55 protein-coding genes (2 of these 55 running past the window's edge) are annotated in these 57,671 nt (G+C 34.7%); 26 read left to right on the top strand and 29 right to left on the bottom strand.

What is annotated here, in order from left to right:
* Window positions 1-267, bottom strand: partial view of an AraC family transcriptional regulator gene (locus tag ACM39_RS04965; RefSeq protein WP_048509906.1) — the 5' end (the start) only. Its footprint begins 615 nt before the window's first position; the window shows 267 of its 882 coding nt (coding positions 1-267); the start codon lies at window positions 265-267; its stop codon lies beyond the left edge, outside the window.
* A gap of 501 nt (window positions 268-768) precedes the next feature.
* Window positions 769-1,476 (bottom strand): DUF421 domain-containing protein, encoded by a 708-nt coding sequence (locus ACM39_RS04960; protein ID WP_048509905.1) that lies wholly within the window; start codon window positions 1,474-1,476, stop codon window positions 769-771.
* 159 nt (window positions 1,477-1,635) lie between these two features.
* Here ACM39_RS04960 and ACM39_RS04955 point away from each other — a divergent pair, with 159 nt between their 5' ends.
* Window positions 1,636-2,367 (top strand): MBL fold metallo-hydrolase, encoded by a 732-nt coding sequence (locus ACM39_RS04955; RefSeq protein ID WP_048509904.1) that lies wholly within the window; start codon window positions 1,636-1,638, stop codon window positions 2,365-2,367.
* 1 nt (window position 2,368) lies between these two features.
* Here the strand turns inward: ACM39_RS04955 and ACM39_RS04950 are convergent, their stop codons facing one another.
* A complete protein-coding gene (locus ACM39_RS04950; protein ID WP_048509903.1) occupies window positions 2,369-2,725 on the bottom strand; it encodes a helix-turn-helix transcriptional regulator in 357 nt (118 codons plus the stop codon).
* 535 nt (window positions 2,726-3,260) lie between these two features.
* On the opposite strand from ACM39_RS04950, the gene ACM39_RS04945 reads away from it, so the two are divergent.
* Complete coding sequence (locus ACM39_RS04945; protein ID WP_048509902.1) at window positions 3,261-3,695, top strand: PCC domain-containing protein; 435 nt, start codon at window positions 3,261-3,263, stop codon at window positions 3,693-3,695.
* 36 nt (window positions 3,696-3,731) lie between these two features.
* Here the strand turns inward: ACM39_RS04945 and ACM39_RS04940 are convergent, their stop codons facing one another.
* The 4 genes from ACM39_RS04940 to ACM39_RS04925 form a co-directional block, all read right to left on the bottom strand.
* Window positions 3,732-4,313, bottom strand: a complete 582-nt coding sequence (locus ACM39_RS04940) for a nucleosidase (RefSeq protein WP_048509901.1) — start codon at window positions 4,311-4,313, stop codon at window positions 3,732-3,734.
* A 23-nt stretch (window positions 4,314-4,336) separates the two neighbouring features.
* The gene (locus tag ACM39_RS04935) at window positions 4,337-5,032 is read right to left on the bottom strand and encodes a DsbA family protein (RefSeq protein ID WP_048509900.1); all 696 of its coding nucleotides are present in this window, start codon (window positions 5,030-5,032) and stop codon (window positions 4,337-4,339) included.
* 43 nt (window positions 5,033-5,075) lie between these two features.
* A complete protein-coding gene (locus ACM39_RS04930; RefSeq protein ID WP_048509899.1) occupies window positions 5,076-5,702 on the bottom strand; it encodes a CatA-like O-acetyltransferase in 627 nt (208 codons plus the stop codon).
* A gap of 87 nt (window positions 5,703-5,789) precedes the next feature.
* The gene (locus ACM39_RS04925; protein ID WP_048509898.1) at window positions 5,790-6,632 is read right to left on the bottom strand and encodes an AraC family transcriptional regulator; all 843 of its coding nucleotides are present in this window, start codon (window positions 6,630-6,632) and stop codon (window positions 5,790-5,792) included.
* 200 nt (window positions 6,633-6,832) lie between these two features.
* Between ACM39_RS04925 and ACM39_RS04920 the strand changes: the two genes are divergently transcribed.
* The 12 genes from ACM39_RS04920 (at window position 6,833) to pdeM (ending at window position 17,424) form a co-directional block, all read left to right on the top strand.
* On the top strand, window positions 6,833-7,816 hold the full coding sequence (locus ACM39_RS04920) for an aldo/keto reductase (protein WP_048509897.1): 984 nt from the start codon (window positions 6,833-6,835) through the stop codon (window positions 7,814-7,816).
* 72 nt (window positions 7,817-7,888) lie between these two features.
* Window positions 7,889-8,734, top strand: coding sequence for an NAD(P)-dependent oxidoreductase (locus tag ACM39_RS04915; RefSeq protein ID WP_048509896.1), 846 nt, complete (start codon window positions 7,889-7,891; stop codon window positions 8,732-8,734).
* Between the two features lie 19 nt (window positions 8,735-8,753).
* Window positions 8,754-9,152 (top strand): MauE/DoxX family redox-associated membrane protein, encoded by a 399-nt coding sequence (locus ACM39_RS04910; RefSeq protein ID WP_048509895.1) that lies wholly within the window; start codon window positions 8,754-8,756, stop codon window positions 9,150-9,152.
* A gap of 37 nt (window positions 9,153-9,189) precedes the next feature.
* Entirely contained in the window at window positions 9,190-9,648 is a 459-nt protein-coding gene (locus tag ACM39_RS04905; RefSeq protein ID WP_048509954.1) for a PPC domain-containing DNA-binding protein, read from the top strand.
* A gap of 99 nt (window positions 9,649-9,747) precedes the next feature.
* Window positions 9,748-10,338 carry a TetR/AcrR family transcriptional regulator gene (locus ACM39_RS04900; RefSeq protein ID WP_048509894.1) on the top strand — a complete coding sequence of 197 codons (591 nt, stop codon included), beginning with the start codon at window positions 9,748-9,750 and terminating at the stop codon, window positions 10,336-10,338.
* 66 nt (window positions 10,339-10,404) lie between these two features.
* On the top strand, window positions 10,405-10,866 hold the full coding sequence (locus ACM39_RS04895) for a hypothetical protein (protein ID WP_228377057.1): 462 nt from the start codon (window positions 10,405-10,407) through the stop codon (window positions 10,864-10,866).
* 2 nt (window positions 10,867-10,868) lie between these two features.
* Window positions 10,869-11,171 (top strand): DUF3817 domain-containing protein, encoded by a 303-nt coding sequence (locus ACM39_RS04890; RefSeq protein WP_048509892.1) that lies wholly within the window; start codon window positions 10,869-10,871, stop codon window positions 11,169-11,171.
* Entirely contained in the window at window positions 11,168-11,521 is a 354-nt protein-coding gene (locus ACM39_RS04885) for a rhodanese-like domain-containing protein (protein WP_048509891.1), read from the top strand. Before ACM39_RS04890 ends, ACM39_RS04885 begins: the two co-directional genes overlap by 4 nt.
* Before the next feature lie 133 nt (window positions 11,522-11,654).
* Window positions 11,655-12,677, top strand: coding sequence for a ligase-associated DNA damage response exonuclease (locus tag ACM39_RS04880; protein WP_048509890.1), 1,023 nt, complete (start codon window positions 11,655-11,657; stop codon window positions 12,675-12,677).
* Window positions 12,674-14,254: an ATP-dependent DNA ligase gene (locus tag ACM39_RS04875; RefSeq protein ID WP_048509889.1), complete on the top strand. Its 1,581-nt coding sequence runs from the start codon at window positions 12,674-12,676 to the stop codon at window positions 14,252-14,254. Before ACM39_RS04880 ends, ACM39_RS04875 begins: the two co-directional genes overlap by 4 nt.
* A gap of 1 nt (window position 14,255) precedes the next feature.
* Window positions 14,256-16,703: a ligase-associated DNA damage response DEXH box helicase gene (locus ACM39_RS04870; protein WP_117590723.1), complete on the top strand. Its 2,448-nt coding sequence runs from the start codon at window positions 14,256-14,258 to the stop codon at window positions 16,701-16,703.
* A gap of 76 nt (window positions 16,704-16,779) precedes the next feature.
* Window positions 16,780-17,424: a ligase-associated DNA damage response endonuclease PdeM gene (gene pdeM, locus ACM39_RS04865; RefSeq protein ID WP_048509888.1), complete on the top strand. Its 645-nt coding sequence runs from the start codon at window positions 16,780-16,782 to the stop codon at window positions 17,422-17,424.
* Here the strand turns inward: pdeM and ACM39_RS04860 are convergent.
* The gene (locus ACM39_RS04860) at window positions 17,412-17,942 is read right to left on the bottom strand and encodes a GNAT family N-acetyltransferase (protein ID WP_048509887.1); all 531 of its coding nucleotides are present in this window, start codon (window positions 17,940-17,942) and stop codon (window positions 17,412-17,414) included. The two genes, pdeM and ACM39_RS04860, sit on opposite strands and share 13 nt — an antisense overlap.
* A 161-nt stretch (window positions 17,943-18,103) precedes the next feature.
* On the opposite strand from ACM39_RS04860, the gene ACM39_RS04855 reads away from it, so the two are divergent.
* Window positions 18,104-18,448: a MerR family transcriptional regulator gene (locus ACM39_RS04855; protein ID WP_048509886.1), complete on the top strand. Its 345-nt coding sequence runs from the start codon at window positions 18,104-18,106 to the stop codon at window positions 18,446-18,448.
* Between the two features lie 528 nt (window positions 18,449-18,976).
* Here ACM39_RS04855 and ACM39_RS04850 read toward each other — a convergent pair.
* Window positions 18,977-19,471, bottom strand: coding sequence for a hypothetical protein (locus ACM39_RS04850; protein ID WP_131701410.1), 495 nt, complete (start codon window positions 19,469-19,471; stop codon window positions 18,977-18,979).
* Between the two features lie 22 nt (window positions 19,472-19,493).
* Window positions 19,494-20,909, bottom strand: a complete 1,416-nt coding sequence (locus tag ACM39_RS04845) for a hypothetical protein (protein WP_131701409.1) — start codon at window positions 20,907-20,909, stop codon at window positions 19,494-19,496.
* 137 nt (window positions 20,910-21,046) lie between these two features.
* On the opposite strand from ACM39_RS04845, the gene ACM39_RS04840 reads away from it, so the two are divergent.
* Entirely contained in the window at window positions 21,047-21,412 is a 366-nt protein-coding gene (locus ACM39_RS04840) for a helix-turn-helix domain-containing protein (RefSeq protein WP_048509883.1), read from the top strand.
* 195 nt (window positions 21,413-21,607) lie between these two features.
* Window positions 21,608-22,912: a helix-hairpin-helix domain-containing protein gene (locus tag ACM39_RS04835; RefSeq protein ID WP_048509882.1), complete on the top strand. Its 1,305-nt coding sequence runs from the start codon at window positions 21,608-21,610 to the stop codon at window positions 22,910-22,912.
* Window positions 22,913-22,929: 17 nt separating this feature from the next.
* Here the strand turns inward: ACM39_RS04835 and rluF are convergent, their stop codons facing one another.
* The 5 genes from rluF to ACM39_RS04810 form a co-directional block, all read right to left on the bottom strand.
* Window positions 22,930-23,652: a 23S rRNA pseudouridine(2604) synthase RluF gene (gene rluF / locus ACM39_RS04830; RefSeq protein WP_048509881.1), complete on the bottom strand. Its 723-nt coding sequence runs from the start codon at window positions 23,650-23,652 to the stop codon at window positions 22,930-22,932.
* Between the two features lie 62 nt (window positions 23,653-23,714).
* On the bottom strand, window positions 23,715-24,416 hold the full coding sequence (gene truB, locus ACM39_RS04825) for a tRNA pseudouridine(55) synthase TruB (protein WP_048509880.1): 702 nt from the start codon (window positions 24,414-24,416) through the stop codon (window positions 23,715-23,717).
* 41 nt (window positions 24,417-24,457) lie between these two features.
* Window positions 24,458-25,276: an undecaprenyl-diphosphate phosphatase gene (locus ACM39_RS04820; RefSeq protein ID WP_048509879.1), complete on the bottom strand. Its 819-nt coding sequence runs from the start codon at window positions 25,274-25,276 to the stop codon at window positions 24,458-24,460.
* 88 nt (window positions 25,277-25,364) lie between these two features.
* Window positions 25,365-25,664, bottom strand: coding sequence for a DUF3098 domain-containing protein (locus ACM39_RS04815; protein WP_048509878.1), 300 nt, complete (start codon window positions 25,662-25,664; stop codon window positions 25,365-25,367).
* Between the two features lie 2 nt (window positions 25,665-25,666).
* On the bottom strand, window positions 25,667-26,566 hold the full coding sequence (locus ACM39_RS04810) for a cell division protein FtsX (protein WP_048509877.1): 900 nt from the start codon (window positions 26,564-26,566) through the stop codon (window positions 25,667-25,669).
* A gap of 92 nt (window positions 26,567-26,658) precedes the next feature.
* Between ACM39_RS04810 and rsmA the strand changes: the two genes are divergently transcribed.
* Entirely contained in the window at window positions 26,659-27,429 is a 771-nt protein-coding gene (gene rsmA, locus ACM39_RS04805; protein ID WP_048509876.1) for a 16S rRNA (adenine(1518)-N(6)/adenine(1519)-N(6))-dimethyltransferase RsmA, read from the top strand.
* Between the two features lie 89 nt (window positions 27,430-27,518).
* Here the strand turns inward: rsmA and ACM39_RS04800 are convergent, their stop codons facing one another.
* The 8 genes from ACM39_RS04800 to ACM39_RS04765 form a co-directional block, all read right to left on the bottom strand.
* A complete protein-coding gene (locus tag ACM39_RS04800; RefSeq protein ID WP_048509875.1) occupies window positions 27,519-29,876 on the bottom strand; it encodes a T9SS C-terminal target domain-containing protein in 2,358 nt (785 codons plus the stop codon).
* Window positions 29,877-29,985: 109 nt separating this feature from the next.
* The gene (locus ACM39_RS04795; RefSeq protein WP_048509874.1) at window positions 29,986-33,591 is read right to left on the bottom strand and encodes a choice-of-anchor L domain-containing protein; all 3,606 of its coding nucleotides are present in this window, start codon (window positions 33,589-33,591) and stop codon (window positions 29,986-29,988) included.
* Window positions 33,592-33,764: 173 nt separating this feature from the next.
* The gene (locus ACM39_RS04790) at window positions 33,765-36,143 is read right to left on the bottom strand and encodes a T9SS C-terminal target domain-containing protein (RefSeq protein ID WP_048509873.1); all 2,379 of its coding nucleotides are present in this window, start codon (window positions 36,141-36,143) and stop codon (window positions 33,765-33,767) included.
* Window positions 36,144-36,396: 253 nt separating this feature from the next.
* Window positions 36,397-36,927, bottom strand: a complete 531-nt coding sequence (locus ACM39_RS04785; RefSeq protein WP_048509872.1) for a DUF1003 domain-containing protein — start codon at window positions 36,925-36,927, stop codon at window positions 36,397-36,399.
* Between the two features lie 11 nt (window positions 36,928-36,938).
* On the bottom strand, window positions 36,939-37,709 hold the full coding sequence (locus tag ACM39_RS04780; RefSeq protein ID WP_048509871.1) for a TIGR02757 family protein: 771 nt from the start codon (window positions 37,707-37,709) through the stop codon (window positions 36,939-36,941).
* Window positions 37,710-37,715: 6 nt separating this feature from the next.
* Window positions 37,716-38,630, bottom strand: coding sequence for a ribonuclease Z (locus ACM39_RS04775; protein ID WP_048509870.1), 915 nt, complete (start codon window positions 38,628-38,630; stop codon window positions 37,716-37,718).
* A gap of 145 nt (window positions 38,631-38,775) precedes the next feature.
* Window positions 38,776-39,363, bottom strand: coding sequence for an RdgB/HAM1 family non-canonical purine NTP pyrophosphatase (gene rdgB / locus ACM39_RS04770; RefSeq protein ID WP_185097448.1), 588 nt, complete (start codon window positions 39,361-39,363; stop codon window positions 38,776-38,778).
* Between the two features lie 8 nt (window positions 39,364-39,371).
* On the bottom strand, window positions 39,372-40,202 hold the full coding sequence (locus ACM39_RS04765) for a CPBP family intramembrane glutamic endopeptidase (RefSeq protein WP_053073292.1): 831 nt from the start codon (window positions 40,200-40,202) through the stop codon (window positions 39,372-39,374).
* Window positions 40,203-40,303: 101 nt separating this feature from the next.
* Between ACM39_RS04765 and ACM39_RS04760 the strand changes: the two genes are divergently transcribed.
* From ACM39_RS04760 to ACM39_RS04740, 5 genes are all read left to right on the top strand, one after another.
* Window positions 40,304-40,921: a hypothetical protein gene (locus tag ACM39_RS04760; RefSeq protein WP_048509869.1), complete on the top strand. Its 618-nt coding sequence runs from the start codon at window positions 40,304-40,306 to the stop codon at window positions 40,919-40,921.
* 199 nt (window positions 40,922-41,120) lie between these two features.
* Window positions 41,121-42,305: an MFS transporter gene (locus ACM39_RS04755; RefSeq protein WP_048509868.1), complete on the top strand. Its 1,185-nt coding sequence runs from the start codon at window positions 41,121-41,123 to the stop codon at window positions 42,303-42,305.
* Between the two features lie 63 nt (window positions 42,306-42,368).
* Window positions 42,369-43,964, top strand: coding sequence for a peptide chain release factor 3 (locus ACM39_RS04750; protein WP_048509867.1), 1,596 nt, complete (start codon window positions 42,369-42,371; stop codon window positions 43,962-43,964).
* Window positions 43,965-44,190: 226 nt separating this feature from the next.
* Window positions 44,191-45,141, top strand: coding sequence for a DUF4349 domain-containing protein (locus ACM39_RS04745; protein ID WP_048509866.1), 951 nt, complete (start codon window positions 44,191-44,193; stop codon window positions 45,139-45,141).
* Between the two features lie 125 nt (window positions 45,142-45,266).
* A complete protein-coding gene (locus ACM39_RS04740; protein WP_048509865.1) occupies window positions 45,267-46,298 on the top strand; it encodes a cupin domain-containing protein in 1,032 nt (343 codons plus the stop codon).
* A gap of 93 nt (window positions 46,299-46,391) precedes the next feature.
* Here the strand turns inward: ACM39_RS04740 and ACM39_RS04735 are convergent, their stop codons facing one another.
* Together ACM39_RS04735 and ACM39_RS04730 are read right to left on the bottom strand one after the other, a co-directional pair.
* The gene (locus ACM39_RS04735; protein ID WP_185097447.1) at window positions 46,392-46,754 is read right to left on the bottom strand and encodes a hypothetical protein; all 363 of its coding nucleotides are present in this window, start codon (window positions 46,752-46,754) and stop codon (window positions 46,392-46,394) included.
* Window positions 46,755-46,775: 21 nt separating this feature from the next.
* Complete coding sequence (locus ACM39_RS04730; protein ID WP_048509863.1) at window positions 46,776-47,915, bottom strand: acyl-CoA dehydrogenase; 1,140 nt, start codon at window positions 47,913-47,915, stop codon at window positions 46,776-46,778.
* A 254-nt stretch (window positions 47,916-48,169) separates the two neighbouring features.
* Between ACM39_RS04730 and ACM39_RS04725 the strand changes: the two genes are divergently transcribed.
* Window positions 48,170-49,948, top strand: coding sequence for an AMP-dependent synthetase/ligase (locus ACM39_RS04725; protein ID WP_048509862.1), 1,779 nt, complete (start codon window positions 48,170-48,172; stop codon window positions 49,946-49,948).
* Window positions 49,949-50,295: 347 nt separating this feature from the next.
* On the opposite strand, the gene ACM39_RS04720 is transcribed toward ACM39_RS04725, so the two are convergent.
* The gene (locus tag ACM39_RS04720) at window positions 50,296-51,072 is read right to left on the bottom strand and encodes a zinc ribbon domain-containing protein (RefSeq protein WP_048509861.1); all 777 of its coding nucleotides are present in this window, start codon (window positions 51,070-51,072) and stop codon (window positions 50,296-50,298) included.
* 2 nt (window positions 51,073-51,074) lie between these two features.
* Window positions 51,075-52,172: a Nif3-like dinuclear metal center hexameric protein gene (locus ACM39_RS04715; protein ID WP_048509860.1), complete on the bottom strand. Its 1,098-nt coding sequence runs from the start codon at window positions 52,170-52,172 to the stop codon at window positions 51,075-51,077.
* Between the two features lie 61 nt (window positions 52,173-52,233).
* On the opposite strand from ACM39_RS04715, the gene ACM39_RS04710 reads away from it, so the two are divergent.
* Window positions 52,234-53,061 (top strand): ion transporter, encoded by an 828-nt coding sequence (locus tag ACM39_RS04710; protein WP_048509859.1) that lies wholly within the window; start codon window positions 52,234-52,236, stop codon window positions 53,059-53,061.
* 44 nt (window positions 53,062-53,105) lie between these two features.
* Window positions 53,106-53,264, top strand: a complete 159-nt coding sequence (locus ACM39_RS19165) for a hypothetical protein (RefSeq protein ID WP_165585089.1) — start codon at window positions 53,106-53,108, stop codon at window positions 53,262-53,264.
* 79 nt (window positions 53,265-53,343) lie between these two features.
* Here the strand turns inward: ACM39_RS19165 and ACM39_RS04705 are convergent, their stop codons facing one another.
* Both ACM39_RS04705 and ACM39_RS04700 read right to left on the bottom strand, forming a co-directional pair.
* On the bottom strand, window positions 53,344-55,305 hold the full coding sequence (locus ACM39_RS04705) for a T9SS type A sorting domain-containing protein (RefSeq protein WP_082140523.1): 1,962 nt from the start codon (window positions 55,303-55,305) through the stop codon (window positions 53,344-53,346).
* 140 nt (window positions 55,306-55,445) lie between these two features.
* Window positions 55,446-57,671, bottom strand: the 3' portion of a protein-coding gene (locus ACM39_RS04700; RefSeq protein ID WP_082140522.1) for a T9SS type A sorting domain-containing protein. The gene runs 471 nt beyond the window's last position; 2,226 of the gene's 2,697 nt are visible here — the last part of the coding sequence; its start codon lies off the right edge, out of view — the gene reads right to left on this strand; its stop codon occupies window positions 55,446-55,448.

Genomic DNA, 57,671 nt, shown 5'->3' with positions numbered 1-57,671 from the left:
AATATCATTTGAAAGTTCCCAGCTATGAATCTGTCCGGGGGACATGAAAAAAAGGCTGCCTTCTGAAACATCATATTTTTGAAAATCAATTTCATGAATTCCGCTTCCTTTTGTGAAAATAATTGTGGCATAAAAATCATGCCGATGCGGTTTTTCAAGATGCTTATGTCCTACCACCAAATGATTCTTCAGGGCATTGAAATAAAAATCCGAAGTATTCTTACCTGACTGAAAAAGATCAATATGAAGCACCGAAATAGAATCCACAACAACTTTTATTTTAACTTCAAAATTAAATAAATTAAGCCATAAAAAAAGGGATTACATTTTTTTTCATTTAAAACAGGATGCTGCATTTTTATTGTTTGCTTTAATTACTTTGTCTAATGAATAAAGGCTCAAAATAATTAATTATAATTCAATAGCTCATACATAGAATTGCGTTAATATTTTTATTATCATGCATCAATAACTGAGTATAAAAATTCCACAAGTATTGAAATATGTCATCAAAATGATAGGAAAATCAAACTAAAATACTTTACGGAAACACATTATGTTAAATAATCAAATTATTATTGAATATAAAACAATGAAATACTGCGCCTTAAGAAGGTAAAGAAAAAAAATCAAATTTTCTCGAATATATATGCTTGCAGATAAGCAATATTTACTATATTTGGCGTACGAAATAATTTTTTTTCATCATTTGTGTTTTTTTAGCCTCCATTCTATTGGGGGCTTTTGTTTTTTTATAGTATAGTTTTTTCAGGTTACCCTCTTTTTATTTGTAGCGACAATCCAGTTATCTTTTTTACAAACAACACATGCGCCTCCTATCCCCTCTGTTTTTATTTCTGTATGCCCGCAAAATGTACAGGCATGATATCCTTCTTTTTTGATATATTTTGATGAACTATTCAAAGAATTGGGCATTGTTGACAAACCATATTTCACATTTTTATCTTCAAAGAAAAACACACTTATTTCGCCTGATATTTCCTCAATCGCCTGCTCTACCTGTCCTAATTGTGAAACTCCTTTTAACCTCAATTCAGAAAAAAATTCGTCGCTTCCCAAATTTTCCTTTTTAAAATTTTCAACAGCAAATTCACCATCTTTAATAAGACAGATTGATTTTCCTTCTACTATACTTTCAAATTTTTTATTTTTAGCAATAAAATAAGTAATGATACTGTAGAGTAAAATAATAACTACAAAAACAATAATCGATGAAATAATACCGACATCTTTATTAAACATTGGATCTCCTGCAGCTGAACCCAGCCCGATAATCACCACCAGCTCAAAAATAGACAGTTGTTTTACTCCTCTTTTGCCCAGTAAACGCAATCCTATGATAATAGTAAGAAACATAATCGCTGTACGCAAAATGATTTCCAGAAGAAATGACCATTCTTCGTGACCAAGCAAGAGCTCTTTCCAATCAAGCTGTAATAAAAAAGCTAAACACATAGAGGAATTATTTATTTTAAATTATTTCAAAAAACAAGCCAATAAGAATTAAAAGAAAATTCCTGTTTTATCAGCTTTCACAATGATTATTATCGAAAAAAGCATTTTTTAATTTAAAAATTAGTCCGAACTTTACGGAGAATATTCATATTATTCTGCATGAAAATAATTCCGCTAAAAGAAGGTAATTTCGCCACAAGTAAAACCAAAGATTTTACATTATTAACAGAAGAAAATTTCAATAAAATTGAAGGTATAAAAATGTCTGTTCAGCCTTTTCTTATTATTACAGAGAACGATTACATTATTTTAGACGCCGGAATCGGGTGGAAAAATGAAGATGGAAAATCAGTCATTTCCGAAATTCTCAAAAACGAAAATATTAACCCAGATAAAATTACAAAAGTTCTTCTTTCACACCTACATAAAGATCATATTGAAGGAATAATAATTCGTTCCGAAAATGGTTTCGAAGCCAGTTTTCCTAATGCTGAAATTTATATTCAAAAACGTGAGTTAGACTTTGCCTTAGAAAATAGAGGAAATCCTTCTTTTGATTTTGATACACTTGAAAAGCTGATTCTGCTACCCAACATTATTTGGATGAACGAAGATAAAGGACAAATCAATCCGGAAATTTCTTTTGAAGTCGTGGGAGGCCATACTCCTTTTATGCAGGTATTTTGGATCACTGAAAATGAGGAAACCGTTTTTTACGGTGCCGATAATCTTCCTCAGGAATCGTACGTAAAATATCATGTTGCTTATAAAAGCGATTATAACGGAAGAAAGACAATGGAGCTAAGACAGGAATGGCAAAAACAGGCCGAAGAAAAACATTGGAAAGTATTGCTTTATCACGATATAGATAAAACAATACTTCAATTTTAAGTTATAATTCGTTGAACCATTTATAAATATCAACATCCGAAGCAATATTCAGCTTTTTCCTCAACCTGTTTTTGCGGTTTTGAATAGCTTTAGGCGTGACATAAGTATAGGTGGCAATTTCTTTTGTAGATAAATTCAGCTTTAAATAAATACAGAATATCAACTCAGAATTCTTAAGATCAGTCTGTATTTTAGCTAATTTATCAAAAAAATCAGGGTAAACCAATCTGAATTTGTTTAAAAGACGTGGCGAATTTTCTTTCACTAATGATATGATCTCGTCTTGTGCAAAAATTTTTTGATTTAGCTCTTCCAAATTAATTTCAGGTTTATCGTTTTTCATAATATTTTCTCTCATCTCTGGGCTCTGATTTTGTTTTAGATTCAGAACCGATCTATTTTATCTGTTTTTGTAAAAAATTATGCTTTTTATATATTTGAATGTAATTTTTATTATCCTATCGTGTCTTGATTTAAAATAATTCTCCTAAATAGCGTTTAGATAGTAATTTTAAATGAGAACAAAGAAATAAAAAATGATTAGAATTTTGCAGAATTACAGTACCACATACATACCACGTCAATTTCAAATATTATATTTCAATTTCGCCGCTAAATTTTCACCAAACACACAAATGTATATGATTTGAAGATGTATTTTTTATGATTACGATCAACAGAAAGTACTATTTTTTTAATTATAGTTTAAAATACCCCTTCTTTCGAAATATAGGGTACCTATGTGGTATGAATTTTGAAAAACATTAACGAAAATTATTCTTCCTTTAGAGATTAAAAAACGACTTTTTAAATTTTAGACAAACTATACGTCTGAAAGAAATGGAATTCTGAACATATAAAAAATATTTATTAACCTGAAAAAAACGATATACATGAATTTTCAAACACTATACGGTGATTTCTGGACAGCCAGGAAAATAGAAAACACCTTTATTGTCAACCTGAAAGAGAAAGTAAGCATTAGAAAGGCACTGACAGACTTTATATTAAATCAAAACATTCAGGACGGAAAAATTGCAGGAATCGGAAATATTAGTAATGTAAAATTACGTTTCCTTAATCCTCTGACCAAAAAGTTTTTTAATGTAAAATTAAGAGAACAAATATTTGCCAATTTTACGGGAAACATTTTAAATAAAGAAAACGCCCCAATCTTAAATTTGGACGTTACGCTTGAAAATGAAAACAAGACATTGGCAGGTCAACTCCTGGATGCACAAATTTTAAATGACGGACAGTTCTTTTTCCATCCTTCACAAAGCCAGTCGACTTCTTTGGGAGATAATGACAATATTAATCTCGTATAAAAACGGCTTCAAAATTTCATAAGGAACTAATATTTTTTAATTAAATAATATTTTTTTAAAGCTTTTGGCTGCAAGATGTACTTGTACAGACCAATCATCTGCAGCATCACTTCCTGCGTCATCTGAAATATATTTTAAACATAAAAACGGGATTTTTTCCTTCATAGAAACCAAAGCTAAAGGATAAGCTTCCATATCTACAACGTTATAATCATCTTCACAATGATCCGTTTCAAAACTGTCATCGCTTCCGCAAATGCCTTCTTTTGTACCATTCAGCAAAAGACCATATTCTAATAATGGAGGTATTCCTGACAGGGGTGTTTCATACTTGCCAAATCCCAAACCTCTCACATCCATATCTCTCTGGATAAACCGGGTACAGCAAATAACTTCACCTTTATTGAAATTTTTACTTCCTGCAGAACCCAGGTTCACAATCAATTGAGGTCTTTTAAGATGTATCTGCTTTGTTAATTCCAGTGTCGCGTTTACTTTTCCAATTCCTGTAATGAGCTTATTTTTGTCTTCAAACTCTTTTCCTGCTTCAGAATCTAACGCAAAAACAAAAAGCGTCTCCGAAAGCGGAAAACTAATCCCGTTATTTATTTTAATCATTCAAATCGGTTGTTATAATGATTTTAAGAACTGCATCCGTCTGCGTTACAAGAGCTACCATCTGAAGCTAAATTTTCAAAAGGTGATTCTTCTTGATAGGTCTGATTCAGCGCATTTTCAAAAACGTCAACTGGTTGTGCTCCTGAAACCGCATATTTTCCATTCAACACAAAAAAAGGAACACTATTGATACCGTTGTTTTTCGCTTCCTGAATATCCTGGTTGACTTCATAATCAAGATTTTCCGAATTTAAAGCCTGTAATGCTTCCTGTCTGTCGATACCCAAATCTTCAGCAATAGAAACCAAAGAATCAATATCCGCAATATTTTTCCCGTCAACAAAATGGGCTTTAAATAAAGCTTCCTCCATTTCTGAATCCTTTTTATATTTTTTTGCTAAATGAAGTAATTTATGAGCCGTAAAAGTATTTGTAATTAAAGCTTTTCCAAAATCAAAATCAATTCCCACACTTTTACCCGCCTGAGCCACATGCTCCATCATTTGCCTAGCCTGACTTTCAGGAAAACCCTTCTTTTCTTTAAAATATGCTGAAGTACTCATCGCTTTTGAAGAATCTAAAGTGGGATCAAGCTGAAAACTTTTCCATTCCACATCCACTTTATTTTTAAAAGGTAACTTTTCAAGGGCTTGCTCAAAATTATACTTACCTATATAGCAAAACGGACACATCACGTCCGACCATATTTCTATTTTCATTTCTTTTAATTTACTTAATCAAAGATAGTTAATTTGCAGCTAATCAGGCATCGAGCTGCTCCTGAAATGCTTCAAGATATTTCGCAATATCGATACCGTCTGCCAATCCGTGATGCAGCTCTACCGAAACGGGTAAATACTTCCTGCCATCACGTAGAGTAAATTTTCCGAAGGAAATTTTAGGCACAGATTCAGTCTTATCAAGAGGTGTCGGATGAAGCAATGCGCTGAAAGAATTCCACGGAATAGTTGTATGCCTTATCAGATCTTTTCCTAGCTCACCATTATTCATTCTGATTCCTATTGTTTTCTGAACATCCTCTATTTCACTTTGTAATTCAGCATTAAAAATCTCAAAATCATCAGAATAATGAGCAAATGCAAAACCAAAAGTACCATCTTTCCGTCCAATCGTCGTCCCTGCGTGCACGATGTCATATAAAACTACCTGATTATCAATAATCCGTAATTTTAAAGCATCTACTGAGTTTACCGCAACCATAGATTTATGAAGATAGTAGGCAAAAAAAGAACTTCCATTTTCTTTCACTTTATGATAAGCTTTAGTACAGTCCACTTCCGTTGTAAAACCGAAATATGGGCTTACCATACGTGAAAAAAATTCAAAATGTTCCTTTCTGTTCCAGTTTTCGATATCAATTACCTTCATTACTTTTATTTTTTACAAATTTCCATAAGTTTTATCATTTTAAAAACTTTCAGAAACGGAATTTTAATTTTTAAATCTTAGTTTTAATTACAAAGTATGTTGCAATTTATAATCAGAGGGATTGATTTTCATCAGTTTTTTGAAATAATTTGTAAGATGACTTTCATCGGTAAAACCAAATTCAAAAGCAATCTGCTTGATGGTCATTTGCCCTGCCAGAATCCTTCTTTCTATTAATTTCAGCTTATAATCCGTGATATATTTCCGGTAAGAAACCTCAAAATTCCTTTTAAAATAAGCTCCAAAATAAGTTTCTGAAATATTAAAATTTTTGGCAATTGCTGCAATTCTAATCAATTCAGGTTTATAAATATTCTGATGAATATAAGAAATCAAATCATCCTTTTTCAAAGTATCATGACTGACTTTTATATTTAAAAATTTTGCGGAAACCTCACGTATTAAACCAAAAAGCGATAAAACCTGGAAAAAAATAATCGGAGAATCAGAAACTTTATTAAACTTATTATATTCAACAATATTTTCTACGGTCCTCTTTAAAATCGTCTTACATGGCTCATCGAAAATCAATTTTTCTTCTTTCAATGATGAATTTCTCATGATATCCATTGGAGAAGCAGGCGAAAAATTGTCGGGCGAAAGATGTCTGTTATTTTGAAAATAACTGTCATTAAATTTAATAAAACAAAATCTGGTGGATTTTTTGATATCAAAAAAGTGCTCATCTTCGGGCGAAATCAAATATAAATCTCCCGTTTTATACGGAATTACAATTTGATTAATATGATGATTTCCACAGCCTTTGAAAATATAGATCATTTCATAATAAGTATGGCTGTGTTTAGGAAACGGAAAAACAGCAGTTTCAAAAGTATCAATTTCTAAAGGCTCAAACTGTTTTCTTTTCATATTTTAAAATTACAATTTGTTAAACGATTTTTACAACCTTAAAATGATTTTTTTTGCTAAAATTTGTATAAGCCTTGAGAAATCTCGGAATTAAAATCAGGTAAATTGTCAATTCTCAATCGTAAATTTATTAATGTTCATAATTTTATGATTGACAGAAGATCATTCACAATAACAGATAAAAAATATTATTTTAAAATATGGAATACAGAAAATTAGGAAATAGTCAGCTGGAAGTTTCGGCAATTACCTTTGGAGCATGGGCTGCGGGAGGCTGGATGTGGGGAAGCACAGACAGAAATGATGCCATAAAAGCCATAAAAGCATCTTATGATGTTGGAGTAACTTCAATTGATACCGCTCCTGTTTACGGCCAAGGAACGAGTGAAGAAATTGTAGGTGAAGCCATTAAAGGGATTTCCCGTGACAAAGTTCAGGTTTTGACAAAATTTGGGATGCGTTGGGATTTGGCTAAAGGTGACTTTGCAATGCACAGCAAAGACAATAATGGAAATGCTATTGACGTGTATAAATATGCCGGAAAAGACAGCATTATTTATGAATGTGAACAAAGTCTGAGGAGATTAGGCACTGATTATATCGACTTATATCAAATCCATTGGCCAGATTCTACAACTCCCATTGATGAAACTTTTGAAGCGGTTTCAAAATTGATTGAACAAGGAAAAGTACGCCATGCGGGAGTCTGTAACTATAACGCACACCAAATGGCTGAGGCGGAAAAAACATTAAATTTAGTATCAAACCAAATTCCTTTCAGTATGGTAAACAGAGGAATTGAAAAGGAAACGGTCCCGTATTGTATTGAAAATCAAAAATCTATTTTAGCTTACAGCCCGTTGGAAAGAGGTTTACTGACCGGGAAAATTTATTCCGGTTACAAATTTCAGGAAGGTGATCACAGAGCAAACCTCCCACATTTTCAACCAGATTTTATTCAAAAAACTAATGAGCTTTTAGATAAAATCAAACCTATTGCAGCACAGCACAACGCAAGCCTGGGACAGCTTGTTTTACGCTGGACAATCGAAAGACCCGGAATTACAATTGCTTTGGCTGGTGCAAGAAACACTGAACAGGCAGTTCAAAATGCAAAAGCAATTGAAATCAATTTAAGCAAAGAAGAGTTGACAACAATTGACGGACTTGTAAATAATTTTTAAAGATATTTGTGAATGATCAATTGCCAAAATTAAGTTATTGGTCATTCACAATTAACCTAAATAATATAAAAAATGAACGAAGAAAAATTGGGTTTTATAGGACTGGGAAACATGGGACATCCTATGGCAAAAAATTTAGAGAAAGCTGGGTTTTCACTTTCAGTTTTTAATAGAACAACAGAAAAAGCAGAAGATTTTAAAGAAAAATCTAAAATTTCCAACACCGTGGGCGAACTGGTAGAAAACAGTGATATTATTTTCACAATGCTTACCAATGACGATGCTGTAAAAGCCGTTTACGAAGAAATTTTTTCTAAAAATATCACAGGAAAACTATTCATAGATATGAGTACGATTTCACCTGAAGCCACCAACGGAATAGCAAATGCAATCAAAATAAAGGAGGGATTTTTTCTCGATGCTCCCGTTGCAGGAAGTACAAAACCGGCTGCAGAAGGAAATTTACTTATTATGGTCGGAGGTGAGGAAAAAGATCTTCAGCGCGCCACACCTTATTTGCAGAAACTTGGAAAAAACATTAAACATTTAGGTGAAAATGGAAAAGGAATTGCCGCAAAATTATCAATCAATTACTTTCTTTCCATAATTTATCAGGGTTTGGCGGAAACAGTTTTATTTTCAGAAAAATTAGGAATTGAGCGCAAAGATATGCTTGGAATCATCAATGAAAGTGCAAGCGGAAGTGGTGCTACAAAAGTAAAAACACCGCTATTGGAAAGTGAAAATTATTCACCTGCTTTTGCTTTAGATTTGATGTTGAAAGATATTCTCCTGGCAAAAAATTCGGGAGCAGATTTTCCTCTTTCAAAAACTTTGATTGAGACTTATCAGGCTGCTCATGATAAGGGTTTTGGTAAAGATGATGTAATCGGTATTATTAATTATCTAAAAGAATAAATTAACTAAAATAAATTGCATGAAAGATTTTAAAACTTCATTTTTCTTTTTAAGGCTTCCAGTCGCAATTTCATTATTAGGACACGGTTTAGTCCGTCTTCCAAAACTGGCTTCATTCAGCGAATGGATGCTTACATCCATGGAAAAATCAGCAATTCCGGCTGCTTTGATAGTTCCCTTCAGTTATATTTTACCCATAGCAGAAACAATTTTAGGTATTTTATTGTTAATTAATTTTAAAATAAAATACACCTTATATTCTGCGTTAACTTTAATGAGTATTTTGATTTTCGGAAGCTGTTCTATTGAAAACTGGTCAGCAATTGAAGCACAGTTATTGCATTCGTTTTATCTGTTTGGGTTGTTTTGGTTTTATGAAAAATTTAAAACAGGAATCAGCGACCATGAAAAATATTAGTTTCTTGAGCATATTATTCATTTTAATTATTAATACTATGAGTGCACAAATTTTTAAAGGTAACAATTGGTCAGCTAAAAAAGTTGATAACACTTATATTGTCAGTATAAAAGATAAATCAAGCATTGTAGAAGCATTAACAGATTTCGTTAATGCTCAAAATATCAAAGCAGGACAAATTACCGGAATCGGTGCTGTAAATGAAGCTACTTTACGCTTTTTCGAACCTTCAACTAAAAACTACGTCGATAAGACATTTAATGAGCAGATGGAAGTTACCAATATCACAGGAAATATTTCCGAAATAGAAGGAAAACCCGTGCTTCACCTTCATATAACTTTAGGAAGGAAAGATTATACCGCTTTAGCAGGACATTTATTAGATGCACATATCCGGGGAGCCGGTGAGTTTTTCTTTTATCCTCTGGACACGAAAGTTATAAAAGTAAAAGATGAAGAAGTCGGTATAAATTTTTATGATTTTGAAAAACAGTAGGATTATGGATAATTTATTTAAAAGGGTTCCTGAATACCACTTCTTTTTGCTTAGAATAAAAAATCGTTCCTTTGTAAAAAAAGACTACTTAGTATTTTAATGAAAAAATCAGAAGCAACCCGTTTAAATATCCTGCAGAAAGCATTTGAACTGATTTATACTAAAGGATATCAGACTACAAGCGTAGACGAAATCATTGCCACCACCCAAGTAACAAAAGGCGCTTTTTATTATCACTTTAAAACTAAGGATGAAATGGGAATTGCTATCATCAACGAATTGATGAAACCTAATTTTAAAAATAATTTTATCCTTCCCTTACAAAATGATGAAAATCCTTTAGATAATATTTACAATTTGATCTATCATATTTTAATGGAAAATGAGTTTCTAAAGGTTGAATATGGGTGTCCTGCTTCCAATTTTACCCAGGAAATGACTCCCTGGAATGTTGATTTTACCAAAGTTTTAAATGAACTTTCCCTACAATGGGAAAATTCGATGATCGATTCTATTGAAAAAGGCAAAGAAAAAGGTACAATAAAAGATGATGTAAGCGCAAAAGGTGTTGCGGTTTTTGTGATTTCCGGATATTGGGGAGTGAGAAATTTAGGAAAATTGGAAAACAGTAAAGCTGTTTATCTCGTTTATTTAAAGCAACTTAAAACTTATTTTGAAATGTTAAAATAATTTTTTACACAAAAACATACTAAATAGTATGTTTTTTATTATACCTTTGTCAATCTTTAAAATTTGATGATGTATCAGACGCTTACATTTCTGCATTCTACATTTCGCTGGTTAGTTTTAATAAGCTTAATTTATTCCATCTGTCGAGCTTATAAAGGTTACTTTTTAAATAAAGAATTCTCCAAAGCTGATGATATGGTAAGGCACTGGACAGCAACTATTGCCCATATTCAGCTCGTCTTGGGTATTACTTTATATACTCAAAGTCCGATTATTAAATATTTTTGGAAAAATTTCAGCGTAGCAAAAGAAACTTTTGATTTACTGTTTTTCGGGCTTATTCACATTTTTCTAATGCTTTTTTCAATTGTTATGATAACAATTGGCTCATCTATTTCAAAAAGAAAAGCTACTGATAAAGAGAAGTTTACAACCATGCTCGTTTGGTTTACGATTGCTCTAATCATCATTTTTATTGCTGTTCCGTGGCCATTTTCACCTTTTGCAAACAGACCTTATTTCAGATAATTATGATAGATTTATTCAAAACAAAAACCGGAAGATTGAGAATCATTGCCATCCTTGAAGGTATTTCACTATTAATCCTGGTATTCATCGCAGTTCCTTTAAAATACGGAATGGGTAATCCATCTTTTGTTAAAATGATGGGACCGATTCATGGAACACTTTTTCTGCTTTTCTTATTCAACACTTTGAGTGTAGGAGTTGAGCAGCAATGGAAGTTTAAAGAAACAACCTGGAAAGTGCTTTTAGCGTGTGTCATTCCGTTTGGGACATTTTATATTGACAGGAAAATTTTAAGTAAACTATGAAAAACGTTTTACTGTTTTTAGGAATTATATTGACAGTTTATATGGCATACCGGGTTTATAAATACCAGACATTAGATGATGGTTTGGGTACATTAATCAAAAACGGGGCGATAATCCTTGATGTACGAACAGAAAAGGAATATAACACGGGGCATATTGAAGGTTCAATAAATATTTCATTAGGCACAATCAGGGAAAGATACACAGAATTAGATCCAAAGAAAACTTATATTACCGTTTGTTCTCATGGTCTTCGAAGTGTAAAAGCTGAAAATATTTTAAAAGAAAAAGGGTTCAACCATATTTATAATGGCGGAGCCTGGAGTGACTTTGAAAAAAGCATTAAATAAAAAATATAAGGCTGTTCCGGATTGAATAGTCTTTTTCTATCTGAATGGACATATTTCTTTCAATAATGATTTCCCATAACTAATTTGGTCAGCTTTTTGGATTGTTAAATTTAAACCAAATCACGCTACACCATTGAAATTAATAACATTCACAAATAAAGGCATTTATTGTCCTCAAGGTAAATTTTATATTGATCCCTGGCGACCTGTAGATTACGCTGTTATTACTCACGGACATGCAGATCATGCGCGTTGGGGAATGAAAAAATACCTTTGTCACCATTTTACCAAACCTATTTTACATCAAAGAATCAGTGAAGACATTGAATGCCAAAGTGTGGAATACGGGGAAATTATTAATATGAATGGTGTAAAATTATCACTTCATCCCGCTGGTCACATTATTGGCTCTTCACAAATCCGGCTGGAATATAAAGGCTATGTAAGTGTGATTTCAGGTGATTATAAAGTTCAGGATGATGGTTTAAGCACACCTTTTGAGCTGGTAAAATGTAATGAATTTGTGACGGAAAGCACATTTGGATTGCCTATCTACAATTGGCTTGAAGTTGAAGATTTAAATAAAAAACTTCAGAGTTGGGTTTTACGGAATAAAGAAAACCAAAAAACATCAGTATTTATCGGTTATTCTTTAGGTAAAGCTCAAAGAATTATGAAGGCAGTGGAAGGGCTCGGAAAAATCCACGTTCACTACTCCATCGGAAAACTGAATGAAGCTTTTGAAACCGTCGGAATCAATCTTCCTGACTACGAAATTCCGGATTTCCGAGAAAATGTAAAACATTTACAAAACGAAATAGTTATCGTTCCACCAGCTTTGCTGGATAGCAATATCATAAAAAAGATTCCAAGTGCTGCAACCGCAATTTGCTCAGGCTGGATGCAGGTTCGCGGAGCCCGAAGATGGCGAAGTGCAGACGCCGGTTTTCCAATGAGTGATCATGCAGATTGGAAAGGTTTATTACAAGCCATAAAAGCTACGGAAGCAGAAATCGTTCACGTTACGCACGGGCAAACCGAAGTTTTTTCCAAATACCTGAATGAAATCGGAATAAAAGCCGATGTTGTAGAAACATTATACGGTGAAGATGAAGAAAAAACAGAAAAAGAAACCATTGAAAATCCGGAGCCATGAAACACTTTGCAGATCTTATCAACGCTTTGGAAAGCACCAATAAAACCAATGCTAAAATTGATGCCATTATTGATTATCTGGAACGAGCTCCCGATGAGGATAAAGTATGGTTTATCGCTTTGTTTACGGGTAAAAGACCAAAACGAAACGTCAATACCAACTCTATGAAAGAATGGGCTTTGGAAATCACAAAACTACCCTTTTGGCTTTTTCAGGAAAGCTATTCTTCAGTAGGAGATTTGGGTGAAACTCTGTCCTTGATTTTACCTCCTTCAACGGAAAAAATTGACCGCTCCCTTTCCCAGTGGATGAATGATATTATTGGATTGAAAAATAAAACCGATGTTGAAAAAAAAGAATTTGTTTTACATTCCTGGAATGGGCTTGATTACACAGAGCGGTTAATTTTCAACAAATTGCTCGGCGGAAGCTTCCGTATTGGGGTATCAGGAAAGACTTTGATTAATTCTTTAACAAAATTTTCAGGACAAGAAGCAAGTACTCTGATGCACAGCTTAATGGGAAAATGGCAGCCCGGTGAGATTTCATTTAAAGAGCTCATTTCAGCGGAAAATATCAACCCTGATAATTCAAAACCATATCCGTTCTGCTTAGCTTATCCTTTGGAAAAAGAATTGGAAGAACTCGGAAACCCTGATGAATGGCTGATTGAATACAAGTGGGACGGAATTCGCGGACAGATTATCAGAAGAAATGATGAGGTCTTTATCTGGTCAAGAGGTGAAGAATTAGTTACGGAGCAGTTTCCTGAGATTGAAGAAACAGTAAAAGCAATGAAAGGAAATTTCGTTTTAGATGGAGAAATACTTGCCGTAAAAGATAATAAGGTTTTAAATTTTAATGAACTGCAAAAAAGATTAAATCGTAAAAATCTTACAAAAAAAATGCTTTCGGAAATTCCTATTGAAGTTTTCGCCTATGATTTGATTGAGCTGGAAGGAACCGATTTCCGGGAAAAACCAATCTCCGCAAGACGTGCGATGCTGGAAGAATTATTATTAAATGAAACCCCTGAAAACATCAAGCTTTCACAAGTAATTGACTTTGAAAAATGGGAAAATTTAAACCAAATCAGAGAAAATTCCAGAGAAATCAACAGTGAAGGGTTAATGCTAAAACAAAAAAATTCAGCTTATCATTCAGGACGAAAAAAAGGAGATTGGTGGAAATGGAAAATTACTCCTTTAACGATAGATGCCGTCTTGATTTACGCCCAAAAAGGAAGCGGGCGGCGAAGTGCCTATTATACCGACTATACTTTTGCCGTAAAAAATGGAGAGAGTTTGGTCACAATTGCCAAAGCGTATTCCGGATTGACAGACAAGGAAATCATGGAAGTCAGCAGGTTTGTCAATAAAAATGCGATAGAAAAGTTCGGACCCGTACGAACTGTAAAAGCTGAACTTGTTTTTGAAATTGCTTTTGAAGGAATTGGTTTCAGTAATCGTCATAAAAGTGGTGTAGCGCTGCGTTTTCCGAGAATTGTAAGGTGGCGGAAAGATAAAACTGTAGATGAAATCGATGATTTGGAAGAAATTAAAAAATTAATACAATAATTTGGCTGCTTTTGAAAATACCAACGGATTTAAAGTCATACAACAATGGATGGCCGATAAAGGCATTTCCCCATTCAAATTTCAAATTGATACGTGGCAAAAATTCGGAAACGGATATAGCGGAATGGTAGTAGCTCCTACAGGTTTTGGGAAAACCTTTTCCGTTTTTCTAGCAATAATTTCAGACTTTTTAAACCATCCTGAAAAATACAAAAAAGGGCTTAAAATGATTTGGATAACTCCTCTCCGTTCTCTCTCAAAAGATATTGCTAAAGCTATGCAGGAAGCTATCGATGAAATTGGGCTGGATTGGGTTGTGGGAGTAAGAAACGGAGATACGGATCCAAAAGTAAGGCAACAACAGGTTAAAAATATGCCTGAAATCCTGGTTGTCACTCCGGAAAGCTTACACCTGCTTTTAGGTCAAAAAAATAATTCCAGATTTTTCAATGAAATGAAATGCGTTGTTATTGACGAATGGCATGAATTATTAGGTTCAAAGCGAGGCGTAATGGTAGAGCTGGCTATTTCTCAGTTAAAAAATTATATCCCGAAAATTAAAATTTGGGGAATTACGGCAACCATTGGAAATCTTGAAGAGGCAATGGATGTTTTAATTCCTTATGATATAAAAAAAACAAAAATTACTGCGAAAGAACACAAAAAGATTGATATTCTTTCTGTCTTTCCTGATGAGGTTGAAATTTTACCCTGGGCAGGGCATCTGGGGGCAAAACTTGCAGACCATATTGTTCCGATTATTCTTGAATCAAAGTCTACAATTGTTTTTACAAATACGCGAAGCCAAAGCGAAATGTGGTACCAACTGTTACTGGAAGCTTATCCTGATTTTGCAGGCCAGATAGCAATTCATCACAGTTCGATCGATGCCCATCTAAGAATTTGGATAGAAGAAAATTTAAGTTCTGGAAAACTAAAAGCTGTTGTTTCTACGTCATCTTTAGATTTAGGAATTGACTTCAAACCTGTAGACACAGTGATTCAGATAGGTTCTGCAAAGGGTGTTGCCAGATTTTTGCAGCGTGCAGGGCGAAGTGGCCACTCCCCTTTTGAAACTTCAAAGATTTATTGTGTTCCTACCCATTCTTTAGAGCTCATTGAAGTTGCAGCCCTGAAAGAAGCAGTCAGACAGAAAGTTATAGAACCCCGCGAACCTCAGGTTTTATGTTTTGATGTTTTGGTGCAGTTTTTAATGACTTTAGCAGTTGGTGACGGATTTTATCCTGATGAATTATGTGAAAGAATTAAAAAAGTATATGCTTTTCAGGAAATGACCGATGAAGAATGGAAAAGCATTCTGGATTTTCTGACTATTGGCGGGAGTGTACTAAAAAGCTATGAAGAATTTCATAAAGTCGTCATTGCGGAAGACGGGCTGTATAAAGTTACTTCCAGAAAGATTGCGATGCTTCACCGCATGAATATGGGAGTTATTGTAAGCGATGCGATGTTAAAGGTGAAATTTATTTCAGGTGGATATATCGGAATGGTAGAGGAATATTTTATCTCAAAACTGAAAAAAGAAGAAAAATTTATACTTGCCGGGAGAGTTTTGGAAGTCGCCATGATAAAAGATATGACAGTCTATGTGAGAGCAGCAAAAGGAAAAGCGTTTGCACCGAGTTATCTGGGGGGAAGGTTACCGTTGAGCTCTAATTTAGGACATTTTTTGAGAGAAAAATTATCCGGTGCACTGAATCCGAAAGCTTCAGAAAAAGAACTGAAATTTTTGCATCCGTTATTAGCCAACCAGGAAAAGAATTCACACATTCCGAAAGAAGATGAATTTTTAACTGAATTGATAAAAACCCGTGAAGGGTACCATTTGTTTATGTATCCTTTTGAAGGCCGTTTAGTGCATGAAGTAATGGCCGCACTGATTGCTTTTAGAATTTCAAAACTGGCACCGATATCCTTTTCGATGGCAATGAACGATTATGGTTTTGAATTGTTCAGTGATAAAGAAATTCCTTTAAATAAAGAAAATTTAGACAAAATATTAACGAGAGAAAACCTGATGACTGATGTAATCTCCAGTATTAATTCCGCAGAAATGGCGAGGAGAAAATTCCGTGATATTGCTGTGATTTCCGGAATGGTAATTCAGAATTACGCAGGAAAACAGCGTTCGAATAAATCGCTACAAAGCTCGGCCGGATTAATTTTCAAAGTACTCGAAGATTACGATCCGAATCATTTTCTCGTAAGACAAGCTTATACAGAAGTTTTCAATGCTCAATTGCAGGAGCAAAGGCTAGTTGAGGCCTTTAAACGGATTGAAAAATCAAAAATAATTTTAAAATTTTCAAATACTTTTACTCCTTTGAGTTTTCCTATCAAAGTTGATAGTTTGAGACAAACGCTGACAAGTGAAAATCTGGATACGAGAATTAAAAGACTTGTCGAACAGGCAAAAAAGTTTAGTTAAACGTTGCCTCTCAAAATGAAGAAATCTGTACCAATACAAACAGATTCTCCATAAGAATGACAAAAAATTATGATCAATGAATATAGCAACAAAAAATATAAAAATTCAAGATGAAATTTTCACGTTGACCAATCAACGGGCTGTATTTTGGAAGCAAGAAAAAGCGCTGATATTGTCAGATTTGCACATCGGGAAAACAGCCCATTTCCGTAAAAACGGGATTGCTTTGGCAAATCATATTATGAAAAGTGATTTGGATCGATTATCTTTCCTGATTGAATATTTTCAACCTGAAAAGTTTATCGTCGTCGGTGATTTACTTCATGCGGGAGATAATTCGGATGTTGATGAATTCTGCAGCTGGAGAAACCAATATCCTGATTTACAATTTTATTTGATAGAAGGAAATCACGATAAAATTTCCCAGGCTTTGGAGTCTAAATTATGTTTAAATTTTAAAGAGAAATCATTCATCATTGATAATTTTATTTTCATTCATGACTTTGAGAAAAATCAACCTAAGCTCCAGATTACGGGGCACATTCATCCCGGATTTGTTATTAATTCTTCTGTAAAAAACATTAAGCTTCCCTGTTTTGTAATAACAGAACATCAGCTTTTACTTCCTGCTTTCAGTGAATTCACAGGGCTGGATACAAAAAACCTGCCCAAAAAAGGAAGATTCTATGTATTTACGGATGCTGAAATTTATGAGATTTGATCTAAAACTTTTTTCATCATCAGATCCGTTTGTTTATCATCTCCTAACCTGAAAATGTGTTTATCAAATTCCACAAAACCATTTTTCTTATAAAAATTTACAGCTCTCAAGTTCTCTTCCCAAACTCCTAGCCATATATATCTTTTCTTTTGCTGCTGAGCAATTTCAAGTGCTTTGTCATACAAAAGCTGACCTGCTTTTTTTCCATGATGGCTGCTCTTTACATAAATGCGTTCGATTTCCAGGGACGTTTCATCCTGCAGTTCGGTCTGTGCGTTTGCTGAATTCACTTTCAGGTAGCCAACCGGATTATCTTCTTCCCAGGCGATAAAAAATTGGGAATCAGCATTTGTTAGTTCGCTTTTCAATTTTTCCGAAGTAAAACTTTCTTCCAAATACTGCTTCATGACTTCTTCCGGATTGTCTTTTGCAAAAGTTTCATAAAAAGTTTCTCTTCCGACTGCCTGAATTGTTTCAAGATCATTCAGCCCTGCCTTGTTGATTATTATGGATGTCATTTACTAAATAATTTATCTGCTCATTCTTTTTGCTGTCTGTTACAAAATTAAGACTTAATCGGGATTTATTTAATTTTAAAGAGGAATTTTATTCGTTAAACACCCCATTCATTTGCCCTAAATCTCAAAAAATTTTATCTTTGAATTCTAGGATTTGAAAAATGAAGATAAATTTACCTGATAAATTATATTATTCCATAGGAGAAGTTGCCAAAGCATTCGATGTAAATACTTCATTAATAAGATATTGGGAACAGGAATTCCCTATTATTAAACCTAAAAAAAACAAAAAAGGCAACAGGTATTTCACTCCTGAAGATATCAAGAACCTGCAAATGATTTATCATCTGGTGAAGGAAAAAGGATATACCCTGGACGGAGCCCGTGTTGCTTTGACGACCAACAGCAAAATTTCTGAAACCGTTACTCTGATTGACAGGCTGGAGTTTGTAAAAGCTGAACTTTTAAAGTTGAAAGAATCCTTAGCAAATCCGGATTCTGAATAAATAAATCTCTTTTATTTTACAAAACAGACTCTGCTTGATATTATAATAATTCATCAGGTCTGTTTTGTAATCATAACTTAATCTCACAACATTCATCTGCTTATTTACTAATTCATTGTAAAAGCCTGAAAAATTCTGACCATAAAATTGTGTTTTATAAGGAACGACTGTATTAAGTTTAGGAACTATAAGACCACATTCCTGAGTCTTCAAAAAATAAATCTAAAATATAATATTTTATTCCTGGATCGGTTTTATAATCATAGTTTAGCTATACAACATTAATTTGTTTACTTAATAATTCATTATAAAAACTTGAAAAATTTTGTCCATAAAATTGAGTTTTATAAGGAACGACTGTATTAAGTTTAGGAACTATATTATTGTAAAAATTAATATAATCACTTTCTATTTGTGCTTTACACATATATACAGAAGATAAACTTATGATAAATAAAAATTTATAAAATATTGTTTTCATTATTTGCCATTTAAGAAATGAATAACCATTAAAATAGCTAAATATTTCTATTTACTAGTCCAATCTGTACTGTTATATCCATTAGCACCTGCTATTTCTATATTCACTATCTTCATATTAGAAAATAATTGTGTCAAAGTATTGTTCCATTCTCCATAGTTTTGTTTTATAGCAACATTTACTTGATTAGATATTTCATTTTCAAAAGTTATCCAGATCGATGGGTATTGAAATTTATTATCTGATGCAAAACTCCAAATATTATCGTCTGAGAAATTTAGGTGTAGGATATAATTTTGAGGACTCGTGTCAGTTTTACCATGAACTCCAATTGTTGTAATTAGAAGGTTTTTATTCACTAGATCGCTATAAAAATTTGAAAAATTTTGATTATAATATTGAGCTTTATTTATTGCAATACTATTTAGCTTTGGAGCTGTCACATTATAAAACGCTATGTAATCGTTAACATTCTGTGCACTATAGTTTTTTATTATGAATAGACTTATTATTAAAATGGTTTTAAAAAACATTGTTTTCATTACTTTTTGTATTTAATTATTGTTAGGGACATTCTGATACTTTTACACCTTCTTTTACTGTTCCGCTTCCAGAAACTGTTATTTGCTGTATCTTTGCGTTTATTTTTTTTAAATTTCCATTAGCATCTGCTTTGGCAATACTCATACCTGCATTAAATTTTTCCAAAATATATGCCATACCTATTGCTCTACTTTCATAATCTACCCCTGAAGAATTTTCATTTCTTCCTGATGAAAAATGTTCTGTAGCAGTATAAAACTCCTGACCTAAAGAGCTGTTTCTTTTAATACCATGACTCTGTTCATCATAATTTATATTTTTAGGAAATTGGCTTAGAAAAGCTAACATTAAACTTTTATCATCAACGATTAATGCGTAAATATCCGGACTTCCAAAATTATCACCATATACAAAGCTATATTTATAACCTGGATAATTTTGAACTTTTTCAAACATTCCATACAAGTCACCTCCAGAAGGATTTCCTCTTCCTCCTGCATGAGAATGGCCATTCCCGATATATGTACCTGTAATCTGCGAAAGATCAGCGGTAGAAGTACTTCCGCCTCCTTCATTAGGTGTGGTTGTATCGATGGTGCCATTCGGTTTTTGCTCAATAGCTATATTCCATTCATGCTCTGCTGAGATTTTTCCTTTTAAGAATGCATCCATTTTTGTCTTTACATTTGTATTTTTATAGATAGCATTCGCACTTGTAATAGAAGCCTGTGCTTTCTGGCAGGGGTCTTGGTTTTGCTGTGGATTAGGAATACCTCCTCCCCCTCCTCCCGGATAAGGATAAGTAGGAGGTTCATATCCTAAAGGGACACAATTTCCATTTGAATTATAATAACCGGAACAGCCACCCCCATCTCCCGGGTTTTCTGTACATGTAGTAATATACTGTGTTTCCCAATGTCCTGCTCCGTCAGGAAACTGCTCACTATCAGGATACCACATAGATATTGCCGTAAAGCTGCACTCTTTTAGCCCTTTCGAACTTGCTAAGGAAACAGGCTCTTGTTTTAGAGCTTGTCTTCGTTTCGATGTAGTATAACCCTGAAAGAACCTGATATGCTCCGAATCATTGTCAGTTCTGAAGCTGATATAATCTCCATTCCTGGGAACCTGCAGACAGGAAATAATTTTGCCTCCATCACTTACAGGTACGATAAGAAAGCTTTCATCAAAATGACCCATCGTCATGGCATAATCCCAAAGTGGAGTGCCATTTGTTTTTTTGATGTCAGCTTCATGTTCCTGATAAACCTGCATTACGTTTTTAATGTACTTCTCATCTTCTTTGAAAACGCTTTTAGAATGGTATTCTTTGGATAGAGGATCCACTGAGCTTATAATCTCATCGTGTACACAGGAGTGCAAAGTAAAGGCAGATGCTATCAGCATCAGCCGAAGAATTAAATTTTTCTTCATCATTGAATGTGTTTTTTACGTTAGTAAATATATAATTTTTTTCTTAATCACCTATATGTGATTGGTATTTGACAAAACTAATCCTAATTCTGATTTGTTATTAGCAAAATATTGCTATTTTTGAGCAAAATAATGCTAAAATGAGTATAGGAAGTAAAGTAAGAAAATACAGGGAAGCAAAAGGCTTATCACAGGAAGATTTAGCATTCCGTCTGGATGTTGCTCAAACTACCATTTCCAGTATAGAATCTGATAAAAGTGTTCCTAATTCTATTCTTCTCAATAAAATCGCCCAGGAGCTTGATGTGAATATTAATGATATTTTGGATGATTCTAAGACAAATATTAATAATGTTGATAAAAATGAAGGAATAATTAATGTTGATACAAATATAGGCACAATCACGATGCTGTCCGAAAAACTCATTGAGCTTTACGAACAAAGAATTAAGGATAAAGACAATGAAATTTTATTTTTAAAAAGTATTATTGAAAACAAAAAGTAATCTGACTTTTATCAGGTCATATATAATAAAGCATCTCTTGAGATGCTTTTTCTTTTGTATAAATACTAAAAAATCACAGGCATTTTTTTACTATTTATTTATTTTATTAACCTGAATTTCAATTTCATATGTAAAAACTACCGATTTTCAGATTTCTCATTGCCCTGTTTGGGTTTATTTATTAAGTTTACAGCGATGAGAAAAAACTATTATCGCAAATTGGCATTCATGGGAATGCTGTTGATTATTTTATTTACTTTCCAGCAATATACAAGTAAAAACAAGAAAGATTTTTCTGGTGTGAAATTCATTACGAAAAATACTCCTTCTTTACACCTGTCTGTTTTTGATCCCAACGATCTAGACTGGAAACAGTGGCAAAATCTAGGTTTCACAGAAAAACAGGTGTCAACAATTCTTAATTATAAAAAGGTTGTGGGCGGAAAATTCATCTCTAAAGAACAATTAAGAAAGTGCTTTGCCATTTCTGATGAAAAATTTTCAGAACTGGAGTCTTATATTCTCTTACCCGACAATAACAAAGCATCACAATCAGGCAATTTCAAGAACGTTGATAAAAAAGAAATTACTGTTTCTCAAAAATTCAATCCTGATAATTTATCTGCAAACGATTGGTTACAAATGGGCTTTAGCGAAAAACAGGCTGAGGCTATTTTAAAGTATAAAAATTATCTTGGAGGAAGTTTTGTCAGTAAAGAAAAATTCAAAGAATGTTTTATAATAAGTGATGAGAATTATAAAAAATTAGCATTTTATCTGCTTCTTCCGGAAAAAACCCCTGTCAATTTTAAGAGCTTCGCTCATAATGATCATAACGAAAAGCCTAAAATCCGGTATTATTCTTTTAACCCTAATACTTCAACTATTACCGATTGGCAAGCTTTAGGTTTTACACAAAACCAGGCAAAAGTGATTGTAAATTATCGGGACAGAAATTTAAAAGGTAATTTCAAAGATTTAGAGGATATTCGTAAGTGCTTTGTTATTTCTGCCGAAAAATTTGAGGAATTAAAACCTTATATACAATTAAACCCGTCGACAACAACTGCTAACAGCACAGAAAATAAAAAACTCGGGATTAAGCAGGAGAAAACAGATTTTTCAAAAACAGATTTGAACACGATCACGTTTAAGCAGCTTTTAGAATTTGGCCTTGACGAAAAAAGCGCCGGATCAATACTTGGTTTTAGGAAAAAATTAGGCGGATTTGTGAATAAAGAACAGATTTTGGACACCTATAATATTGATAAGGATTTAGTTCAGAAATTAATTTCTATTTGCCCATTAAATACTTCTGATATACCAAAATATACTTTAGCCGAAGCACCGGAAGAATGGCTCAAAAACCACCCTTATTTTAAATATTCGGCCGACAAAATAATTTATTTCAGAATCAGTAATCCTGATGATAAAAAAATATGGAAACTTTTAAAGCTGAAACCTGAATATGAAGCAAAAATGAGACTTTATTTACAATAACTTATAACTCTTATAAACTATTCAAATGTTTTGCTTGAGTTTTCAAGAGTTTTATGCAAAGCAGTGAGCTCTTCATCCGTCAAATCCCTCCATTTTCCAACCGGAAGATCTAGTTTGATATTCATAATACGGATTCTTTTAAGCTTTTTTACTTCGTACCCAAGATATTCACACATTCTGCGGATTTGCCTGTTTAAGCCTTGCGTAAGAACTATCCTAAAATTCATTTCATCAATTTTTTCCACTTCACATTTCTTTGTAACAGTATCTAAAATCGGAACTCCGTTTCGCATTTTATCAAGAAATTTTGGAGTAATAGGCTTATCAACTCTTACCAAATATTCTTTTTCGTTATTGTTTTTTGACCTGAGAATTTTATTCACGATATCGCCATCGCTCGTTAAAAGTATTAAACCATCGCTTGGCTTATCAAGCCTGCCGATCGGGAAGATTCTTTTAGGATAATTAATGTAATCAACAATATTGTTCTTTTCACGTTTTGTGTCGGTGGTACAAACAATCCCAACAGGTTTATTGAAAGCAAGATATACATGTTTTTCCTCCGGCTCGCGGATAGGTTTTCCGTCCACTTCTATAATATCTTCATCGGAAACCTTTGTCCCCAACTCAGGAATTTGCCCGTTTATCTTTATTCTGCCTTCCTCCAAAAGCTTATCTGCTGCTCTTCTCGAACAGTATCCGACTTCTGATAAATATTTATTGATACGTGTTTTTTCCATTAATCTTCTCCGTAACCTGTATAATTTTACTCTTGAAAAATAATAATTAAAAGTAGCTTTTTTTATAATAAATTTTCAAATCTGAAATCATTTTTTAAAAATTCACTTGTGGCATCTTCAATCTTATAATCTCCGATTTTTGTTCTTCTCAATTGTGTCAGATAAGCTCCGACTCCTAATTCCTGCCCGATATCGTGAGCTAAACTTCGAATATAAGTCCCTTTTGAACACCCCACTGTAAAACTTACGTGAGGAAAATTAATTTCAACGTCTTTGATATAAAAAATCGTTGTTTTTCTTGATTTCATTTCAACTTCTTCACCTGCTCTGGCAAGATTGTAAGCTCTTTTACCGTCAATTTTAATTGCAGAAAATACCGGTGGCTTCTGATCTATTTCTCCAACAAATTTTTCTAAAGCTTCTTTTACCAAATTCCCGGTAATATGTGAAATTTCCTGATGTAAAATTTCGGGCTTTTCGGTGTCGTAAGATTCCGTCTGAGCTCCAATTTTTATTTCAGTCCAATACTCTTTGGAGGCATCCTGAATTTCAGGAATTTTTTTGGTAAACTTCCCGCAACAAACAATTAAGAGCCCTGTTGCCCTTGGATCTAAAGTTCCGGCATGCCCAATTTTAAATTTTTTAGGTAAATTAAACTCTTTTTTGAGTTTATATTTCATTTTATTGACCGCCTGAAAAGATGTCCAATCCAATGGTTTATCCAATAAAAATATGTGTCCTGATTGTAAGCCTTCAGCAGTCATAGATGATAAGTGATGAGTATGGTGAGATGAAAATGTAAATTTTATTTAAACCAGTAAAAATAGATTAATAAAGCTACTCCCACGAAAATACGATACCATCCCCAAGGCTTAAAGCCATATTTATTTAAAACTTCGATAAATGCTTTAATGGCAATTAAAGCTACAATAAATGCCACCACATTTCCAACAATAAAAATAGTAATATGATCCTGTGATGCCATTATCATCTCGTACCCTTTCTGCGGATTTGCCGTCTCTTTACCCCAAGTTTTTACAAAAACGGAATATACAGTAACCGCCAGCATTGTAGGAACCGCCAAAAAGAAAGAGAATTCAGCCGCTGCCTTTCTTGTCAATCCCTGAGCCATCCCTCCGATAATAGAAGCCGCGCTTCTGCTCGTTCCTGGCATCATGGCAAGACATTGCCAAAATCCTATCGTCACAGCTTTTTTTATTGTAATTCCTTTTTCATCGTCAATTTTTGGATTTTTAAACCATTTATCCGCAAACAATAAAACGACTCCGCCAATAACTAAAACCGATGAAATAGCAATCTGATTTCCTAAAACTGCCTCTATTTTATCATCCAATAAATACCCTAAAACCAATGCAGGAATAACTGCAAAAGCCAATTTATAATAAAATTTAAGATTATTTAAATCAAAGAATTTTTTCCAGTAAGCCACCACAACTGACAAAATTGCCCCAAACTGAATGGAAACCTGAAACATTTTTAAAAATTCGTTTTCCGGTAAACCCATCAGATTTGCAGTGAAACCCATATGTGCCGTTGAAGAAATGGGAAGGTATTCCGTAAGACCCTCGATAATGGCAATGATAATTGCTTTGATTAAATCCATAGTATGTATAAAAACTTAAAGATTAAGAAATGCTAAATTCAGATAGATCTAAATTTCGTCATTTCTTAATCTTCAAAATAAAAAATTATTATTTTCTTTTTAAAATTGCGTACACTTCAATCACAAAACCAATTACAACAAATAAAGGTGCAATTCTGATTCTGCGGATAGAAAAGATCCCGTCATTCCAGGAATGGGCATCAAATTTTCCATCTACTGTATTGGCGTCAGCGCCCATCATTAAAAGAAAGCCTACCACGATAAATGCTAAACCTATCAGCATCCATTTAAAGTTTTGCTGTCCAAAATAAAAAGTACTTTCCTGTGTAGTTTCGGCAGTTTTCTTACCAAAATTTTCTGCGGAAAATTTATTTGTTTTTTTGCTCATTTTTAAGAGTAATATAAATCGTCAACGTTTGATTTTAAGAATCTCCAGGTTGCAACAACTGTGCTTAAAACCGTAATAAAAATACCTACACCAAGTATAAGCAAAACCAGCCAGAAATACTGCTGATTATCCTGTACGAATGCAGAACCAATCTGGCTCGTAAAGTAATACCAAACTCCAAACAGCGCAAGAAGCCCGATTCCAGAACCAATCGCTCCCAAAATAACAGCTTCCACAATAAAAGGTTTTAATATAAATCTTCTCTTCGCACCTACCAGCTGCATAGTTTTAATGATAAACCTTTTTGAGAAAATTTTCAGACGGATGGAATTATTAATTAAAACAACCGCCAGAACCAGGAATAATATGGAGAAACCTAAAATCCATTTTAAAATTTTACTCAGGTTGTTGTAAACTTCTACCATCAAAGTACTGTCATTCTTTACATCAACAATTCCCGGAACAGCTTTTATTACTTTTATAGCCTCGTCAATTTTTGCAGGATCTACATATTCAGGTTTCAAAGCAACTTCTATAGATGATGGAAAAATATTTTCCTCAAAAAGCGCATCGCTGTCGATTCCCATACTTTTTTTAGCTTCTTTTGCTGCCATATCTCTCGAAATGTAAGTCGCTTTTTTTACGGGACCCAAAGCCTGTACTTCTTTCAATACTTCAGCTTCCATTTTTGCAATTTTTACAGAATCTTTAGCATCATAGTTTTCATCAAAGTAAGCGTTTACCACAAGCTGTTCTTTGATATAGTCAGAATATTTTTGGGCATTAATTAAAATAAGCCCCATCAATCCTAACAAAAATAACACTAAGGCAATACTTATTACTACTGTAATATTGCTAGACCTAAGCCTTTTCTTATTAAACTCATCTACAGATTTCGCCATTAATATTAAAATTTTTGGCTAAAATAGAAAAAAACTTCCGAAATTTGGGAACGAAAAAGAGAAAATCACTGTTAATAAAATCATAAAAAACATTGAGTGTAAAAGCAAAAAAGCATCTTGGTCAACACTTTTTGACTGATGAAAACATCGCAAGAAAAATCGTAGAAGGTCTTAGTTTTGAAGGCTACAAGAATATTATGGAAGTAGGTCCCGGAATGGGGGTTCTTACTAAATATCTTTTGGAAAAAGACCAAAACATTTATCTTGCAGAGATAGACACCGAGTCTATCGAATACTTGAAAAACAACTATTCAAGTGTTACTGAAAATACATTTGTAGGAGATTTCTTAAAACAGGATTTCAACTTTATTAATGAAGGGCAGATTGCCGTTATCGGTAATTTTCCTTATAATATTTCTTCGCAGATTCTGTTTAAAATCATTGATCACTATGAGCTTATTCCTGAAATGGTCGGTATGTTTCAAAAGGAAGTAGCAGAAAGAACTGCAGCAGTTCCGAGAACAAAAGATTATGGAATTCTTTCTGTTTTGGTTCAGGCCTATTATGATACTTCGTATCTATTTACAGTCCATGAAAATGTATTTAATCCTCCTCCAAAAGTAAAATCGGGAGTTATCAGATTAACAAGAAATCCAAAAGAGGGTTTAGCCGGAAATGAAGTACTTTTTAAGCAAATTGTAAAAACCGGATTCAACCAAAGAAGAAAAAAGCTGTCTAATGCCTTAAAGATATTAAATATTCCTGAAGCCTTGAAGACCCACGAATTTATGGATAAAAGAGCTGAAGAACTGAGCGTTGCCGACTTCATCAACTTTACTATTCTCTGGAAAGAAAATCAATAGTATTTTATTCAAATATTATTGAGCTAAGTAAAAAAAAACAAAAAGCCTTTCAGTTTGAAAGGCTTTTTGTTTTGCATTATCAATTGAGATTATTCTCTGTTTTTCAATAAAATCCAACCTGATCTCTCCAACTTAGCTTTTGATTTGTCATAGTTGAAATTGAATTTGTACCAATACGTACCTGTTGGCAATCTTTTGCCTCCTACTGTACCGTTCCAGACAGGTGTTTCTTTTGAGAATTTGAACATTTCCACTCCATATCTATCATAGATAGAACCTGTGAAGTTTTTGAAGCTTCCGAGAGATGTAAGATCTAGTTTATCATTTACACCATCATCATTAGGAGTAATGATATTTGTTATTTTGAATGTGAAGAAATCAATAGTTCCCACACAAGAAGTTCCTTTTGTTCTTACTAAAAGTGTATAGTTTGTATTATCAAGAAGGTTTGTAAATACATTTGATTCCTGCCAGGAAATTCCGTTATCAATAGAATATTCTAAAACTCCGGTGATATTATTGATTGGAGGGTTTGCCGCTATTACTGTCAAATTATGGTTGTTGTCATAACTAAGATTAGTAAAGTAAGGTATCGCAGCAGCCATTACTTTTGCAGAGAAGATTTGCTTACAGTAACCATTGTCGATTTCTACTGTATAAATACCCATTTGGTCCACATCTATTGTTTGTGTAGTAGCACCTGTATTCCATAGATATTTATAATTCGGTCCAGCTCCTGCATCAAGAGTCACCCTGTCTCCTAAACAAACTTCTACATCTTTCAGAGGGCTTGTAAGCTCTGGTGTAACCTCAACAGTAATCGTTGCCGGCTGTAAAGATTTACATCCTTTCTGCCCGATTGCATATACTGTAAATGTCGTTGTCTGATTTAGAGTAACAGTCTGAGTATCCCCCGTGCCTGAGAAATTACCCCATAAATATGTATTTCCCCCTGAAGCCGTTAATGTCACAGATTCTCCCGGACATACTTTTACCCTTGTAGAAGTAATATGAGCTGTGGGAGTAAGTTCTTTTAATAATTTTAACTCTATTAATTTACTACAAAAATCTCCGTCGGAAACTACAGTATATAAAATCTGTCCATCATTACCATTATAGTTTAAAATATTGGTAATATAATTATTATTTTGGGCCTGAGCATCAGCCTGATTTTCATAGAAATGGAAAACAGCTCCCGGTGTAGGGCTAATCAGAGGCATTGCCTGGCTAAGATCGAAAGTTGTAATATCTGGTGTGCTGCAAAGTAATAAAGTTGCATCTTGAGCCAATGGTGTTGTTCCTCCGTTTATTTTAATTGAGGCTTTTCCAGGACACGGATTTCCAGGAACCATAACCTCAATCTCATAATTTCCAGGCTGTACAGCAGTAATCGTGTTAGTAGTAGCACCTGGAACAACAGCACCGTCAAGATACCATTGATATGTAAGATTAGGATCGTTTACAGAGGCTGTGATTACCTGTGGTACATTGTCACACACATTGATTTCTTCCGGTAAAGTAGCACCACTTGGATCTAATAAATCTACTCCGATATTAAAAGATCCTCCTTCTAAAAATACTGCAGAGTCAAAAGCTGTATCTCCTGCATCAGCAATTACCATTTTAAAATGGTATTGTTGCCCTGCAACTACTGTTGCTGTAGCAGTAAGAGGAACTGTTCTACCATTAAGATTTGTATCAATAATTGGTGGGTTGTATCCTTCAAAATATTGTTCGTTTATAGCAGGGCATCCAAAAATACCAGGAATAAGGGGATGAATATTTGTAATACTTACAGGACCTGCTCCGCTTGGCAATACCGCCATGTTGGTATAAGCACCACCTGAAGAAGGTCTAATCAACAAAGCAAATGAATCTGCATATCCACAAGGATAATCCGATGTATATTCTTCAGAAGCCATTAAATAATTAAATTTTACCTGAGATGATGTAGGAACAAAATCAAACTCAAGGATTACAGCATCATTTAACGGTTTACTTGGATTAGTTGCCGCAACAAGATCTGGATCACTACCTGTACCCACTACGTCACTAAGGCCGGTTTCCGGTATATTTCCTGTGCGGTTAGCCTTTCCTGTTACCAATACAATTCCATCCTTAAAAGGAAAATTACTTGATGCTTTATGAAAATATCCCCAAGCTCTATTAGAGTTGCTGGCCGGTAAATTTGGAGTTACCACAACATTAGAAACACTAGGGGTGATACATGAATTTGTTCCTGATGATATTAATACATCCTTAACTAATTGCTCCATTGTAAAATTCGATTCATTGTATCCGGGAGCATTTACATCAATAAGAGTACCCGCCTTTGCAGTAGAAGCTGAAAGCTTTTTTACTTGGGGTTTTCTAGGTGGTGTGTTTTGCGAGAATAAAGAAGTCGAACTGACCAGGAAAAAGAAAAAAAACGGTAGATATCTTCTCATAATACTTTTGTTTCAACAAATTTAATTTTTTTTTGAATATATCACACATATATTTACTTTTTTTATGTTAAAAAACAAAGCCTTTCAAATTTGAAAGGCTTTGTTTTTATTAGTTTCTATTCTTAAGCAGTATCCAACTCGAACGAAGCTCAAGCTTCTTACTTGCCGGATTTTCCCACTGTACTCTATACCAATAAGTACCTGTAGGAAGATTAATTCCTTTTAAAGATCCTCTCCAGACAGTGTTACCCTTGGAAGCTTTAAATACTTCCGCACCATACCTGTCAAAAATAGACGCCGCAAAATTATTGTAAGTACTAACACCCGTAAAATCTACCTCATCATTGACACCATCAAAGTTCGGGGTGATAGCATTCCTCACAACAAATGTAAAATAGTCTAAAGACGTACTACATTTGGCACCTACCACTCTTACCATTAAATTATAATTAGTATTATCCAAAACATTATAAAATACGTTAGAATTTTGCCAAACGACACCCCCGTCAATAGAGTATTCTAATACTCCACCTGTAGGATTTGAAGCTGTAAGCGTAAGAACGTGGTTTTCATAAGTGATATTGGTAAACTGTGGTAAATCCGGGTTTAACAACTGAGCTGAGAATACTTTTGAGCAAACCCCATTGCTTATTGTCACTGAATAAGTTCCCGGAACATTCGTAGAAATAGTTTGCGTTGTTGCTCCGTTACTCCAAACATAGGTATAATTTGGTCCGGCTCCTGCATCTAATATTCCGAAATCTCCCGCACAAACATAAACATCTTCCAATGTGGAGACAATCGCCGGTACAACCTCGATAGTAATTGAAGTTGGTGTATTTACTTTACATCCATTCCCACCTAAAGCAAAAACAGAATAAGTTGTCGTTGTCATTGGTGTTACAACCTGTGTACTTCCATTTCCCGGTAAACCAACCCATTCGTAAGTAACGCCACCGCTGGCAGTCAACGTAACAGATTCTCCTGCACATATTTTAGTTTTTGAAGCTGCCAATACTGCTACCGGAGGACCAACAATTACAGTTACCGTTGCAGGATTTGCAGAAACACATCCGTTCGCCCCAATTGCAGTTACTGTGTAAGTTGTAGTATTATTTGGCGAAACAACTTGTGTATTTCCTGTTCCGGTAAGGCCATTTCCCCAAGTATAGGTTGCTCCGCCTGAAGCTGTTAAGGTTACAGATTCACCCGGACAGATTTGAACCTGAGAAGAAGTTACTGTTGTTACAGGTTTTACTTTATCTTCCACGACTGTTACACTTGCGGAATAAGTACACGTTAAGTTTTGTGGCTGGGTAACATTCGTTACCGTTAAAGTATAAGTTCCACCTGCATTTACTACAGGGGATAAAGTATTAGCACCAGAAACAATATTTCCGCCTGCTGTTGTCCATTGAATTGTAGATCCTGTGGGAATAACGGAAGCAGAAGCGTTTAATGTAACCTGGGCCGTTGTACAAGTTATCGTTTGCGGAGCAGCAATTGTTAAAGTAGTATCCGCTGTTTTTAATAACTGTAAAGCTACTACATAGTGGCAACCTCCATTTTTCACCAAAACATATACTGTTTGGTTACCGGGACTTACAAATGCATTTGGAGTAGCAATTGTATTCGCATTTCCTGCATTGGCATCAGCCTGAAGGACATAATAATCAAATGTAATTCCCGGGGCAGGTGTTGTTATTTGAGACTGGGCTGAAGTTAAATCATAAGTAATTCCTCCCTGCTGATAACATTTAAGTATTGAAGCATCTTGCACAGTAATAGGCTGTGAAACCTCAATGGTAATCGTTGCCGGATTCTGTGAAACACATCCGTTTGCGCCAACTGCTGTTACTGTATAAGTTGTAGTAGTGGTAGGTGACACAGTTTGAGTATTACCGGTTCCCGGTAAACCAACCCAATTGTAAGTGGCACCACCCGAAGCGGTTAAAACCACAGATTCACCAGCACAGATTAATATTTTACTTGCTGTCAACCCCGTTGTTGGGGGAGCGCTGTTTCCTGTTACAGTTACGGTTCCGGAAGTGGTACAAGTTAAATTTCCAGGTTGATATATATTTGAAATTGTTAAAGTATAAGTTCCTGCCGCATTTACAACCGGATTTAAAGTATCAGCCCCAGACACAATATTTCCTCCTGCTGTTGTCCAGCTAAATGTAGAACCCGCAGGATAAACCGAAGCAGAAGCATCTAATGTTATTTGTGAATTTGTACAGGTTAATACTGTTGGCGGAGCAATAGATACTGTCATTTGAGGGGCCTTTATAAGTTGCAGTTCCGCAATTTTTGAACAGAATCCGTTTTTAACCAAAACATAAATCGTTTGATTTCCCGCACTTGAATATGCTGTAGGCGCAGCAATTGTATTTCCGTTTCCTGCTACCGCATCAGCCTGATTTACATAATACGCAAAAGTCGCTCCCGGTGTCGTACTTATGGATGTCTGAGCTGAGGTTAAATTAAAAACAGCATTCCCCGCTGTATAACAAGTCGTGAGTGTCGAATTCTGAACAGTCGGAGAAGTCCCACCAACAACTGTAACACTTGCCGTTCCCGGACAGGTATTTCCCGGTAAGAAAACCTGAACGGTATAAACCCCCGGTTGTGTTGCTGTATAGCTTGCTCCTGTTTGTCCTGCAATAGGAACGTCATTTAATAACCATTGGTATGTAGCACCAGAACCTTGCACGGAAGCAGTGAAAGTCTGAGGAGTATTATCACACATATTAACTGATGGCGGAAGCTGAGCTCCGGCCGGATCCAGGATTTTAACGCCTATATTAAATGATCCTGCTTCTAAAAAGACTCCTGAATCATAGTTTGAATCCTGATAATCAGCTAAAACCATTTTAAAATGATACGTCTGGCCAGGTACTACCGTAGCTTTTGCAGTTAAGGGAACAGTACGTCCACTAAAGTTTGTCTGGATATTTGTCGTATTATATCCGCCAAAATAGGCAGCGTTTACAGCAGGGCAATTCATCTGACCTCCATCAAATTTTGTAGAAGGGTGAATATTGGTAACACTTACAGGTCCTGCACCACCCGGTAAAACAGCAAGATTGGTATATGGCCCCCCTGAAGCCGGCCTTAACAATAAAGCAAAACCATCACCTATTGTACAAGGGAAATTTCCTTCGTACTCTTCTGAAGCAAATAAATATCTAAATGTAACTTCCGTAGAAGTCGGAACAAAATCAAATTCTATATAAGTAGCATCATGAAGCTCATTATTATTAACCCCCAAAGCGGTTGCCAAATCCGTATCACCACCTGTAGGAAGACCGTCATTTAGCTGGCCTGACTGAAAAGTATTTCCCGCCTTTCTTGCCTGGCCTGTCATAAGCACAATTCCTTTCTCAAAAGGGAAAGAAGTAGTTCCTTTATTAAAAAATCCCCAGCTTCTGCCCTGATCACTCGCTGATAAATTAGGAGAAACGCCTACACCGCTCACATTTGCAGTGGTACATGTAGAACCTCCTGTAATGAGAACATCTTTTACCAATTGAGTAATACTGTAAGCAGATTCCGGGTAAGCAGCAGTATTAACATCTATGAAAGCTCCAGCTTTCATTGTAGATGATGTAGGTTTTTTAATACTACCGCTATTTCTATTTTGAGAAAAGGCGAAGCTACTTATAAAAGCCAGAAATAAAGCCAAAAATAAACTTCTTGTACCCCTATTTAACATTTTATATTATTTTAAACAAAAATACTATTTTTTTTGATTTAAATTTAATTTAAAGCAAATTGTATTATTACTAATATATGTTTACTTATCTTAAAATATTAATTTTACTTTTATAGTATAAACAAAAAAAAGACTAACAAATTGTTAGTCTTTTTAAAATATCTGTTTATTATTTATTCTATATTTTTCAATAAAATCCAGCCTGTTTTCACTACTGTCTGTTTACTTGCAGGGTCCTCAAAAGTCACTTGGTACCAATAAGAGGCTGTAGGAAGACGTTTCCCCTGGAAGAAACCATCCCAATAAGGTGTTAATTGGCTAGCTTTGAAAACTTCTTTTCCGTAACGGTCAAACACCACTCCTTTGAAATCTTTGTAATCACTTACTCCTCTGAAATCAATTATATCATTTACATTATCACCGTTTGGAGTGATTACATTCTGCATTACAAATGTGAAATATTCTAAGAATCCTACACAACTTGTAAATTTTACTCTTACTCTAATAGAAACTACAATATTTTTAGGAACATTCGTAAACACATTAGAGTTTTGCCATGTAACCCCATTATCTATTGAATATTCAAGAGGTCCGTTACTAGGATTGCTTGCTGTAATCATCATGACACCGCTATCTTTATAATCAACTTTAATGATTTCAGGAATAACAGCTCTTACTACCTGTGTTGTATAATCTTTAGTACAAACTCCATTTGTAATTGTTACAGTATATGCGCCCGGCGTATTTACACTGATTGTCTGAGATGTATCTCCTGTACTCCAAATATATGTATAACCAGGTCCCTGACCTGCGTCTAAAGTAATCTGATCACCTTCGCAAATCATTCCTCCTTTTAAACCTGAAGTAAGAGCAGGAACAACTTCGATTGTAATCGTTGCCGGTTGGGTAGATTTACATCCCTGAGCCCCGATTGCATATACTGTATAAGTAGTTGTCTGCGTTGGGCTTACTGTTCTTACAGGACCGGAATTCGAAGTATCTCCCCATTGATACGTCACACCCCCTGAGGCAGTTAACACCACAGATTCTCCTGAACAGATTCTCAATCTTGGTGCATTTACCTGGGCTATAGGAAGATCTTCTTTATTTAAAGTTAAGGTAACTATCTTACTACAAAATGCACCATTTGAAACCACAACATATAAAACCTGCCCGTCTGTTCCGTTATAAGTAGCTAAATTAGCATCAGGAATAAAAGTATTGTCCTGAGCCTGAGCTCCTGCCTGAGTTGGATAAAATTTAAATACAGCTCCTGTAGTTGTGCTTATTAACGGTTTAGCATCATTTAAATTAAATGTATTATTTGAAGGCGTTGCACAAAGCTTCATTACCGCATTTTGAGCAGTTGGCGTAGTTCCTCCTACTATAGTAATAACAGCAGATCCCGGACAATTATTACCCGGAACAGATACCTTCACCTCATAATCACCGGGAGAGGTTGCCACATAAGTTCCGCTGGTAGCTCCATTGATAGCTACTCCATTTTTATACCATTGATACGTCATTCCCGGAACAGCAGAAACCTGCGCTACCAAAGTTTGCGGAGTATTATCACACATTTTTATCTCATTTGGTAAAAGGACTCCGTTTCCGTCAACGATTTTAATACCAATATCAAAAGATCCCCCTTCAATAAATACAGCAGAGTCATAACTTGTATCTCTGTAATCGGATAAAATCATTTTGAAATGATAAGCAACACCTGGCGTAACGTCTGCAACTGCAGTCAGAGGAACAGTCCTTCCTTCATAGTTTGTTACAATATTAGAGGCGGAATTATATCCTGCAAAATATGCCTCGTTGATTGCAGGACATGATAATGGTGTAGTACCATTTGCCTGCATACTTCCGTGAATATTTGTCATACTTACAGGCCCTGCTCCTCCCGGCAAAATAGCCACATTCACATAAGGACCTCCGGCAACAGGTTTAATCAATAAAGCAAACGCGTCTGAGTATTGACATGGATAATCATAAGAATATTCTTCCGAAGCAAAAAGATAATTAAACTTTACCTGATTAGAATTAGGAACAAAATCAAACTCCAACATTACATTGTCTTTATAATCATAAGCAGGATTAGGATTAGGAACTGCCACTAATAGATCCGGATCGTTTATTCCTGCTCCAGTAACAGAAGCTGTTACGCCAGAAGCAACATTCCCTGCCTGTCTAGCATATCCCGTAGTTAAAACAATACCGTCTGTAAAAGGGAAATTGGTAGTTCCCTTGTGGAAATACCCCCAAAACCTGTCATTATTACTTGGTGGCTGATTAGGTGTTACCGTCACATTCGTTACATTAGGAACCGAGCAAGTCGATCCCCCATTAATAAGAATGTCTTTTACAAGCTGTTCGGCACTGTAACCAGATGGTGCATAACCAGCAGCATTTACATCTATAAAAACCCCTGCTTTATTATTTACCGAAGTTACAATGTTCTTAGGTGGTTTTCTTTGAGAAAATACTGAAGTAGAAACAGCCAACGTCAGTAAAGATAAAAGGTAATTTTTTAGTCTATAATTTAACATTTTGTTGTTGTTTGTTCAAAAATACTATTTTTTTAAATTAAAATATCATCAAAATTACATTATTAACAATAATAACCTAATTTATTTACATTCTAATTTTATTTTAATCCGATTTTAATCTTTATAATAACAAAAAAAGACTAATTAATAACTAGTCTTTTTAAATTCAACAGAATTATTTCCTGATTTTTTTTACAAATCCAGTCTGTTTTCATCAAAAAATAAAAAATACAAACAATCCGGAATCTGTACGCTATTCTTTTTTAAGTTCATCAATCATATTTTGAAGCTCTTGAATTTTATCTTTTAAAACCTTAATTTCATTTTTATTTGAGCTTATATTGCTTTTTATCATTACATTTTTAGCTCGTTCACTATGATCTTCATCTTCCTCTTCTTCATTGATTTCTTCAATATCTTCCTGGATATCTTCAATATCTTCGTTAATCTCTTCAATATCCTCGCTGATTTCTTCGATATCCTCCTGAATATCTTCAATATCCTCGCTGATTTCCTCGATATCTTCCTGAATGTCTTCAATTTTTTCATGACTTTTGTTTACCGACATCTGAATGAAAATAGCAAGGTAAATAGCCTCTAAAGAAACAACCGTCGTAAGAATAAGAAGCATTTTATCAAACTCGACAAGCTTTAGTATAGGTAAAAGAAAGGAAATAATGAAAAATAAAGTATGTGCAATAAGTGAAGGTATAGAGCCAATCCACCATGTGATACCGTTTGCTATTTTTTCTAATAATTCTAATTTTTCACTTTGTGCTTTCATCTCATCTTATTTTAAAATAATTCTTTAGTTACACCCAATCCGAATAATGCAAAATCATATTTTGCAGGATCATTTCCATCAAACTTTCTAATAGTAAAATCTAACTCTTCCACCGTTTTCCAATCATTTTGTGTTCTGGAAATCAGTCCCAATTTTCTTGAAATATTCCCGGTATGCACATCCAACGGAACCGACAGATATTTTTGATCTATATTTTCCCAAATACCAAAATCTACGCCACGTTTATCTTTACGGACCATCCATCGAAGAAACATAATGATTCTTTTGGCAGAAGAATTTTTATAAGGTGAGCTGACGTGTTTGTGGCTTCTGTGTTTTTCAGTTTCTAAAAAACTGCTTCTGAACCGCTCAATAGCATTTTGAAAATTAGTTTCCGGAGCATTTACTTTAAATAAACCTTCCAGACTTTCGTTTTCTTTATAAATTCGATTAAATTGTTTAATGAAATACGTAAAATCTTCTCCGTTAAAAGTTCTGTGGATACTTTTATCCCGGATTTCCTTTACATCTTTATCTGAATGATTCAGTACAAAATCATAGGGAGAATTTCCCATGATATCGAGCATTTTTTCAGCAGATTTTATGATTGATTTTCTGTTTCCCCAAGAGATTGTAGCTGCCAGAAAACCTGCAATTTCAATATCCTGCTTCAAAGAAAAACGATGCGGAATCTGTATCGGATCATTTTCAATAAAATCGGGATGATTGTACTGATCAGCTTTTTCGTCTAAGAAGTTTTTTAGTTCTTCAAATTTTAGCATAAAAAATTAAATTTTCACAGGTTCAAGTGCTTTTGGCAAAAAAGTATTGGCAAAAATCTCTCTCGCTTCATCTGTAAACACTGTCAAATCTGCATATCTGTTAGAAAAATGGCCTAAAATCAGTTTCCCGGCCTGAGCTTTCTGTGCAATTCTCGCAGCCTCTAAAGCTGTTGTATGCCCTGTATAATCTGCCATTTCTTTTAAATCATGTAAAAATGTAGATTCATGGTATAAAACCGTGACATTTTTAATAATCGGGATAACACTTTCCAGATATCTTGTATCACTGCAAAATGCATAAGAAACCGAAGGTTCGGGATCAGTTGTTAATTTTTCATTTTCAAGGACATAGCCATCACTTAAAACGAAGTCTTTTCCGGCTTTAATATTATGATAATCACAAGTTTCTATTTCACTGTACTTAGCGATTTCCTTCATATTAAGATGCCGGTCTTTCGGTTTTTCTTTAAAAAGATAACCATTGCAGTAGATTCTGTGATCTAAAGGTATCGTAAAAACCTCTACTCTATTATCTTCATAGATTTTCTCAGAATAATCCTTATCCAATTCATGATAAATCAGCTCAAAACCACGATGTGTTTCCGTGATCGTGAAAATCGTTTCAAGCATTTTTTTAATTCCTTTCGGACCATAAACATGAAGTGGAGTTTCTCTTCCCAACAGCCTGAAAGACGCTATCAATCCCGGCAGACCAAAACAGTGATCACCATGAAGGTGAGAAATAAAAATATGATTTATCTTCGAAAATTTTGCTTTAGCTTTTCTCAGCTGAACCTGAGTTCCTTCTCCGCAGTCAATCAGAAAATGCCTCTCCTCTATTTCCAACAACTGAGCTGTCGGCGAAGAATTGATTGTCGGAATTGCCGAATTAAAGCCTAATATCGTTAAATAAGTACTCAAATCAATAGTTTAATAATGACGACAAATGTACGACACATTTAAGTTTAAATATAAAAAGCACGATTTTTTTCATAAATGACTCTTATTTCTTTTGTCTTAACGCGCACAACCCAGTCTATAAATTATAGAATAAATCCTACTAAACTTAATCCCTTACTTTTAAAAAGTCTAAAAACAAATCCAATGCCTGCTTTCTATGGCTGATTCTATTTTTATCTTGAGATTCCATCTGTGCAAATGTCATATTATAACCTTCGGGTACAAAAATAGGATCATATCCAAAACCTTTGAAGCCTTTATTTTCAGTCAGTAAATCTCCATGAACACGCCCGTCAAAATATTTTGCCCCGTTTTCATCATAATAACATAAAACTGTGATGAAATAAGCTTTTCTGTTTTCAACATCCTTCATTTCATCCAACACTTTTTCTATATTTTTAGCAAAATCATGATCGCCTGCATAGCGGGCAGAAAAAATCCCGGGTCTTCCGTCTAAAGATTCAACAACCAAACCGCTGTCATCTCCCAAACTCGGGACTCCTGTTTTTTCAAAGCAGTATTTAGCTTTAATCAGAGCGTTAGCATTGAACGAATTTCCATCCTCAACAATCTCTTCATGAATATGATAGTCAGTCAGGCTTTTTACGACAAAATCATCGCCTAAAATCTGCTGAATTTCTTCTTTTTTATGTTCGTTGTGTGTTGCTACCAATAACTCCATATTCGTTTTCATTTTTAAATTTAAATTTCAGAATAATGTACTTTATATTTCTTCATAAAAAGATAGTAAAATAAAGAAAAAACTACAATCCCGATTGCTAATATTATCCATTCAGAAACTTTAAAAGCATCTGCAAAACTTTCATTTTTAGTATAAGTGATTAATAAAGAAGAACACAGATTGTTGAAACCATGCAGCAGCATTGGTAATAATAAAGATTTGGTTTTAAAATAGACCAGACCTAATATGCAACCCAATAAAACTGCGCCAACAAATTGCCAGGGATTGGCATGTACCACTCCAAAAATTAATGAGGCATACAAAATAGCCTTCCAGGGCTCTACACCTTTATTTATTAGTCCTTTTTGAATAATTCCCCTGAAAATAATTTCTTCAAAAACCGGAGCCATAATTACCGCTGTAATAATCATCACAACAGGATCATCAGTCAGCTGATTCATCAATTGAGAGAAAAATTCATAATATTTTCCAAAAAACAGTCCCGTTGTAGGAATTTGAGAGGTGATAAATTCTGCAATGAACATCATTCCAATCATTAAAGGAAAGATCAATAAATAAGTATAAAAATTGGTGGGAGAAAAATTAAAATTAAGTTTTTTCCCCGTTGTTCGTCTTACGATAAAAAAATCAAAAAAAGCAATGGCGGCTACGAATCCCACAGCATTTGAAAGCATGAAAAACCAATCTTTATATTGAAGATTTTCCTTGAAAGTAAACATCCAGAAAACATTAAAAAAAGAAACGAGCATCGTCCCCAAAAACAATCCCGCCAACAAAGTGAGCCCTCCAAGCCATGTGAATGTAAACTTTGGATATTTGCTGTTTTCCATACTTTTAATTAAAGTTTATTTAAAAACAAAGATAATTTTTTTGCAAGGCTTAAGCAACTAAAAAAAGGAAATTACTTATTTTCGCCAAACCACTATATTTCATGAAAAAAATTAATACAGAAAAGCAATTTCCAACAATGGAATCCGAAATCAATAAACTGACAACTAATTTTGGGGCTAGTTTAGCCTGGTTTGCCGTTTTATGCCTAAGTTTTCTCGCCATTATGCCCTTTTTAGAATTTTACGAGTACGGTTTTCTTAATTACCTAACTAATAAAGCCACACAATTTTGGGGATTGATTGTGATGGAAATTACAAGCCTGGGAGGAAGTATTTTTTTAGCGAACTATCTTCTTACTGCAAGAAAGAAAAATTTATTGAAAATAATTGTGAATGATAAAGGAGCTTTCATTTTTACTCCGGAAAATAAAATTTTTCGACAATTTTTATATTCAGAATTATGCAAATCCAATGGTTATGAACCAGACATAAGCGTTTATATCAATTACAAACCCGTAACAACAACCGTTCTGAAAATTCACAGAAAGAATTCTTCCGGTGAAATCATTCAGGAAATCATGAGTTTTCATTGGGAATATTACGCGTTAAAAAACAGATTTGCATTATATCAACATTTTCTGAAAGGCATACAAATTTTTCGTCCCGATTTGAAAATTCAGCAATATGCTTTGAATACATTTCATCTTAATCCTGATTAAAAGATGCGAAACAATAAAAGGAGACCCTATTTTTCTGACTGTATTAGCATTTCTTGCCGTGGGTATTATTTATATACTTTTTTTATTGGGTAAGTTCATTATGCAATCGTTTTAATCAATTTTAAAATTTATATTTTTTTAAGGTTAATTCTCTTTCAGGCTATTTTTATGGAGTAACTTTGCACATTAATTTTTTCACATGGATAGTTTAGTAAATCGGTCAGAGAATGTTAATTTATCCTTGCTTACTTATGTATGTTTTACTTTTGTAGGATATTTCATTATAGGATTGTCTCTGTCTGTTCTTCCGATTTTTATTAATAAAAATTTAGGTTTTAGCTTAGTTGTTGCCGGGCTGGTAATCAGTTTACAATACGTTTCTACTTTTTTTCTGAGAGCCTATTCAGGAAAAATAATTGACGGGAAAGGTCCAAAACCTGCCGTTTTATTCAGCATGATAAGTTTTTCTTTGACAGGTATTTTTTTAATAATAGCGTATTATTTTAGACTTTCACCATTTATCAGTCTTTCATTTCTTGTGGTTACACGTTTACTCACAGGCTGTGCTGAAGGAATGATTGGCGCAAGCCCGATTAACTGGGCAATCATGGCAGTTGGAGAAAAACATACCGCAAAAATCATTTCTTACAACGGTGTTGCGTGTTACGGAGCTTTAGCAGTCGGAGCTTCTTTAGGAGTTACCATCGAACATGAATTCAGTCTTTACGGAATTGGAATCCTATCTGTTGTTTTAGGAATATTGGGTTTTCTTTTTGCTAAAACCAAAGAAAATAAAACCAATATCAATCCACAGGATTCTCAATCTTTCTGGAATGTATTGGGAAAAGTAGCTCCTTTTGGAGTTTGTCTGGCTTTGGGAGGTCTTGGCTTTGCGAGTATTTCGACTTTTATAACATTATATTACAATTATTTTCACTGGAACAACGGAGCTTTATGTTTAAGTGTATTCGGAGGATTATTTGTTGCAGGAAGATTGGTTTTTAGTAACGTGATTAATAATTATGGAGGAATAAAAGTGGCGATTGCATGTCTTCTGGTTGAAACTCTCGGACTTTTAATCATTGCTTTTGCTGCCAATTCACAAATGGCACTTTTAGGAGCAGGAGTTACAGGCTTAGGCTTTTCATTAATCTTTCCGGCTTTGGGTGTTGTTGCCATTAAAAGCGTTTCTCCTTCCAGTCAGGGCTCTGCATTGGCTGGATACGGACTTTTCATTGATCTTTCTCTGGGAGTTGCAGGACCGTTAATTGGCGCTGTAGCCGATATTTGCGGGATGAAATATATTTTCCCGTTTAGTGCAGCAATGGTTTTTGTGGGACTTGGGCTGGCTTTTTTACTGGATAGAAAGTATCTTAAGAATTAGATTAAAAAAACAGATTTTCAGGATTCGACAAAATTCACGATTTTTGCAACTTCAAAATACGATATGTCAGACTTAATCAAAGAAATAGAGAAAAGAAAAACTTTCGGGATTATTTCTCACCCCGATGCCGGAAAGACCACTCTTACTGAAAAATTACTACTTTTCGGAGGTGCGATTCAGGAAGCAGGTGCAGTAAAATCCAACAAAATAAAAAAGGGGGCAACCTCCGATTTCATGGAAATTGAAAGACAAAGAGGAATCTCCGTGGCAACTTCTGTGCTGGCTTTTGAATACAGAGATCACAAGATCAACATTCTGGATACTCCGGGACACAAAGATTTTGCTGAAGATACGTACAGAACTTTGACAGCCGTTGATTCTGTAATCGTTGTGATTGACGTTGCAAAAGGGGTTGAGGAACAAACAGAAAAATTGGTAAAGGTTTGTAGAATGAGAAACATTCCGATGCTGGTTTTCATTAATAAACTTGACCGTGAAGGTAAAGATGCTTTCGATTTGCTAGATGAAGTGGAGCAAAAATTAGGTTTAAGAGTTGTTCCGTTATCACTTCCAATTGGTATGGGAAGTGATTTTCAGGGAATTTACAATATCTGGGAAAACAATATTCAGTTATTTTTAGAAGAGAAAAAACAGAAAGTCGGAGAAGCTATTAAATTTGATGATATCAATGATCCTTCCATTGATGAAGTAATAGGTGAAAAAGCAGCGAATACCCTGAGAGAAGAACTTGATTTAATACAATCTGTATATCCGGAATTTAATCGTGAAGATTACCTGAATGGTGATTTGCAACCTGTTTTCTTTGGTTCAGCTTTGAATAATTTTGGAGTACGTGAATTATTAAATGCTTTCATTGACATCGCTCCTATGCCACAGCCAAAAGAGAGTGAAACGCGTTTAGTAAAGCCTGAAGAACCTGCTTTCACCGGATTTGTTTTCAAAATTCACGCCAACATGGATCCAAAGCACAGAGACCGTTTGGCTTTTGTAAAAATTGTTTCGGGGACATTCAAAAGAAATGAAAATTATTTATTGGTAAGAGAGGGTAAGAAAATGAAATTTTCGTCTCCTAATGCATTTTTTGCAGACAAAAAAGAGGTTGTGGATGAAAGTTTTCCCGGAGATATTGTGGGGCTTCACGATACAGGAAGTTTCAGAATTGGCGATACATTGACAGGCGGGGAAAAACTAAATTTCAAAGGTATTCCAAGCTTCTCTCCTGAACATTTCAGATATATCAATAATAACGATCCGTTAAAAGCCAAGCAGTTGGCAAAAGGCATCGATCAATTGATGGATGAAGGGGTCGCCCAATTATTTACACTCGAGATGAACAACAGAAAAATCATCGGAACTGTAGGTGCGCTTCAGTATGAGGTTATCCAGTATCGCCTGGAACATGAATATGGTGCAAAATGTACTTACGAACCCCTTTCCATGCACAAGGCCTGTTGGATAGAAGCTGATGAAAAATCCGAAGAATTCAAAGAATTCGCAAGATTAAAGCAAAGGTTCTTAGCCAGAGATAAATATAATCAATTGGTATTCCTTGCAGACTCTTCTTTTACAATTCACATGACACAGGAAAAATTTCCAAATGTGAAACTGCATTTCATTAGTGAATTTAAGAATAGCTAATCATAGCAAAATAAATATTAAAAAAATCCGTGGAAAATTTCTACGGATTTTTTATTTGTCCTGAAATTCACGTTTTAAATACCAAAAAAGATTTGTAAAACTTTTGTAAAATAAATTTAATTCCCTGATATTCTTTTAAATACAATTTTACCATTACAATACATTCCATTTACAAGTGCTACAAGAACCCCGCTCCTAATTTTACTTCATCAAAAAAATTAATGTTATGAAAAAGTTTATCTTACTGGTAGTTGTATCAAGCACGTTTATCATGTGTAAAAAGTCAGAGGCAACACTATCTCAATTTGAAAATGCTATGAAATCTGCAGACAGTACGGCAACCGTGGTGACAGAAACTATTAATTCTGTCAATAACACAGCGAATGATGCATTAGATTCTGCAAACGTAAAAATCAGAGAATTTGAAGACACAAAAAATGATGTTAAACAAAAGATTGAATCAACTTCAAAAATCGTAGATTCTCTTTCCGATAAAATTTCTTCAGTAAAATTGGAGTCTAAAATTGAAAAGAAAGACTCTGCGAAGAAAAAGGATGAAAAAATTGTTGTGAATGTTCAGGCTCCAAAAGTAATTAAGGAAACAAAAGTTGTTTACAGAGACAAACCGAAAAATGAAAACTTTGAACTAAATGTTCCGAAAAACAAAATGGTAAAATCCGGTTTTATATCTATTAGTGTTGATAATTCCGAAACTGTAAAAGAAATCGTAAAAGAAGACATAAAAAGAAATAACGGGTTTGTGAAAAGTGAAGAAATGTCTTATGTTGTTGAAACAGCACAAAAAAATACATCCTCTGACAGAAAAGCGTACTACCTGCAGGTAAAAGTTCCGATTCAGAATTTTGATGAATTGATGAGCGATTTAAATTATAATCTGGGAGAAGCAGAAAGCAGGAATGTAGAAGTTTTGGGAGATAAGTATGTTGATAATACAATCTGTAATATTTCTATCACCCTTACTGATAAATCAAAAGCTGAAAAAGAACCTAAAACTTTCGGAGAAAAATCTTTTGCGGCCATTGATTCGGGCTGGAACGTTATTACCTCAATTTTTCTATTTATACTTCCTTTATGGCCGTTATTCTTAATTGCCGGAATCGGATACTATTTTTATAAAAAAAGAAATAAAAACATTCCTAATAATGATGCTAATTAAATAATTGAAAATCCATCCCCGTGATGGATTTTTTATTTTTAATAAATTTTTAATTGAATTTAGAATTGTAAGCAAAATCTTATTTCTAAATTTATATTATCATTAGATAATTAAACTAAACACCAATGAATAAAGAATTTCCCAATTTTAAATATGAATTAGAAAATAAAGAGCCCCGGCTAGGTCCCGGCGGAATTACAAGAGGAGTTTCTGTAAAGGAATTCGAAGCTTCTCAAAATCTTGCAGGTGTAAGTATGCATTTGGAACCCGGAGCGATTCGAGAGCTTCACTGGCATGCAAATGCAGCAGAATGGGGCTACGTTGTGGAAGGTCAAATGCGGACAACCGTGATTGATCCGGAAGGTAATGTTTCCGTTGATATTTTTAATCCGGGTGATGTTTGGTATTTTCCAAGAGGTTTTGGACATGTTTTGCAATGTATCAGCAGTGAAAGCTGTCATTTTATTTTGATTTTTGATAACGGTGATTTTTCTGAAGATCATACTTTCAGCATTACAGATTTTATTTCAAGCGTTCCTGTGGAAATTGCAGCTCAAAATTTAGGTTTGACAGAAGAAGAAGTGAAACAATTACATCAAGGGGAGGCTTATTTTGCAAAATGTGAACTCCCGGATATTCATTCAGGGTTAGCTTCTGTCAGAAATGAAATTTCACTGGTATCAAAACATCGCTATCCTCTTGGAGCACAACAGCCGATAGTAGTTCCCGGGGGCGGATTACAAAAGGTTGTTACTCAAAAAGAATTTGAAATTGCTAAAACTATCACAGGAAGCATTTTTGAAATAGAACCGGGCGGATTGCGGGAAATGCATTGGCATCCCAATGCTGACGAATGGCAGTATTACATTCAGGGAAAAGCTGAAATGGGAGTTTTCTTAGCCGAAGGACAATTCGTGAAAGATGAATTTAATAAGGGTGATGTTGGCTATGTTCCAATGGGAGCAGGGCATTACATTAAAAATATCGGAAGTGAAAAACTGATTGTTTTGCTTGGCTTTAACAATGGCCTGTACGAAGCTATTGATTTAAGCAGCTGGCTCAGCGGAAACCCAAAAGATATTTTAAAAGGAAATTTTGGAATTTATGATGAAATTGCCGATAAGCTTCCTACTTCTGATCAGTTTATTATTAAGTAGGTTTTTTGGGCAAAAGAAATAATTAATATTATATATTAAAGTTGTGATTTGGTGAAAAATAAGGCTCTCAAATTGAGAGCCTTATTTAATGTACTATTTCATATTAACTACTTTATCTACCACATACTTTGTGTTTCCTCTCCAAGGCAAAGCTCCGTTATATTCTTTGTAATGAAGATCAAAGCTCTTACCGCTGTTCGTTTCCAATTGTTTGAAAATTTCAGGGTCCTGTACAGAAAATTCAAATTCATAGCTTGTGATCGTTCCTGTTTTCCCCCTTCCGAAACCTTCCTGAATCAATTTGCCTTCATAGGTTTTAAAGACATACCCTTTTTTGATAGCATAATTCAGGTAGCCGGATTTTACCCCTTCTCCGAAAACGAAAAAATATTTGTACCATACAAAAACTCCTAAAAGAAGAAAAATGGCACCAAGACTAATCCACAAGTATTTCATAATGTAGTTTTTTAAAGCAGTTTATTTTGCAATACTTCTTGAAATCACAATTTTCTGGATTTCAGAAGTTCCTTCATAAATCTGAGTGATTTTTGCATCACGCATCATTCTTTCTACATGATATTCTTTTACATATCCGTATCCACCATGGATTTGTACCGCTTCAATTGTAGTATCCATTGCCACTTGAGAAGCGTATAATTTTGCCATTGCTCCACTTTCAGAAATATCTTTTCCGGCATCTTTTTCTACAGCAGCCTTGAAGCAAAGCATTTTAGCCGCCGTAATCTGAGTTGCCATGTCTGCTAATTTGAAAGCAATAGCCTGGTGATTGATAATTTCAGTTTTGAAAGCTTTTCTCGTTTTAGCGTATTTTAAAGCCAATTCATAAGCACCAGAAGCAATACCTAAAGCCTGAGAAGCAATACCTATTCTGCCTCCGTTTAATACAGCCATCGCAAAATTGAATCCGAAACCGTCTTCACCAATTCTATTTTCTTTCGGTACTTTTACGTTGTTGAAGATCAAAGAATGTGTATCACTTCCTCTGATTCCCAATTTGTCTTCTTTTGGTCCGATTTCAAAACCTTCCCAGCCTCTTTCAACGATAAATGCATTAATACCTTTGTGTTTTTTTTCAGGATCTGTCTGTGCAATTACAATATAGTAAGATGCAGTTCCACCGTTTGTAATCCAGTTTTTGATACCGTTTAAAAGGTAATAATCCCCTTTATCTTCCGCAGTAGTTTTCTGAGAGGTAGCATCAGAACCAGCTTCCGGCTCAGACAATGCAAAAGCTCCTAGTACCTGCCCGCTTGCCAAAGGTGTAAGGTATTTCACTTTTTGCTCTTCAGAAGCAAATTTTTCAAGCCCGGCACAAACCAATGAATTATTTACAGACATTACCACAGCTGCAGAAGCATCTACTTTTGCAATCTCCTCCATTGCCAAAACGTAAGAAACACTATCCATACCAGCACCTCCGTACTTAGGATCTACCATCATACCTAAAAGCCCCATTTCCCCCATTTTCTTTACCTGCTCTGTAGGAAATTTCTGGTCGCGGTCTCTTTCGATTACTTCAGGTAATAATTCGTTTTGTGCAAAATCCCTTGCTGCCTGCTGAATCATCAGCTGTTCTTCTGATAAATTAAAGTCCATAAAAATTGAATAATTAGATGGTCGCTAATTTACAATTTTTGGGCAAACCTGAAAATAGAATTAGTAATTAGAAGGAAGTACCCAAGGCTCAGCCGGAAATTATAATTCCTAAATCTTCACAAGATAAAGTATAAGCATGAATTATTCAGTATATTATGGCATACATTTTATTAATTTCTAACTTATGGTTTCTAATTTCCGGAATTAAAAAAAATGCTTATATTTAAAATCCTTTAACTATTACTTAAAAAATCATGACAATCAAGAGATTATTCGATATACCTCATTATGCTTTAGAAAAATATCCTAAATCGGATATGTTCGTAACCAAATATCACGGTGAATGGAAAAAAACATCTACGCAAGAGTTTATTAATCAGGGGAATAAAATATCAAGAGGCCTTTTAAAACTTGGAATAAAGCCCGGTGACAAGATCGCTTTAATCACCACAAATTCACGTACAGAATGGGCCGTAATGGATTTGGGGCTATCTCAAATCGGGGTGGTTTCGGTACCTGTTTACCCCAGTATTTCTCCCGAAGATTATGAATTTATTTTCAATAATGCCGAAATTCAATACTGTTTCGTCTCAGATAAAGACCTTTTAAATAAAGTAATGAAAGTGAAGCATAACATTCCTTCTCTACAGGGGATTTTCACTTTTGATAATATTACCGGTGCCGCGAACTGGAAAGAAATTCTTGACCTGGGTGAGGATGACTCTACCCAAATCGAAGTTGAGGATTTGTCTAAAGCTATCAATCCTGACGATTTGGCAACAATTATTTACACTTCAGGAACTACAGGAAGGCCCAAAGGAGTAATGCTTACTCACGACAATATTGTATCCAATGTTTTGGGCTCTATTCCCAGAATTCCGAAGAGAAAAAGTTTAGATTATAAAGATACTAGAGTTTTGAGCTTCTTACCGATTTGTCATATTTTTGAAAGGATGCTTTTTTACCTTTTCCAATACAATGGTTTTTCTATTTATTTCGCGGAAAGCATTGATAAAATGGGAGAAAACGTAAAAGAAGTGAAACCTCACTACATGAGTGTTGTCCCGAGATTAGTAGAAAAAGTTTATGATAAAATTTATAATACGGGATCTTCCGCAGGAGGTCTAAAATCTAAAATATTCTTCTGGGCACTGAATTTAATTTCCAAAAAGAAAACCATATCAAAACCATCAGGATTACAGGAAATCATTGCTGACAAACTGGTCTTCAAAAAGTGGAGAGAAGGTCTAGGAGGTGAAATTATCACTTTAGTTTCAGGTTCTGCAGCTTTATCTACAAGATTGAATTTAATGTTCCAAAATGCAGGAATTCCTATTCTGGAAGGTTATGGTTTGACAGAAACTTCACCTGTAATTTCTGTAAACAGTTTTGAAAAAATGAAAATCGGAACAGTCGGACTTCCTTTGGATAATTTACAGGTAAAAATTCAGGAAGATGGTGAAATTACGGTGAAAGGTCCTTCTATATTTAAAGCTTACTTTAAAAATGAGGAAATGACTAAAGAAGTTTTTACCGAAGACGGATATTTCAAAACCGGAGATATTGGCCATATCGACAGTGAAGGTTTTTTACAAATTACCGACCGTAAAAAAGAAATGTTCAAAACTTCAGGTGGAAAATATATTGCTCCTCAAACAATTGAAAATCTGGCAAAAGCTTCAAAATTTATTGAGCAGATTATGGTTGTAGGAGATGGCGAAAAAATGCCTTGCGCATTGGTACAGCCTGATTTTGAATTTGCAAAAAACTGGGCAATGAGAAATAATTTAAATATTGGCTCTACACCCCAAGAGATTGCAAAAAGCAAAGAATTAAAGGAAAGAATTGAGAAAGAATTTGACAGTATCAACGAGCATCTTGGAAACTGGGAAAAAATTAAGAGAATTGAGCTGACTCCCGAAGTCTGGAGTATTGACGGAGGGCTTTTAACACCTACTTTGAAACTGAAAAGAAAAGCTATTAAAGAGAAGTTTATCGATCTCTATAATAAGATGTATGAACATCATGAATAAATATGAACCGCTTCTGTTGAGGCGGTTTTTTATTTTAAAACCAATTCATTTAAACACAAATGGACACAGATATTTTCACAAATTACACAAATTGCGAATTTTGAGCCGTATTTGTCATTTTAAACGGAGCGAAGAGTAGTGAAAAAACCATTTAAGTTTTGTGTTAAATGCTCTGTTTAGATTTCTGTAGAATAACCAATTTTGTGGCTATTTTTAAGATTGCTTCGTCGCTTTTGAATATTCACAGATCTTCGGTCTGTTCGCAATGACGACAAACATAATACAAAATAAAAAGCTGTTTCAAAAATTGAAACAGCTTTTATATTTTATAAAATTGTAATTAAAAATTAGAATTTAATAACAGTTTTCATTCTCTCATTTTCTTCCATCACTAACTCATCATCAACAAGAATTTTTCCTGAATGCTCATCAATAATAATTTTCTTTCTCTGAGCAATTTCCATTTGCTTTTGAGGCGGAATTGTAAAGAATGAACCTTTTGGAGCTCCTCTTTCTAATCCTACCACAGCAAGACCATTTGGAGAGTTTGTTCTGATTCTATTATAAGAAGCTAATAATCTCTCGTCAATTTTACCTGCATATTCCTTAGATTGCTCAATCAGATATTCTTCTTCTTTTTGAGTTTCAGAAATAAGGCCGTCAAGTTCTTCTTTCTTAAATTTCAAGTGATTTTTAAGCTCACTGATTTTTGTATTAAGTTCGCTTAAAGTTTCATTTTTGTGAGCAATTTTAGCTCCGAATTCTTTAATTCTTTTTTCAGCAAGCTGAATCTCAAGTTCTTGATATTCAGTTTCTTTTCCTAAAGCTTCAAACTCTTTGTTGTTTCTTACATTATCCTGTTGAGCCTTATATTTTTCGATCAAAGATTTTGCATGGTTAATTACTTCATGCTTCGTTTTAATCTGATCATCCTGCTCTTTGATATCAGCAAGAAATTTTTCAGCTCTTTTTTCAAGACCTTCGATCTCGATTTCCAGGTCTTCCACTTCGATTGGCAATTCTCCTCTAGTATTTCGGATTTCATCCAATCTAGAATCAATGATCTGTAAATCGTATAAAGCTCTTAATTTCTCTTCAACTGAAATATCGGTGGTTTTTGCCATATTTAAATGAAATAATTTACGGGGTTGGTTTTCTCAAAAGATTTTGAAATTGCAAATGTACTAAATTTTTGTGATAAAATTTCAAATAATTGTTGGGTTACAAATTGTTCGGATTCATAATGACCGATATCGCAAATCAGCATCTTTGATTCTGCCAGAAAATAGTCGTGATATTTGATATCCCCGGTAAGATAGGCATCACATTTTTTAGATAAGGCAGACTGTATTCCACTTGCCCCGGAGCCCCCTAAAACTCCTACTCTTTTTATTTTTTTCCCGGTAAAATCTGAATGTTTAATGATTTCCAGGTTGAATTTTTCTTTCACAAACTTCAAAAATTCCTTCTCCTCCATTTCTTCTTCCAGCTCACCATACATTCCCAATCCCGAATGATGATTGTCATTATCTAAGCTATAAATCTGGTGTGCAACCTCTTCGTAAGGATGTGCAGATTTCATTGCTGAAACAATTTGCCCCTGTTTATAATCTTCAAAAATCACAGAAATCATATCTTCATCAGCATTTTCACGTATGTTTTGTTGTCCTGAAAAAGGGCTTGATCCTTCGATTGGTCTGAAAGTTCCATTTCCATTAAGGGTAAAACTACATTCGTCATAAAAACCAATACTTCCTGCACCAGCAGAGAAAAGAGCTTCTTTTACTTTTTCAGAATAATCTCTTGGGACAAAAACGGTCAATTGTTTCAAATTGTTCTTTTTAGGCTGAAGGATTTTTACATCTTTTAATCCTAACTGATTACAAATTCCCGCATTTACGCCAAAAAAATCATTATCCCAAGCTGTATGAACAGCATATATCGCAACTTTATTTTCAATTGCTTTCAAAACTGCTCTTTCAACATAATTTTTTCCCGTTAAAGATTTTAATCCTGAAAAAATAATCGGATGAAAACATACTATCAGATTACAATTCTTTTCAATAGCTTCATCTACAACATTCTTCAAAGCATCGTGGCAGACTAAAATTCCGCTCACATTACGATTAGGTGCTCCGCACAATAATCCTACATTATCAAAATCTTCTGCCTGCTGCAATGGGATACGCTTTTCTATTTTTAAAATTACCTCGCTTATTGTCATTTTATTCTGTATGTTTGTTACGAAAATAGGGATAATTTGTTAAATTTAAAAAAACAATAAAATGGAAAGAGAGCACAACCTCATTCCCGAAGATACACTCTGGAAAAGACACCTTTACAGAATCATTTACCGTTCCGACACGAGACTCGGAAAATTATTCGACATTATTTTATTGTCTCTTATTCTTGTAAGCACTTTTATCATCATGATGGAAAGTGTACCGAAGCTTGACAAAAGATTTCATTACACATTTATTATTCTGGAATGGATAATCTCTCTCTTTTTTACAGCCGAATATTGGTCAAGAATTGTTGTTGTAAAGAATAAAAAACATTATATTTTCAGTTTTTTCGGAATTATTGATTTTTTGGCACTTGTCCCATTTTATTTAAGCTTTGTTTTTCCTGTAACGAAATATTTTCTGATTTTCAGGATGCTGAGAATGCTGAGAGTATTCAGAGTTTTCAATCTTTTGGATTTTATGAATGATGGTGCTGTGATTGTAAGAGCCCTAAGGAATAGTTCCCGGAAAATTTATATTTTTCTTTTATTTTTAATTATATTCTCTGTAATTGTTGGTTCTTTGATGTTTATGGTAGAAGGCGGCAGAGAAGGATTTGAAACTATTCCACAATCCATTTACTGGGCGGTAGTTACGGTAACAACCGTTGGTTACGGAGATGTCTCGCCAATTACCCCTTTGGGAAAATTTTTCGCAGTTGTATTGATGCTGGCAGGTTATTCCATTATTGCTGTTCCTACAGGAATCGTAACCGCCGAGATGAGAAACAAAAGACAGAACCTGGAAAAAGTCTGTGAACGATGCGGAAATGAAGATATTGATGATGATGCGAGATATTGTAAACAGTGTGGCAAGAAATTAGCTTAATAATTTTAAATACGTTTAACCTATTCACTAAATACCACAAAATCATGGAACCACAAAAGAAAAACAAACCGAACAGTTTAGTAATTATTCTTTTCTCTTTAGTTATATTAATGATCATCATTTATTTTATTCTGGTGACATTCTTCCCTACTGTTTTTGACCTTATGAATACAGGAGACATACAACCTGTTCCTAATAAATAAAAGCGATAAAAGGTGGCAATTCTGCCACCTTCCTTTTTTACATCTAAATCTTTAATAAGATAATTTTTCTAAATTGTAATTATTTCTTAATTACTTTAGCCACTTGCTTAGCCCCATCTTTAATAAATAAGGTTACAATATACATTCCCGATTTCAAATCGCTTAAATAAAGCTCAGAAGAAGGATTATCAATCGTTTTCAACAACCTTCCTGACATATCAGTCACAGAAATTGTTTTCACATCTCTGATATCAGAAATATGTAAAACCTCAGCAAAAGGATTAGGATATACTTTGAGCGTATTTTTATCTGTTAAAACTTCAGACGTACCCAATGCATCAGTGGTCATTGTAATTGTAAATGCATCTTCCATTTCGTCACTAAAACCGCTGTAATTTCCAATATTCACATAATATGTATTTCCTGCAAGGGTAGGAATTGTAATTGTTTCCGTGCCTCCTTCATAACTATCATCTACGGTATCTTCACATGACAAACTGCCACAAGTACCACTATAAACACCTATCTGGGGATCAAAAGTACTTCCTGGAGGCATCGTAACTGTAATCTCTACATTGTTCCCGTTTCCTGTGAATTTAAACCATGTGCCGTCATTCATATCATTGTCAACACAAACTGTAATCATACCTGCATTATTGGTAGCTCCTGCTCCGTCAGTCTGATTATAAGTATAAGGGAAAGAAGGTACGACTAACGCTGCCGAACAGTCATCATTTGCCGGAGGAGGAGGTAATGTTCCGACGCAAATATCAAAACTTTGACTATAATCACCACTGCTATAACTATAAACTCTCACATAATATGTATCCCCAACTGTAAGCCCGCTAACAAGTGAAGACTCAGGATCGGAGCATAAAATACTTGTCAATGATCCACAGGCACCACTTAGGACTTGGAAATAAGTATCGGTACTGTCATTATTCCCTACAGAAACAATATTGCTAAGACTAATCACATGAGTTGTCGCAGTTGCAACAAATTTAAACCAAACATCATCATCCGGAGTTCCATTACAAGGATCCGGAGCCAATCCTGAATCTGAAGCTCCTAAAGTATATCCCGAAGTAATGTTTCCACAACCCATATCAGGATTTACCGTTAATACAGTTGCAGATGAACAGTCGTCATTTGCCGGTATAGGTGGTGTTGTGGTAAATTTCACATCAGAACATCCAACCGACTCTCCTGAAGCTGATACGGCGATCACTTTTACATAATAAGAGGTTCCCATATTAAATGGTGTAGAGGGCATAAAATTATTAGTAGTTACAGACTGCTGATTTACCACATCTGTTCCGCCAAGAGTAGTTCCTACCGATATTTTATAACTTGTCGCACCCTGTACTGATGTCCACATGATATCTGGAGATACAGGTATAAATGTTGAATTATTCCCAGGATACGTCACTGTAGGACATGCCGGAGTAATATTAGCCGTCAAACCATCAATTGTGATTACAGATTTTTCATCATTTAAATTTCCAAAAGGCGGAGCTGCCAGATTCGGATTTGTAAAGTCACTTCTAAAATAAAGGCTTGAACCAGGCGAGGAATCATAGACATAAAACGCTTCTGAACCACCATCATAATCAGAATCACTTTCCTTAGCAGCTACAACCAGATTATCTGTATTGTTATAAGCAAAAGGAGTGGTAAAAGTAATCTGTACTACGCCATTCATATTTACTACAGTTCCTGAAAAAACCTGTGTCATCTGGACGGAAGGCACCCAGTCATTATCTGATGTGAAATTTGTTTTTGAAGTGTGGCCTACATAGACAGTCCAGTTTGAAGAATTGGCAAGACTTGCTGAAGAATCTAGGTAAAATTTTAATCCTGTAATATTTCCTGCTGCAGAAGCATTGATTTCCTGCTTTGTAAAAATTTGCTGCACATACGAATAACCGTAATAACTGCTGATTGGCGCCGGGCCAACATTGGTACTTCCTACGCCCAAGCTGATTTGAGCAGATAATGTCATGCTTACCATTAATAAGCATAAAAGTAGAATTTTTCTCATAATAGTACTATTTGGTGTATTACTAAATTAGTAATAAAATGACAATATAAATATGAATATTGTTAGTAAAATTAACAATAAGAATAGCGGCTAAAATTTTAGCCGCTATTCTTCAGTTTTGAATAAAATTTATTTACTCCTTATCTTTTAATTGTCTTAATAACTTGTCTAGAACCATCTTTCATTTCCAGTGCAACTAAATACATTCCCTGTTTTAAATCTCCTAAATGAAGAGTTGAAGAAGGCTTATCAATAGTTTTCACCAATCTTCCGGAAATATCAATAACTGAAATAGATCTTACATTAGATATATCAGAAATATTCAAGTCATCTACAAATGGATTTGGATAAACCTTAACGTCTTTAGCCTTTTGGGTCTGTACATCTGAAGTTCCTAATACTATATTTGATGTAATATTTAAAGTAAAGTTACCCTCCGCCGAATCAGTACTTCCACTATAATATGATACATTCACCAGATATTCTGTTCCGGCTACTGAATCAAAACTAAGTGTTTCTACACTTCCTGTCGTTGCATCAGCAGTACCCACGCAAGTAAGAGCACCACAAGTACCGGCATATACAGTTACTCTATGATCCCAAGATGTAGCCGTAGTCGCTTTTACAGTAATATTTCCCCCATCTCCTGTAAATTTAAACCACACTCCATCATTCGTTCCTCCTGTACAAGCTGTAATGAACCCTGTTCCGTTTGTAGATCCCGCTCCATCTGTCTGTGTATATGTATAAGGTAAAGATGATGCCACCAATGCTCCTGAACAATTATCATTTACAGGTGCAGCAACAGTATTCACAGTAAATGTTCTTTCTGCACATGCTGATGACGTATTAGAATTTACTTTATAGTAATATTTTGTTCCTAATGTTAACGGTGTGGCAAATGTATATGAAGTCACATTACCCACATTTACATTATCCATAATATCTGAACCTCCCGATGTAGTCCCAACTGTTAAACTATAAGAAGTTGCAGTTGCAATGGCATTCCACTGAATCGTTGGCTGTATAGGCTGAAGAGTTGCTGCAGCTGCAGGATAAGTCACAAAAGGACATGCTCCCTGAGTTGTAAAGTTTCTCTCTGAACATCCTGTGCTTGATAATGCTCCGCTATAACCATTAACTGTATAGTAATATTTTGTACTAAATGCTAAAGGTGTAGCAATTGTATAGGTGGTTACGTTACCTACATCAACATTATTCATAATATCTGTTCCTCCCGCTGTGGTTCCCATGGAGATTCTGTAACCTGTAGCTCCGGAAACTGTTGTCCATGTGATTGTCGGGGTTATAGAAACATTAGTTGCAGCAGACGTTGGCGCAGAAACCGAAGGACATAAAGTGGCAGTCGTAAAGTTTCTTTCTGTACAGGCTGTACCAGTTTGAGTTGGTGTATACGCAATTATTGTATAATAATATTTAGTATTATAATTTAATGCCGTATTGTGAGTATAGGTCGTTACATTACCCAAGTCAAATGCATTCAAGATATCCGTACCTCCCGCTGTGGTACCTATTGAAATTTTATATCCTGTTGCACCCGGAACTGCTGTCCAGGTAAATACAGGGTTGACAGAAACACCAGTTGCGGCAGCGGATGGTGCTGAGACTGAAGGGCACAAAGGTGTAGTCGTAAAGTTTCTCTCATTACAACTTGAAGAAGCAACAGTTGCATTATATGCATTAATCGTATAATAATATTTAGTATTATAGTTTAATGCTGTATTGTAAGTATAAGTGGTTACATTCCCTAAATCAGAATTATTTAAAATATCTGTTCCTCCTGCTGTGGTACCTATTGAAATTTTATATCCTGTTGCACCCGGAACTGCTGTCCAAGTAAATGTAGGATTGATAGAAACTCCAGTTGCGGCAGCGGATGGTGCTGAGATTGTAGGACATGGAATATTTCTGGTTGTAAACGTTCTTTCCGTACATCCTGTAGCTACACCGGCACCATTTTTGGGTGATACTGTCAAATAATAGCTCGTAAGGTAAGCAAGTTGCGATGCAGCAGGCAATGTATAAGTAGTTACACCTCCTACATCTACATTATTCATTACATCCGTTCCTCCCGGAGTGCTTCCAAGGCTTACAAGATAAGAAGTAGCCCCATCTGCCGCTGCCCATGTAAATGTAGGCGTTACAGACACCGCAGTCGCACCGGCTGTAGGAGCAGATATTGTACTACAGGTAGGAGGAGTTGCAGGCGTTAACCCCAAAATCTGCATAACAGATCTGGAACTAGCTCTTGTTCCTGTAATAGTAGCGTTTGCAGGATCCGGATTGGTAGTATCATTTCTGTAATATAAAATAGAGTTTGATGTCGTTGCAGTATATTTATAAAA

The sequence above is a fragment of the Chryseobacterium sp. FH2 genome (assembly GCF_001045455.1).
In the GTDB taxonomy this organism is placed as follows: domain Bacteria; phylum Bacteroidota; class Bacteroidia; order Flavobacteriales; family Weeksellaceae; genus Chryseobacterium.
This window is presented reverse-complemented; position numbering and strand designations above follow the sequence as displayed.

What these genes read in the sequence shown, in the direction of transcription:
- ACM39_RS04735 (WP_185097447.1), bottom strand. Translation starts at nt 46,754, where the DNA reads ATGAAATACTTGTGGATTAGTCTTGGTGCCATTTTTCTTCTTTTAGGA.
- pdeM (WP_048509888.1), top strand. Translation starts at nt 16,780, where the DNA reads ATGAATATAGCAACAAAAAATATAAAAATTCAAGATGAAATTTTCACG.
- ACM39_RS04730 (WP_048509863.1), bottom strand. Translation starts at nt 47,915, where the DNA reads ATGGACTTTAATTTATCAGAAGAACAGCTGATGATTCAGCAGGCAGCA.
- ACM39_RS04875 (WP_048509889.1), top strand. Translation starts at nt 12,674, where the DNA reads ATGAAACACTTTGCAGATCTTATCAACGCTTTGGAAAGCACCAATAAA.
- ACM39_RS04785 (WP_048509872.1), bottom strand. Translation starts at nt 36,927, where the DNA reads ATGAAAGCACAAAGTGAAAAATTAGAATTATTAGAAAAAATAGCAAAC.
- ACM39_RS04960 (WP_048509905.1), bottom strand. Translation starts at nt 1,476, where the DNA reads ATGTGTTTAGCTTTTTTATTACAGCTTGATTGGAAAGAGCTCTTGCTT.
- truB (WP_048509880.1), bottom strand. Translation starts at nt 24,416, where the DNA reads ATGACTGCTGAAGGCTTACAATCAGGACACATATTTTTATTGGATAAA.
- ACM39_RS04900 (WP_048509894.1), top strand. Translation starts at nt 9,748, where the DNA reads ATGAAAAAATCAGAAGCAACCCGTTTAAATATCCTGCAGAAAGCATTT.
- ACM39_RS04715 (WP_048509860.1), bottom strand. Translation starts at nt 52,172, where the DNA reads ATGACAATAAGCGAGGTAATTTTAAAAATAGAAAAGCGTATCCCATTG.
- ACM39_RS04920 (WP_048509897.1), top strand. Translation starts at nt 6,833, where the DNA reads ATGGAATACAGAAAATTAGGAAATAGTCAGCTGGAAGTTTCGGCAATT.
- ACM39_RS04810 (WP_048509877.1), bottom strand. Translation starts at nt 26,566, where the DNA reads ATGGCGAAATCTGTAGATGAGTTTAATAAGAAAAGGCTTAGGTCTAGC.
- ACM39_RS04740 (WP_048509865.1), top strand. Translation starts at nt 45,267, where the DNA reads ATGAATAAAGAATTTCCCAATTTTAAATATGAATTAGAAAATAAAGAG.
- ACM39_RS04790 (WP_048509873.1), bottom strand. Translation starts at nt 36,143, where the DNA reads ATGTTAAATTATAGACTAAAAAATTACCTTTTATCTTTACTGACGTTG.
- ACM39_RS04890 (WP_048509892.1), top strand. Translation starts at nt 10,869, where the DNA reads ATGATAGATTTATTCAAAACAAAAACCGGAAGATTGAGAATCATTGCC.
- ACM39_RS04905 (WP_048509954.1), top strand. Translation starts at nt 9,190, where the DNA reads ATGAGTGCACAAATTTTTAAAGGTAACAATTGGTCAGCTAAAAAAGTT.
- ACM39_RS04745 (WP_048509866.1), top strand. Translation starts at nt 44,191, where the DNA reads ATGAAAAAGTTTATCTTACTGGTAGTTGTATCAAGCACGTTTATCATG.
- ACM39_RS04705 (WP_082140523.1), bottom strand. Translation starts at nt 55,305, where the DNA reads ATGAGAAAAATTCTACTTTTATGCTTATTAATGGTAAGCATGACATTA.
- ACM39_RS04720 (WP_048509861.1), bottom strand. Translation starts at nt 51,072, where the DNA reads ATGGCAAAAACCACCGATATTTCAGTTGAAGAGAAATTAAGAGCTTTA.
- ACM39_RS04710 (WP_048509859.1), top strand. Translation starts at nt 52,234, where the DNA reads ATGGAAAGAGAGCACAACCTCATTCCCGAAGATACACTCTGGAAAAGA.
- ACM39_RS04935 (WP_048509900.1), bottom strand. Translation starts at nt 5,032, where the DNA reads ATGAAAATAGAAATATGGTCGGACGTGATGTGTCCGTTTTGCTATATA.
- ACM39_RS04815 (WP_048509878.1), bottom strand. Translation starts at nt 25,664, where the DNA reads ATGAGCAAAAAAACAAATAAATTTTCCGCAGAAAATTTTGGTAAGAAA.
- ACM39_RS04845 (WP_131701409.1), bottom strand. Translation starts at nt 20,909, where the DNA reads ATGATGAAGAAAAATTTAATTCTTCGGCTGATGCTGATAGCATCTGCC.
- ACM39_RS04855 (WP_048509886.1), top strand. Translation starts at nt 18,104, where the DNA reads ATGAAGATAAATTTACCTGATAAATTATATTATTCCATAGGAGAAGTT.
- ACM39_RS04800 (WP_048509875.1), bottom strand. Translation starts at nt 29,876, where the DNA reads ATGAGAAGATATCTACCGTTTTTTTTCTTTTTCCTGGTCAGTTCGACT.
- ACM39_RS04835 (WP_048509882.1), top strand. Translation starts at nt 21,608, where the DNA reads ATGAGAAAAAACTATTATCGCAAATTGGCATTCATGGGAATGCTGTTG.
- ACM39_RS04930 (WP_048509899.1), bottom strand. Translation starts at nt 5,702, where the DNA reads ATGAAGGTAATTGATATCGAAAACTGGAACAGAAAGGAACATTTTGAA.
- ACM39_RS04945 (WP_048509902.1), top strand. Translation starts at nt 3,261, where the DNA reads ATGAATTTTCAAACACTATACGGTGATTTCTGGACAGCCAGGAAAATA.
- ACM39_RS04760 (WP_048509869.1), top strand. Translation starts at nt 40,304, where the DNA reads ATGAAAAAAATTAATACAGAAAAGCAATTTCCAACAATGGAATCCGAA.
- ACM39_RS04725 (WP_048509862.1), top strand. Translation starts at nt 48,170, where the DNA reads ATGACAATCAAGAGATTATTCGATATACCTCATTATGCTTTAGAAAAA.
- ACM39_RS04895 (WP_228377057.1), top strand. Translation starts at nt 10,405, where the DNA reads ATGATGTATCAGACGCTTACATTTCTGCATTCTACATTTCGCTGGTTA.
- ACM39_RS04940 (WP_048509901.1), bottom strand. Translation starts at nt 4,313, where the DNA reads ATGATTAAAATAAATAACGGGATTAGTTTTCCGCTTTCGGAGACGCTT.
- ACM39_RS04820 (WP_048509879.1), bottom strand. Translation starts at nt 25,276, where the DNA reads ATGGATTTAATCAAAGCAATTATCATTGCCATTATCGAGGGTCTTACG.
- ACM39_RS04860 (WP_048509887.1), bottom strand. Translation starts at nt 17,942, where the DNA reads ATGACATCCATAATAATCAACAAGGCAGGGCTGAATGATCTTGAAACA.
- ACM39_RS04955 (WP_048509904.1), top strand. Translation starts at nt 1,636, where the DNA reads ATGAAAATAATTCCGCTAAAAGAAGGTAATTTCGCCACAAGTAAAACC.
- ACM39_RS19165 (WP_165585089.1), top strand. Translation starts at nt 53,106, where the DNA reads ATGGAACCACAAAAGAAAAACAAACCGAACAGTTTAGTAATTATTCTT.
- ACM39_RS04885 (WP_048509891.1), top strand. Translation starts at nt 11,168, where the DNA reads ATGAAAAACGTTTTACTGTTTTTAGGAATTATATTGACAGTTTATATG.
- ACM39_RS04840 (WP_048509883.1), top strand. Translation starts at nt 21,047, where the DNA reads ATGAGTATAGGAAGTAAAGTAAGAAAATACAGGGAAGCAAAAGGCTTA.
- ACM39_RS04795 (WP_048509874.1), bottom strand. Translation starts at nt 33,591, where the DNA reads ATGTTAAATAGGGGTACAAGAAGTTTATTTTTGGCTTTATTTCTGGCT.
- ACM39_RS04755 (WP_048509868.1), top strand. Translation starts at nt 41,121, where the DNA reads ATGGATAGTTTAGTAAATCGGTCAGAGAATGTTAATTTATCCTTGCTT.
- ACM39_RS04750 (WP_048509867.1), top strand. Translation starts at nt 42,369, where the DNA reads ATGTCAGACTTAATCAAAGAAATAGAGAAAAGAAAAACTTTCGGGATT.
- ACM39_RS04765 (WP_053073292.1), bottom strand. Translation starts at nt 40,202, where the DNA reads ATGGAAAACAGCAAATATCCAAAGTTTACATTCACATGGCTTGGAGGG.
- rdgB (WP_185097448.1), bottom strand. Translation starts at nt 39,363, where the DNA reads ATGAAAACGAATATGGAGTTATTGGTAGCAACACACAACGAACATAAA.
- rluF (WP_048509881.1), bottom strand. Translation starts at nt 23,652, where the DNA reads ATGGAAAAAACACGTATCAATAAATATTTATCAGAAGTCGGATACTGT.
- ACM39_RS04925 (WP_048509898.1), bottom strand. Translation starts at nt 6,632, where the DNA reads ATGAAAAGAAAACAGTTTGAGCCTTTAGAAATTGATACTTTTGAAACT.
- ACM39_RS04915 (WP_048509896.1), top strand. Translation starts at nt 7,889, where the DNA reads ATGAACGAAGAAAAATTGGGTTTTATAGGACTGGGAAACATGGGACAT.
- ACM39_RS04850 (WP_131701410.1), bottom strand. Translation starts at nt 19,471, where the DNA reads ATGAAAACAATGTTTTTTAAAACCATTTTAATAATAAGTCTATTCATA.
- ACM39_RS04910 (WP_048509895.1), top strand. Translation starts at nt 8,754, where the DNA reads ATGAAAGATTTTAAAACTTCATTTTTCTTTTTAAGGCTTCCAGTCGCA.
- ACM39_RS04950 (WP_048509903.1), bottom strand. Translation starts at nt 2,725, where the DNA reads ATGAGAGAAAATATTATGAAAAACGATAAACCTGAAATTAATTTGGAA.
- ACM39_RS04780 (WP_048509871.1), bottom strand. Translation starts at nt 37,709, where the DNA reads ATGCTAAAATTTGAAGAACTAAAAAACTTCTTAGACGAAAAAGCTGAT.